General features: G+C 72.1%; 55 protein-coding genes and 1 tRNA gene (1 of these 56 cut by a window edge). 29 read left to right on the plus strand and 27 right to left on the minus strand.

The window, feature by feature from the left end; all coding sequences use genetic code 11:
* Positions 1-201: 201 nt before the first annotated feature.
* Complete coding sequence (locus tag NOD94_RS14070) at positions 202-726, minus strand: PaaI family thioesterase (RefSeq protein WP_281206236.1); 525 nt, start codon at positions 724-726, stop codon at positions 202-204.
* Between the two features lie 111 nt (positions 727-837).
* Here NOD94_RS14070 and NOD94_RS14075 point away from each other — a divergent pair, with 111 nt between their 5' ends.
* Positions 838-1,776, plus strand: coding sequence for a helix-turn-helix domain-containing protein (locus NOD94_RS14075; RefSeq protein ID WP_281206237.1), 939 nt, complete (start codon positions 838-840; stop codon positions 1,774-1,776).
* A 136-nt stretch (positions 1,777-1,912) separates the two neighbouring features.
* The gene (locus tag NOD94_RS14080) at positions 1,913-2,365 is read left to right on the plus strand and encodes a hypothetical protein (protein ID WP_281206238.1); all 453 of its coding nucleotides are present in this window, start codon (positions 1,913-1,915) and stop codon (positions 2,363-2,365) included.
* 121 nt (positions 2,366-2,486) lie between these two features.
* Here the strand turns inward: NOD94_RS14080 and NOD94_RS14085 are convergent, their stop codons facing one another.
* Positions 2,487-4,445, minus strand: a complete 1,959-nt coding sequence (locus NOD94_RS14085; protein ID WP_281206296.1) for a bifunctional glycosyltransferase 87/phosphatase PAP2 family protein — start codon at positions 4,443-4,445, stop codon at positions 2,487-2,489.
* Between the two features lie 167 nt (positions 4,446-4,612).
* On the opposite strand from NOD94_RS14085, the gene NOD94_RS14090 reads away from it, so the two are divergent.
* Positions 4,613-4,945, plus strand: a complete 333-nt coding sequence (locus NOD94_RS14090) for an antibiotic biosynthesis monooxygenase (protein WP_281206239.1) — start codon at positions 4,613-4,615, stop codon at positions 4,943-4,945.
* Between the two features lie 602 nt (positions 4,946-5,547).
* On the opposite strand, the gene NOD94_RS14095 is transcribed toward NOD94_RS14090, so the two are convergent.
* Positions 5,548-5,943 (minus strand): nuclear transport factor 2 family protein, encoded by a 396-nt coding sequence (locus NOD94_RS14095; RefSeq protein WP_281206240.1) that lies wholly within the window; start codon positions 5,941-5,943, stop codon positions 5,548-5,550.
* 105 nt (positions 5,944-6,048) lie between these two features.
* Here NOD94_RS14095 and NOD94_RS14100 point away from each other — a divergent pair, with 105 nt between their 5' ends.
* Positions 6,049-6,579, plus strand: coding sequence for a GNAT family N-acetyltransferase (locus tag NOD94_RS14100; RefSeq protein WP_281206241.1), 531 nt, complete (start codon positions 6,049-6,051; stop codon positions 6,577-6,579).
* Between the two features lie 151 nt (positions 6,580-6,730).
* On the opposite strand, the gene NOD94_RS14105 is transcribed toward NOD94_RS14100, so the two are convergent.
* Complete coding sequence (locus tag NOD94_RS14105; RefSeq protein ID WP_281206242.1) at positions 6,731-8,779, minus strand: MFS transporter; 2,049 nt, start codon at positions 8,777-8,779, stop codon at positions 6,731-6,733.
* A gap of 654 nt (positions 8,780-9,433) precedes the next feature.
* Positions 9,434-9,829 (minus strand): hypothetical protein, encoded by a 396-nt coding sequence (locus NOD94_RS14110; protein WP_281206243.1) that lies wholly within the window; start codon positions 9,827-9,829, stop codon positions 9,434-9,436.
* A 103-nt stretch (positions 9,830-9,932) separates the two neighbouring features.
* Here NOD94_RS14110 and NOD94_RS14115 point away from each other — a divergent pair, with 103 nt between their 5' ends.
* Together NOD94_RS14115 and NOD94_RS14120 are read left to right on the plus strand one after the other, a co-directional pair.
* On the plus strand, positions 9,933-10,106 hold the full coding sequence (locus tag NOD94_RS14115; protein ID WP_281206244.1) for a peptidoglycan-binding domain-containing protein: 174 nt from the start codon (positions 9,933-9,935) through the stop codon (positions 10,104-10,106).
* Positions 10,107-10,239: 133 nt separating this feature from the next.
* On the plus strand, positions 10,240-10,926 hold the full coding sequence (locus NOD94_RS14120) for an HAD-IA family hydrolase (protein ID WP_281206245.1): 687 nt from the start codon (positions 10,240-10,242) through the stop codon (positions 10,924-10,926).
* Positions 10,927-11,128: 202 nt separating this feature from the next.
* Here NOD94_RS14120 and NOD94_RS14125 read toward each other — a convergent pair whose 3' ends face one another.
* Positions 11,129-11,650, minus strand: a complete 522-nt coding sequence (locus tag NOD94_RS14125) for a DinB family protein (protein WP_281206297.1) — start codon at positions 11,648-11,650, stop codon at positions 11,129-11,131.
* Between the two features lie 561 nt (positions 11,651-12,211).
* Here NOD94_RS14125 and NOD94_RS14130 point away from each other — a divergent pair.
* From NOD94_RS14130 to NOD94_RS14145, 4 genes are all read left to right on the plus strand, one after another.
* On the plus strand, positions 12,212-12,865 hold the full coding sequence (locus NOD94_RS14130) for an HNH endonuclease family protein (RefSeq protein WP_281206298.1): 654 nt from the start codon (positions 12,212-12,214) through the stop codon (positions 12,863-12,865).
* Between the two features lie 101 nt (positions 12,866-12,966).
* Positions 12,967-14,628 (plus strand): alkaline phosphatase D family protein, encoded by a 1,662-nt coding sequence (locus NOD94_RS14135; RefSeq protein ID WP_281206246.1) that lies wholly within the window; start codon positions 12,967-12,969, stop codon positions 14,626-14,628.
* Between the two features lie 194 nt (positions 14,629-14,822).
* Positions 14,823-15,434, plus strand: a complete 612-nt coding sequence (locus tag NOD94_RS14140) for a VTT domain-containing protein (RefSeq protein WP_281206247.1) — start codon at positions 14,823-14,825, stop codon at positions 15,432-15,434.
* A 399-nt stretch (positions 15,435-15,833) separates the two neighbouring features.
* Positions 15,834-16,328: a hypothetical protein gene (locus tag NOD94_RS14145; RefSeq protein WP_281206248.1), complete on the plus strand. Its 495-nt coding sequence runs from the start codon at positions 15,834-15,836 to the stop codon at positions 16,326-16,328.
* A gap of 185 nt (positions 16,329-16,513) precedes the next feature.
* On the opposite strand, the gene NOD94_RS14150 is transcribed toward NOD94_RS14145, so the two are convergent.
* A complete protein-coding gene (locus NOD94_RS14150; RefSeq protein WP_281206249.1) occupies positions 16,514-16,753 on the minus strand; it encodes a DUF2277 domain-containing protein in 240 nt (79 codons plus the stop codon).
* Between the two features lie 15 nt (positions 16,754-16,768).
* Complete coding sequence (locus NOD94_RS14155; RefSeq protein ID WP_281206250.1) at positions 16,769-17,425, minus strand: hypothetical protein; 657 nt, start codon at positions 17,423-17,425, stop codon at positions 16,769-16,771.
* 395 nt (positions 17,426-17,820) lie between these two features.
* Here NOD94_RS14155 and NOD94_RS14160 point away from each other — a divergent pair, with 395 nt between their 5' ends.
* Positions 17,821-18,159, plus strand: coding sequence for a hypothetical protein (locus NOD94_RS14160; RefSeq protein ID WP_281206251.1), 339 nt, complete (start codon positions 17,821-17,823; stop codon positions 18,157-18,159).
* A 210-nt stretch (positions 18,160-18,369) separates the two neighbouring features.
* On the opposite strand, the gene NOD94_RS14165 is transcribed toward NOD94_RS14160, so the two are convergent.
* Together NOD94_RS14165 and NOD94_RS14170 are read right to left on the minus strand one after the other, a co-directional pair.
* Positions 18,370-18,696: a GYD domain-containing protein gene (locus tag NOD94_RS14165; protein WP_319194371.1), complete on the minus strand. Its 327-nt coding sequence runs from the start codon at positions 18,694-18,696 to the stop codon at positions 18,370-18,372.
* Between the two features lie 239 nt (positions 18,697-18,935).
* A tRNA-Val gene (locus NOD94_RS14170) sits at positions 18,936-19,010 on the minus strand.
* Between the two features lie 105 nt (positions 19,011-19,115).
* Between NOD94_RS14170 and NOD94_RS14175 the strand changes: the two genes are divergently transcribed.
* From NOD94_RS14175 to NOD94_RS14185, 3 genes are all read left to right on the plus strand, one after another.
* Complete coding sequence (locus NOD94_RS14175; protein ID WP_281206253.1) at positions 19,116-20,360, plus strand: hypothetical protein; 1,245 nt, start codon at positions 19,116-19,118, stop codon at positions 20,358-20,360.
* Positions 20,361-20,659: 299 nt separating this feature from the next.
* A complete protein-coding gene (locus NOD94_RS14180) occupies positions 20,660-21,211 on the plus strand; it encodes a DUF4383 domain-containing protein (RefSeq protein WP_281206254.1) in 552 nt (183 codons plus the stop codon).
* An 86-nt stretch (positions 21,212-21,297) separates the two neighbouring features.
* Positions 21,298-21,522 carry a zinc ribbon domain-containing protein gene (locus NOD94_RS14185; protein ID WP_281206255.1) on the plus strand — a complete coding sequence of 75 codons (225 nt, stop codon included), beginning with the start codon at positions 21,298-21,300 and terminating at the stop codon, positions 21,520-21,522.
* 142 nt (positions 21,523-21,664) lie between these two features.
* Here the strand turns inward: NOD94_RS14185 and NOD94_RS14190 are convergent, their stop codons facing one another.
* From NOD94_RS14190 to NOD94_RS14205, 4 genes are read right to left on the minus strand one after another with little or no spacing between them, the layout of a single operon-like run.
* Positions 21,665-22,324, minus strand: coding sequence for a class I SAM-dependent methyltransferase (locus NOD94_RS14190; RefSeq protein WP_281206256.1), 660 nt, complete (start codon positions 22,322-22,324; stop codon positions 21,665-21,667).
* Complete coding sequence (locus NOD94_RS14195) at positions 22,321-23,142, minus strand: HAD family hydrolase (protein WP_281206257.1); 822 nt, start codon at positions 23,140-23,142, stop codon at positions 22,321-22,323. Before NOD94_RS14195 ends, NOD94_RS14190 begins: the two co-directional genes overlap by 4 nt.
* Positions 23,139-25,727, minus strand: coding sequence for a phosphoribosyltransferase (locus tag NOD94_RS14200; protein WP_281206258.1), 2,589 nt, complete (start codon positions 25,725-25,727; stop codon positions 23,139-23,141). The genes NOD94_RS14195 and NOD94_RS14200 overlap by 4 nt, the downstream gene beginning before the upstream one ends.
* 8 nt (positions 25,728-25,735) lie before the next feature.
* Entirely contained in the window at positions 25,736-26,911 is a 1,176-nt protein-coding gene (locus NOD94_RS14205; protein ID WP_281206259.1) for an HpcH/HpaI aldolase/citrate lyase family protein, read from the minus strand.
* Positions 26,912-27,105: 194 nt separating this feature from the next.
* Between NOD94_RS14205 and NOD94_RS14210 the strand changes: the two genes are divergently transcribed.
* Complete coding sequence (locus tag NOD94_RS14210; RefSeq protein WP_281206260.1) at positions 27,106-27,891, plus strand: TerD family protein; 786 nt, start codon at positions 27,106-27,108, stop codon at positions 27,889-27,891.
* An 88-nt stretch (positions 27,892-27,979) separates the two neighbouring features.
* On the opposite strand, the gene NOD94_RS14215 is transcribed toward NOD94_RS14210, so the two are convergent.
* The 6 genes from NOD94_RS14215 to NOD94_RS14240 form a co-directional block, all read right to left on the minus strand.
* Positions 27,980-28,720 (minus strand): Tellurium resistance, encoded by a 741-nt coding sequence (locus NOD94_RS14215; RefSeq protein ID WP_281206261.1) that lies wholly within the window; start codon positions 28,718-28,720, stop codon positions 27,980-27,982.
* A gap of 126 nt (positions 28,721-28,846) precedes the next feature.
* Complete coding sequence (locus NOD94_RS14220) at positions 28,847-29,965, minus strand: DUF475 domain-containing protein (RefSeq protein WP_281206262.1); 1,119 nt, start codon at positions 29,963-29,965, stop codon at positions 28,847-28,849.
* A gap of 25 nt (positions 29,966-29,990) precedes the next feature.
* A complete protein-coding gene (locus NOD94_RS14225) occupies positions 29,991-30,566 on the minus strand; it encodes a TerD family protein (RefSeq protein WP_281206263.1) in 576 nt (191 codons plus the stop codon).
* A gap of 95 nt (positions 30,567-30,661) precedes the next feature.
* On the minus strand, positions 30,662-31,237 hold the full coding sequence (locus tag NOD94_RS14230; protein ID WP_281206264.1) for a TerD family protein: 576 nt from the start codon (positions 31,235-31,237) through the stop codon (positions 30,662-30,664).
* Positions 31,238-31,363: 126 nt separating this feature from the next.
* The gene (locus NOD94_RS14235; RefSeq protein WP_281206265.1) at positions 31,364-31,822 is read right to left on the minus strand and encodes a peroxiredoxin; all 459 of its coding nucleotides are present in this window, start codon (positions 31,820-31,822) and stop codon (positions 31,364-31,366) included.
* 206 nt (positions 31,823-32,028) lie between these two features.
* The gene (locus tag NOD94_RS14240) at positions 32,029-32,454 is read right to left on the minus strand and encodes a DUF3052 domain-containing protein (protein WP_281206266.1); all 426 of its coding nucleotides are present in this window, start codon (positions 32,452-32,454) and stop codon (positions 32,029-32,031) included.
* A 426-nt stretch (positions 32,455-32,880) separates the two neighbouring features.
* On the opposite strand from NOD94_RS14240, the gene aceE reads away from it, so the two are divergent.
* Positions 32,881-35,628, plus strand: a complete 2,748-nt coding sequence (gene aceE, locus NOD94_RS14245) for a pyruvate dehydrogenase (acetyl-transferring), homodimeric type (protein WP_281206267.1) — start codon at positions 32,881-32,883, stop codon at positions 35,626-35,628.
* Between the two features lie 86 nt (positions 35,629-35,714).
* On the plus strand, positions 35,715-36,551 hold the full coding sequence (locus NOD94_RS14250; protein WP_281206268.1) for a potassium channel family protein: 837 nt from the start codon (positions 35,715-35,717) through the stop codon (positions 36,549-36,551).
* Here NOD94_RS14250 and NOD94_RS14255 read toward each other — a convergent pair.
* Positions 36,532-36,924, minus strand: a complete 393-nt coding sequence (locus tag NOD94_RS14255; RefSeq protein WP_281206269.1) for a peptidase inhibitor family I36 protein — start codon at positions 36,922-36,924, stop codon at positions 36,532-36,534. The genes NOD94_RS14250 and NOD94_RS14255 overlap by 20 nt on opposite strands.
* Positions 36,925-37,124: 200 nt before the next feature.
* Positions 37,125-38,732, minus strand: a complete 1,608-nt coding sequence (locus NOD94_RS14260) for an MFS transporter (protein ID WP_281206270.1) — start codon at positions 38,730-38,732, stop codon at positions 37,125-37,127.
* A gap of 117 nt (positions 38,733-38,849) precedes the next feature.
* Here NOD94_RS14260 and NOD94_RS14265 point away from each other — a divergent pair, with 117 nt between their 5' ends.
* The 3 genes from NOD94_RS14265 (at position 38,850) to NOD94_RS14275 (ending at position 41,912) form a co-directional block, all read left to right on the plus strand.
* Positions 38,850-39,524 carry a TetR family transcriptional regulator gene (locus tag NOD94_RS14265; protein ID WP_281206271.1) on the plus strand — a complete coding sequence of 225 codons (675 nt, stop codon included), beginning with the start codon at positions 38,850-38,852 and terminating at the stop codon, positions 39,522-39,524.
* A 304-nt stretch (positions 39,525-39,828) separates the two neighbouring features.
* Complete coding sequence (locus NOD94_RS14270; protein WP_348652329.1) at positions 39,829-40,968, plus strand: alpha/beta hydrolase; 1,140 nt, start codon at positions 39,829-39,831, stop codon at positions 40,966-40,968.
* Positions 40,969-41,066: 98 nt separating this feature from the next.
* Entirely contained in the window at positions 41,067-41,912 is an 846-nt protein-coding gene (locus NOD94_RS14275; protein ID WP_281206272.1) for a DUF4429 domain-containing protein, read from the plus strand.
* 46 nt (positions 41,913-41,958) lie between these two features.
* Here NOD94_RS14275 and NOD94_RS14280 read toward each other — a convergent pair whose 3' ends face one another.
* Together NOD94_RS14280 and NOD94_RS14285 are read right to left on the minus strand one after the other, a co-directional pair.
* Complete coding sequence (locus NOD94_RS14280; protein WP_281206273.1) at positions 41,959-43,005, minus strand: aldo/keto reductase; 1,047 nt, start codon at positions 43,003-43,005, stop codon at positions 41,959-41,961.
* Positions 43,002-43,394, minus strand: a complete 393-nt coding sequence (locus NOD94_RS14285; RefSeq protein WP_281206274.1) for a MerR family transcriptional regulator — start codon at positions 43,392-43,394, stop codon at positions 43,002-43,004. Before NOD94_RS14285 ends, NOD94_RS14280 begins: the two co-directional genes overlap by 4 nt.
* A gap of 87 nt (positions 43,395-43,481) precedes the next feature.
* Here NOD94_RS14285 and NOD94_RS14290 point away from each other — a divergent pair, with 87 nt between their 5' ends.
* Entirely contained in the window at positions 43,482-44,297 is an 816-nt protein-coding gene (locus NOD94_RS14290) for a serine hydrolase domain-containing protein (RefSeq protein WP_281206300.1), read from the plus strand.
* Between the two features lie 31 nt (positions 44,298-44,328).
* Here the strand turns inward: NOD94_RS14290 and NOD94_RS14295 are convergent, their stop codons facing one another.
* Positions 44,329-44,988, minus strand: a complete 660-nt coding sequence (locus tag NOD94_RS14295; RefSeq protein ID WP_281206275.1) for a pirin family protein — start codon at positions 44,986-44,988, stop codon at positions 44,329-44,331.
* Positions 44,989-45,069: 81 nt separating this feature from the next.
* Here NOD94_RS14295 and NOD94_RS14300 point away from each other — a divergent pair, with 81 nt between their 5' ends.
* The 5 genes from NOD94_RS14300 to fabF all read left to right on the plus strand — a co-directional run bounded on the left by NOD94_RS14300 (position 45,070) and on the right by fabF (position 49,962).
* The gene (locus tag NOD94_RS14300; RefSeq protein WP_281206276.1) at positions 45,070-46,281 is read left to right on the plus strand and encodes a helix-turn-helix domain-containing protein; all 1,212 of its coding nucleotides are present in this window, start codon (positions 45,070-45,072) and stop codon (positions 46,279-46,281) included.
* Positions 46,282-46,370: 89 nt separating this feature from the next.
* Positions 46,371-47,288: an ACP S-malonyltransferase gene (locus NOD94_RS14305; RefSeq protein ID WP_281206277.1), complete on the plus strand. Its 918-nt coding sequence runs from the start codon at positions 46,371-46,373 to the stop codon at positions 47,286-47,288.
* A 19-nt stretch (positions 47,289-47,307) separates the two neighbouring features.
* The gene (locus NOD94_RS14310) at positions 47,308-48,312 is read left to right on the plus strand and encodes a ketoacyl-ACP synthase III (RefSeq protein WP_281206278.1); all 1,005 of its coding nucleotides are present in this window, start codon (positions 47,308-47,310) and stop codon (positions 48,310-48,312) included.
* A gap of 55 nt (positions 48,313-48,367) precedes the next feature.
* The gene (locus tag NOD94_RS14315) at positions 48,368-48,616 is read left to right on the plus strand and encodes an acyl carrier protein (RefSeq protein WP_281206279.1); all 249 of its coding nucleotides are present in this window, start codon (positions 48,368-48,370) and stop codon (positions 48,614-48,616) included.
* An 80-nt stretch (positions 48,617-48,696) separates the two neighbouring features.
* Entirely contained in the window at positions 48,697-49,962 is a 1,266-nt protein-coding gene (gene fabF / locus NOD94_RS14320; protein WP_281206280.1) for a beta-ketoacyl-ACP synthase II, read from the plus strand.
* 82 nt (positions 49,963-50,044) lie between these two features.
* Here fabF and NOD94_RS14325 read toward each other — a convergent pair whose 3' ends face one another.
* Positions 50,045-50,539 carry a DUF3145 domain-containing protein gene (locus NOD94_RS14325; RefSeq protein WP_281206281.1) on the minus strand — a complete coding sequence of 165 codons (495 nt, stop codon included), beginning with the start codon at positions 50,537-50,539 and terminating at the stop codon, positions 50,045-50,047.
* A 248-nt stretch (positions 50,540-50,787) separates the two neighbouring features.
* Between NOD94_RS14325 and NOD94_RS14330 the strand changes: the two genes are divergently transcribed.
* Entirely contained in the window at positions 50,788-51,684 is an 897-nt protein-coding gene (locus tag NOD94_RS14330) for an SGNH/GDSL hydrolase family protein (RefSeq protein WP_281206282.1), read from the plus strand.
* 210 nt (positions 51,685-51,894) lie between these two features.
* Here NOD94_RS14330 and NOD94_RS14335 read toward each other — a convergent pair whose 3' ends face one another.
* Entirely contained in the window at positions 51,895-54,333 is a 2,439-nt protein-coding gene (locus NOD94_RS14335) for a glycoside hydrolase family 3 C-terminal domain-containing protein (RefSeq protein WP_281206301.1), read from the minus strand.
* Between the two features lie 250 nt (positions 54,334-54,583).
* Between NOD94_RS14335 and NOD94_RS14340 the strand changes: the two genes are divergently transcribed.
* Complete coding sequence (locus NOD94_RS14340) at positions 54,584-55,165, plus strand: TetR/AcrR family transcriptional regulator (protein ID WP_281206283.1); 582 nt, start codon at positions 54,584-54,586, stop codon at positions 55,163-55,165.
* Between the two features lie 61 nt (positions 55,166-55,226).
* Positions 55,227-55,615: the start of an endonuclease/exonuclease/phosphatase family protein gene (locus tag NOD94_RS14345; RefSeq protein ID WP_281206284.1), read on the plus strand. It continues 547 nt past the right edge of the window; the window shows 389 of its 936 coding nt (coding positions 1-389); its start codon is at positions 55,227-55,229; the stop codon falls past the right edge of the window.

The following is a 55,615-nucleotide window of genomic DNA, read 5'->3' on the forward strand; positions in this document are numbered from 1 at the left end:
CCCCCCCCCCCCCCCCCCCCCCCCCCCCCCCCCCCCCCCCCCCCCCCCCCCCCCCCCCCCCCCCCCCCCGCCCCCCCACCCCCCCCCCCCCCCCCCCCCCCCCCGGGGGCCCGGGGCCCCCCCCCCCCCCCCCCCCCCTTCGGCCGTCACGGTCGCGGTCACGGTCCCGGTCGCGGGCACGGTCGGGAAGGGCGTCGACCGTCAGGAAGGCCGTAGGACCGCGCAGGTCGTCGTCCCGTGGGCGTACAGCTTGCCGTCGCGCGTGCCCGTGACCCGGGCCTCGGCGGTGGCGGTCGTCCGGCCGACGTGCAGAACGGTGCCCTCGCAACGCAGCGCGGGGGTGTCCGCGAACACCGGGCGGATCATGTGCACGCCCAACTGCACCGTCGTGTAGGCGGTGCCCGCCGGGAGCCGGGTCATGACGGCCGAGCCGAGCGCCGAGTCGAGCAGCGTGGCGAGGAACCCGCCGTGCACCGTCCCCATGGGGTTCAGGAGGTGGTCCCCCGGGTCCCCCTCGAAGACGGTGTACCCGTCGCCCACCTCTGTGAGCCGGAACCCCAGGGTGCTCATGATCGAGGCGGCGGGCAGGTCGCCCTTGGCGGCGGCCCGCAGGACGTCCAGTCCGCTCATGGCCAGGAGCTCCGGGGTGGGTTCGGGCCTCGGCTGCCAGGTGTGGGTGCGACTGCGGGGCGCGGTGGCCGCGCCGGTGGTCTCGTACGTGGTCATGGCACCGACCCTAGGCAGCGGCGGCCTCGTGCGCGAGTGTCGGATCCGACGACCAACGATCGGATTCCGACACGGCTCGGGCGCGCGGTCCGGGCCGTTTAGGGTGGGTGGATGAAAGTCGCCGTACTGGCCCTCGACGGGGTGTTCGACTCCGGGATCTCCGCCCTCCTGGACGTCCTGCACACCGCCAACGCCCTGCGCGACCAGCTCGACGGGGCACCGCCACCCTTCGACGTCCGTACGGTCGGGGTCCGTCGTCGCGTGCGCACCGGACTGGGACACCGCATCGACACCGAGCCCGCGACGACCGCCCACGACGCCGGGCTGTTGGTCCTGCCCGCGCTGATGGAGCGACGGCCGGCGGCTCTCGTGGAGGCCGTCGCCTCCGACGCGCACCGGCCGGTACGGCGCCTGCTGGCCGGTGCCCGCGAACGGGGCACGCCGCTCGCCTCGTCGTGCACCGGTACGTTCCTGTTGGCCGAGTCCGGGGTGCTGGACGGCCTCCGGGCGACGACCAGTTGGTGGCTCGCCCCGGTGTTCCGGGACCGCTACCGCCGGGTCACCCTGGAGGAGAGCCGGATGGTGACGACCTCGGACGGGGTCACCACGGCGGGCGCCGCCTTCAGCCACCTCGACCTCGCGCTGGCCGTCGTCGGCATGCGCAGTCCGGCCCTCGCGGACCTCGTCCGGCACTACCTCGTGGTCGATGACCGGGCCTCGCAGGCCGCGTACGTCATCCCCAGCGCCATGGCCCGCCACGATCCGCTGGTCGGCGCCTTCGAACAGTGGGTACGGGCCCGCATCCGCGAACCCCTGTCCGTCGCCGACGCGGCCCGCGACCTCGGCGTCAGCGAGCGGACCCTCCAGCGCACCACGGCCCGAACCCTCGGCTGCACGCCCGTCCGCCTGGTCCAGGACCTGCGACTGGAGCAGGCCGAACACCTGATGCGCACCACCGGCCTGCCGCTCGCGGCCGTCGCCCGCCGCGTGGGGTACGAGGGCCCCGGCCCACTGCGCGCCCTGCTGCGCCGCCGCCGGGGGACGGGCTAGCCAGTTGCATCCGCCACCCCCACGGGCAGGGCGCGGGTGGTTAAGGTGTGTGCATGTCAGAAGAGCGAGGGGCGGGGCCGAGGGGCTTCAGGTAGCCCGCCAGGAAACGCCTGGCGGTTGCGACCGACGGAGTCCCATGTCACGCACCGCTCATCACATCCCCCCGTCACACGGCGAGGAGACCCCGCCCGGGCGCCCGGCGGGCAGCCCTTGGCATTCCGTGGTCCTCCACGACCTCCGCTTCAGCGCCCGCTGTTTCGCGGACGCGGCGCGGGAGTCCAGCAGGCCGCGCCCTGTCAGGATCCGGCGCCGGGTGGAGTTCCACTCCTTCCCCCGGCACAACCGCGACGCCTCCGTCGCCTGGGCCTCCGCCGTCGAGGAACGCCGGGCACGGCAGCTCCTGCGAGCCCGGGTCGGGACGCTCCTCGCGCTGCTGCACCCCGCCGGCGCAGGACCCGTACGCGCCGCGAGCGACGTGGATGCCGCAGCCGGCGCGGATCCCGGAGTCGGCGCTGCCGCCGCGGCCGACGCCGCGGACGTGGACGTGCCACCGGCGCGCCACCGGCGCGGCTCCCTCTGGCTGGCGTAGCGAAGGGCCTCCGCCCGTGCTCCGGCCCGCCCGTGCTCCGGCCCGCGCGGGCGGGGCCGGAGTGCGGCCGGGGCCGCGTACGGCAGGGGCCGGAGTACGGCAGGGGCAACGTGGGCAGGGCCTACGTACGGGCCGGGCTGCGGGTCCCCTCCGCGGCGGACGTGCGCTGCGCGGGCAGGCTCACCTGCACGCCCCGCGGGCCGGACAGGACGTGGACGAGGCCGAACCCAGCGGCGACCACGACCGCCCCGCCCAGCGCGTCCAGCACCCAGTGGTTCGCGGTGGCGACGATCGCGCACACCGTGATCAGCGGGTGCAGCACGCCCAGCAGCTTCTGCCGGCCCTTCGGGGCGAGGACCACGATGACGATCCCGCACCACAGGGACCAGCCGAAGTGCAGCGAGGGCATCGCCGCGTACTGGTTGGAGATCGCGGTCATCGCCCCGTACGAGGGGTTCGCCAGGTCCTGCACCCCGTGCACGGTGTCGACGAAGCCGAGGCCCGGCATCAGGCGCGGCGGCGCGAGCGGGTAGAGCCAGAAGCCGAGGAGGGCGAGGACGGTGGCCAGGCCCAGCGAGGCGCGGGCCCAGCGGTAGTCGCCGGGGCGGCGCCAGTACAGGACGCCGAGGATGCCCAGCGGGACCACGAAGTGGAAGGACGTGTAGTAGAAGTTGAAGAACGCCTCCAGCCAAGGCCTGTTCACCACGGCGTGGTTCACGGCGTGCTCGATGTCGATGCCGAGGACCTGCTCGATCCCGTGGATCCGGCGGGCGTTGCCCTCGGCGAGCGGGCGGCTGGTGGGGGCGGCGGCGCGGATGTGCGAGTAGAGCGAATAGCCGACCCGTATCAGCAGCAGTTCCAGCAGCAGGTTGGGGCGGGACATCACCCGCCGCCAGAACGGCAGCAACGGCACCCGGGACCAGCGGGCCTCGGCGGGCCGCCCGTGGACGGTGGGCACGGGCTCGCGCCAGTACGGCGAGGACCGCGGCAGGAACGGCACGGCGCAGGCCGCCGCGAGGGCCGCGAGGAGCGGCAGGTTGTCCCGTACGGGAGCCAGCGCGGCCATGTTCGGCAGCAGCACGGAGCTCGGCAGGGTCATGGCGAGGACGACGGCGACGGGCCACACCCGCCGGTCGGCGGCCCGCTTGCCCACCTTGCCGGCCACCGCGAGGAGCACCCACAGCAGTTGGTGGCGCCAGCCGGCCGGGGACACGGTGACGGCCACGCAGCCGGTGACGGCGACGGCGAGGAGCAGCTGCCCGTCGCGGGCGTAGCGGGCCGCGCGGCGCAGGCCGAACCAGGTGACGGCCGCGGCGAGGACGAGGGCCAGGGCGATCTCGGCGGGGCCGCCGAGGCCGAGGCGCAGGAGGGCGCCGTGGAGGGACTGGTTGGCGAGGCTGCCGGGGGTTCCGCCGAGGCCGGTGCCGACGACGTGCTCGACCCAGTACGTCCAGGAGTCGCGCGGCAGGGCGGCCCAGGACAGGGCGGTCGCCCCGGCGAAGGTCAGGGCGGCGGCCTGCGCGGCGGGCCGGCGGCCGGTGAACCACAGCAACGCGGCGAAGATCAACAGGGGTGGCTGGAGGGCGGCGGCCAGCCCCAGGAGGAAACCGGCGGGACGGTCCCCGGGCACCCGGAACACGGCGAGCAGCACCAGCAGCACGGGCAGGACGGCGGTCTGACCGGGGGACGCGGCCTCGCGGACGGGCAGCGAGACCATCATCACGGTGACCAGCACGGGCGCGGCCAGCAGCGCGGTGCGCCGGGGTACGGGGTCGGGCAGGCCGCGCGCGGCGACCAGCCCGATCGCGGCGACGAACAGCAGGGTCACGCACGTCCAGGCCACCTCCAAGGAGGGGGCGGTCACTCCGGTCAGCGGCTTCAGGACCAGCCCGGCGAAGGGAGTGCCGGTGAACTGGCCCGCGTCGTAGAGCGAACCGGGGAGGCCGGCGGGGAGGTGGAAGCCGCTGAGCCACTCGGCCGGGGGCACCCGCAGCACGGCGGCGGCCTGTCTGACGGCCAGGACGCCGGCGAGGGCCCACAGGAGCAGGCGTACCGCCCCCAGCCTGCCGCTACCGCCTATGACCCCGGCATGTCCGTCCGCACCACCGCGCTCCGCCGCGTCAGCCACGCCTCGTAGTCCTCCCACCCTGTCTCCCGCAACCCCGACTTCGCCCGGCTGCCGCGTCTCGTACCTCGTTTCACTACCGGGACGACGATATCCCCCGCGCGATCCCTAGGATGGCGCCCATGAGCATCGTGAAGATCAACGCCCTGACCGTGCCCGTCGAGCAGCGAGAGGTCCTGGAGAAGCGCTTCGCCTCCCGGGCGGGCACCGTGGAGAACTCGGACGGGTTCGAGTGGTTCGAGCTGCTGCGGCCCGTCGAGGGCACCGACCAGTACCTCGTGTACACGCGGTGGCGTTCGGAGGAGGACTTCCAGGCGTGGATGGAGGGCCCCATGAAGGCGGCCCACCAGGGCGGCGGCGACTCCTCCGGCGGCGACCGCCCGAAGCCGGCGGCCTCGGGCTCGTCGGTCTGGTCCTTCGAGGTGGTCCAGCAGGCAGCCCCGAAGCAGGCCTGACCGGGGCGGGCGGGCACGGCGGGCGGGCAGCGGGGGCGCGGCGGGCGGGCAGGCAGCGGGGCGCGGCAGGCGGGCCGAGTCGTGCCGGGCCCTCACCGACCACTGACGACCGGGGCGGGGGCTTGCCGACTGCCCCTTCCGGCCCGCCTGACGGCGGCCACCGCCAGGAGGCGCCGGGGCGGGGTCGGCCCCCTGCCATCGGAAGGGTGGATCCGGTCTCCGGACGGCCGGCACACAGCCCCGGTCGGACAGCGGCACAAGGGGTACCGCCGGAGGGAAGCACCCGGAGCCAGGACCCCTGCCACCACCGACGGTCGCCCCGCTGAGTCCCGGGGCTCAGCGCGGGCGCCGACGAGCCGGCCGCCCGACGCACCGACCGAACCGCCCCACCGAGGGCCGCCCTGCGTTGCGGTCATGCACCCCGCCCGGGCCACCCGACCCGCTGCACGGGCAGCCGGACCGCACCCCTCCCGGCACGCGAGCACACGCGGCGCGGCACAGGCGGCACGGCACACGCGGCACGACGCAGGCGGCACAGGCGGCACCGCACCGCACAGGCGGCCCGCCGAGCCCACCCCCACCACCGCGCGGCCGGCGCATCGTCACGCCCAGAACGCGTCCGATTCGTCGAGGTCCTCGACGCACTCGTCAATGTCGGTGATCTTCCCGCCGACGATGGTGAAGAAGAGGCCTTCGTGGATCTCGATGCCCCGGTCGCCCCGGTCGGCCCGCATGAGGTGGAACGACATCACGTGCCCCCGGCCGTCCGCCAGGACCCGGTCCAGGTCGACCCGAAGGGTGCCGTTGGTCTCCTCGCCGAGCCGACGGTAGAGGTCGAGGACCGCCTCCCGTCCCTTGTGGTGCCCGGAGAGCGGGCTGCTGCCGGGCACGTGGTGGATGACGTCCGCCGTCATCAGCGAGCCCATCGTCTCCATGTCGCCCTTGCCGAAGGCCTCGTAGCCACGGCGCACCAGGGCACAGTTCGGATGCTCCGACATGAACCTCACACCCTCCATTTGCCGTATTTTCACCTTTCCTCATCATCGGCCCGTGCGTGTGGATATTCCACGCGGGCGAGGCGAAGGGCGCCCCACAATGGCGCCATGGACACCAACGCGATCATCACGAGCCCCTCCACCACGACCCCCACGCCCGGAACCTGGCACGTCGTCCAGGAACCCTGCACCACCCCGGACGCCACCAACCTGCGCCGCGCGTACTACGCCGAAGTCGCCGGCCGGTATTGGGAACGGGCCGTCACCGAAGCCGAGATCGACCAGGGCATGCTGGACTTCCCGGCGGACGACCTCGCCCCACCTGCGGGCCGCTTCCTGGTCGGAAGGCTGGACGGGGTGCCGCTCTCCTGCGGTGGCCTGCGTCTGATCGACCCGGTCACCGCCGAACTCACCAGGGTGTACGTCGCCCCCCGCGCCCGCGGTACCGGCGGCGGGGCGGCCCTGCTCGCCGCCCTGGAGGACGCGGGCAGGTCACTGGGCGCCGAGCGGGTCCGCCTGGACACCCGCTCGGACCTCGTCGAGGCCCGCGCCCTCTACGCGCGGCACGGGTACCGGGAAATACCGGCGTACAACTCCGAACCGTATGCCGAGCACTGGTTCGAAAAGTCCCTCACCTGACCGGCCGACCGTCCGACGGCCCACCAACCGTCCGGCCGGACGGCAGACGCACCCACCGGCGGCCCGCAACCGGCCCACCCCGCCGACCTGCCGGTCGACCACCGGGCCGATCCGCCTGCCCGCCCAGACCGCCACCGACCGCCCCGACCGCTCAGTGCGCGGAGTGGTCCCGACGCGGCAGCGTGTCGTAGGGCTCCTCGGCGTCGGACCCGCACAACTCCCGGTTGATCTCCTCGACGAGCTTCACCAGGTCGGTCGGGCGGTCCGGCCCCCACCAGTCACCGAGCAGTTCGGCCAGGGACTCCTGCCGGGCGTCGGACAACCGGCGGGCGGCCACCCGCCCCCGGTCCGTGAGGATCAGCGCGAGTCCGTCCCGGGAGGCGAGCCCGCGTTCCTCGACCTGCCGGGCCGCTTCCGTGATGGCCCGAAGCGGGACGATGGTGCGTTCCGCGAGCACCGCCGGTTCGGCGGAGCCGTACTTGTTGATCCGCAGCAGCAGCCAGCTGGCGGCGGGGAGCAGGTCGTAGCCGGCCTTCGCGGTGATCTTCTCGTAGACGTGCCGTCGTCCTTCGCGGGTACCCAGCACGAACAGCGCGCGGGCCACCTCCTCGTGCGAGGAACGGTGGACGGGGTTGGAGGCGAGCGTCTCCGTCACGTCGGGTGCGGTGACGGAGCCACGGAGCTTGTCCTCCTTGAGGAACCAGGCGATCACGAAGGCGACGAGCACCACCGGCACGGCATAGAGGAACACGTCGGTGATGGAGTCGGAGTAGGCGTCCAGCACGCGGGGCCGCAGCTCGACGGGCAGCGTTCCGATCGCCCGCGGATCCGCCTCCAGCCCCGCCGTGCTCACGCCCGGTGGCAACGGAACTCCGGCCAGGGAGGCGGTGAGCTGGTCGCCGAGCCGGTTGGTGAAGACCGTGCCGAAGATGGCGACGCCGAAGGAGGCGCCGATGGAACGGAAGAAGGTGGCGCCGGAGGTGGCGACGCCGAGGTCGGCGTAGCTGACCGAGTTCTGCACGACGAGGACGAGTACCTGCATGACGAGACCGAGTCCCACGCCGAAGACGAAGAAGTAGACGCCCATCACCAGGTCGGAGCTGTCGCGGTGCAGCTGGTGCAGGAGCAGGAGTCCGACGGCGGTGACGCCGGTGCCCAGGATGGGGAAGACCTTCCACCGCCCGGTGCGGCTGACGATCTGCCCGGAGGCGGTGGAGGCGATCAGCAGGCCGATCACCATCGGCAGCATGTGGACACCGGACATGGTCGGTGAGACGCCCCGGACCACCTGTAGGAAGGTCGGCAGGTAGACCATCGCGCCGAACATCGCGAACCCGATGATGAAGCTGATCACCGAGCAGAGGGTGAAGGTGCGGATGCGGAACAGACCGAGCGGCAGCACCGGTTCGGCGGCCCGGCGCTCCACGATCACGAAGAACACCAGGAGCACGGCGCCGAGGACGGCGAGCCCGATGATCCGCGCCGATCCCCAGCCCCAGGTGCCTCCGAGGGAGGCGACGAGGACGAGGCAGGTGGCGACGCACGCGATGAGGAAGGTGCCGAGGTAGTCGATGGTGTGACGGGAGGAGCGGGCCGGGATGCGCAGGGCCGCTGCGATGACGACGAGCGCGACCAGACCGATCGGGAGGTTGATGTAGAAGACCCAGCGCCAGGAGAGGTGGTCCACGAACAGACCGCCCAGCAGCGGTCCGAGGACGCTCGTCGCGCCGAACACCGCGCCGAACAAACCTTGGTACTTGCCGCGCTCGCGCGGCGGGACGATGTCGCCGACGATCGCCATGGACAGGACGATCAGTCCGCCACCGCCCAGACCCTGGAGGGCGCGGAACCCGATGAGCTGCGGCATGTCCTGGGCGAGACCGCAGAGCGCCGATCCGATCAGGAAGATCACGATGGCGTACTGGAAGAGCTTCTTGCGCCCGTACTGGTCGCCGAGCTTGCCCCAGAGCGGAGTGGCCGCCGTGGCCGCCAGCATGTAGGCGGTGACCACCCACGACAGGTGATCCATGCCGCCGAGTTCGCTGACGATCGTGGGGAGCGCCGTGGAGACGATGGTCTGGTCGAGAGCGGAGATCAGCAGGCCCAGTAGCAGGGCTCCGATCGAGACGAGCACCTCTCGGGAGGCGTGCTCGGCGCCGGGACCGGGGTCCACGGCGGGCGTGGTGACATGCTGAGCCATCGGCTCCTCCTCGGGCCGGATCAACATCTCCATCCTGAGCGGTGTGTCCGGTTATGGCCTGTCGGACGGGTTGGGTGGGGCCTGAGGGGTCTGCATAATCGCAGGCATTGGCCAGGGAGGGGTACCAGTGAGCGCTGAGCGCTGTCCAGAATGCGGCGCCGTGGGCGTCGAATGCCGGTGCACGCCGGGGGTGGGGTTCAACCCGTTGCGCATTCGCCCGTACGTGGCGCTGCCGGACCAGGGTCGGGCAGGGCAGGATCCGTCGTCCCCGCAGCCCGTCCTGGGCGCGGTCGCCCAGCCCTCCGACGCCCCTGACCGGCCGCCGTTCCCCTCGGACCAGCCGTCGCCCGACGGCCCGGCAGGGCAGGTCGGGGTCGGGGTCGGGCCTGCCCCGGTACCGGGCGCGGCGCCGCCCGCGCGGCCCGGACCGCTTCCGACCCACCCGACCGAACGCCCCGGCCCGCCGCCGCCACCGTCCCCGCACCTGGACGCGCCGCCGAGCCCCGCCCCGGCGTCGCCCCCGATGTCGCCTCCGGCTCCGGCGGCCGAGGGCTCCGAGGGCGCCGCCACGACGCTGCTTCCGGCAGTGCCGCCGGCCGCTCCGGCGGAGCCCCACACCCCCGCGTATGGAATACCCGTACTGGCCTGGCCGGATCAGACGGTCCAGCTGCGGGCCGTTCCCGCACACGCCGGGCATGCCGCCCAGCACGCGCAGGTCGTGGGCGGCGCCGACCGGGAGACCGGCAGGCGGTCCCGGCGGCTGCTGCCCCTGCTGGCCGGCGCCGGCGCACTGGTCGTGGCCGGTGCGGTGGCCGTGGCCCTGGGGTTCACCGGCTCCGGGGCGGAGGACAGGGCACTGACGGACCAGAAGCCGTCGGCCCCCGCGGCCAGCGTGGTTCCGGTCGACCCGACCGGGCCTTCGCAGGAGGCGTCGAGCCCGACGCCGAGCCCGTCCGCGTCCGCTTCGCGGTCCGCGTCGCCCAGCGCGTCGCGCTCCGCGTCGCCGTCCGCCTCGCCCAGCACGTCCCGTTCGTCGTCTCCGCCCAGCACGACCCCGTCGGCCTCCGCGAGCCGCTCCGCCGGCCCGTCGTCACCCGCTCCGTCGCCGCCGGCTCAGGCGCCGACGCTGAGGTACGGGGACTCCGGCGCCGAGGTGGAGAAGCTGCAGCGGCTCCTCGCGGAGCAGGGCCTGTACGGCGGCAGGCTCGACGGCAGGTTCGGCCGCTCCGTCCGTAACGCCGTGGAGGACCTCCAGATGGAGTTCGGCATCCAGGACGACCCCTGGGGCGTATACGGGCCGGCGACCCGGCGGGCTTTGGAGGGATAGGTCACGTCCCTCGTGGTGGCGCGGACCCTCCAGAGTTTTGTATCTTGTAGGAACAAAGTGGTTCCGTCCTCAATCCCTGACCGGTGGACGGAACCACTTGTTCTCTTTTCCCGCCCCGTCTGGAGCCCCTCCCATGCCGGCCAGCACCACCACCGCCCCCGTCGTCCTGACCGCCAAGGCCCTGCTGCTGGACATGGACGGCACCATCGTCAACTCCGACGCCGTGGTCGAACGCTGCTGGCGCGAGTGGGCGGTGTCGCACGGGCTGGACCCGCACGAGGCGCTGAAGGTGGTCCACGGCCGCCAGGGCTACGCCACGATGGCCATCCTGCTTCCCGAGCGGCCGATGGAGCTCAACTACGCCGAGAACACGGTGATGCTCGCCCGCGAGACCGCCGACACCGACGGCGTGGTCCCCGTCGGCGGCGCCGCCGAGTTCATGGCGGCCATCGACTCCCTGCCGCACGCCCTGGTCACTTCCGCCGACGCCGCACTGGCAGCGGCCCGGATGACGGCCGCCGCACTGCCGATGCCGCGGATACAGGTGACCGCCGAATCCGTCTCGGCCAGCAAGCCCGACCCCGAGGGCTTCCTCAAGGGCGCCGCCGAACTGGGGGTGGACCCGGCCGACTGCGTCGTCTTCGAGGACTCCGGCGCGGGAATCGCCGCGGGCCTCGCCGCCGGCATGCGCGTGATCGGCATCGGCCCCCGCGCGGCCGCGCACGGCCCGACGGCCCACGTAGCCGACCTGACCTCGGTCCACGTCGACACCACCCCGGACGGCGCCATCCACCTCACCCTCACCCCGCCCACCGCCTGAACCCTCCACAAAACAGCCCGCCCGCCCCACCCGCCCCGACGGACCGCGGCACGGCCCGGCCCGACGCGGCGGGACCAGTCGGCTCCGCGCACCGCGCGACCCACCACGGCACCGCCACACCCGCACCGCGCACACCCCCACGGCTCCGGAGTCACGCGCGGCAGCCCCTCCGCCACGGCGCCCACCGCGGTTACCGCCACCGCTACTGCCCCACGCGCCCGTCGACGCACTCCCGCAGCAGATCCGCATGGCCGTTGTGGCGCGCGTACTCCTCGACCATGTGCACGAGGACCTCGCGCAGTTGCATCGGCTCCTCGCCACCGCCGCCGGTGACGTCGAGGTCAGGGGCCGCTGCCACCAGCCGCTCGGCGAAGGCGACCTCCTGCCGCCAGGTCGCCCACGCGTCCGCGACGACCTCCGGGTCGCCGAGCGCACCGGTGAACTCCCCGTCGCGGTCGTCCGCCGAGCGGTAGTGACGGCGTATCCGCTCCCCCGCCATGACCTGCCGGAACCAGTACTGTTCGACGCCCGCGAGGTGCCGCACCAGCCCCAGGAGCGACAGGTTCGACGGCGCCACCGACCGGCGGGCCATCCCCTCGGCGTCGAGGCCGGCGCACTTCATCTCCAAGGTGAGCCGCTGGTCGCGCAAATAGCCGACGAGGACGTCCCGTTCCCCCTGGAAGCCACCGTCCGAGCGGGCGTCGTCATCGGGGTGGACGAACATGTTGGACCAGCCGAAACGGCTGTCGGGCACAGGTGTGATCACGCCGCCGAGCGTGACCTCGACGCCCCGTCGACCACAAGGGATTTTCCCGGCGGGCCGCCGCCATGTCCCCATCCGCCCGGACCCGGTTGCCCGTAGTCACCCGGCACGGGGAGAACGGACAACACCCCGGAACCGCGCCCTCTCGCCCGCCCCACCGCGATTCCGCCCATCGCTCGCGAGGCCGGCCCGGCCCAGGAAGACGACGGCCGAAAATCCCACCGCCGACCACTCACGCGGCCACCCCGGGGCGCCCCGGGCACCCCGGGCACCCCGGGCACCCCGGGCACCCCGAATGCGAGTTTGGCCCCGCCTTGCCCCCACCACTGTGCGCGGAATCGCAACTTCCCCTTGAGTGAAGGGGCTTGAACGGCTTGATGTGACGTGCGCATGTCGGCACCCTGTCACCTGGCGCCCACCCTGACGACACCTCACGGCGCCAACATGGCCGCGTCCCGCCGGGGCAGCACGGCCACCACCCCCCGCACCCACGGAGCCCTCATGGCCCTCGCTTCCTTCCGCATGCCCTCCCTCTACGCGCGTCGCATCGGCCGCGCGGGAGTCCTCGCGTCGGCGGTCGCCCTCGCCTCGCTCACCTCGCTCGTCAACGCCCCCGGAGCCCTGGCGGCTCCCCCCGCCCCCATCAGCGCCTCGGCCGCCCGCGCCTACCTGGCCACGGTCACGCCCGCGGCCGAAGGCTCCACCAGCGGTTACAGCCGCGACCTGTTCCCCCACTGGAGCACGGTCTCCGGCGCCTGCAACACCCGCGAGACCGTCCTCAAGCGGGACGGCGTGAACGTCGTCCAGGATTCGTCCTGCGCCGCCGTCAGCGGAAGTTGGTACTCCGAGTACGACGGCGCCACCTGGACGGCCGCGTCCGACATCGACATCGACCACATGGTCCCGCTCGCCGAGGCCTGGCGATCGGGCGCCAACTCCTGGACCACCACCAAGCGCCAGCAATTCGCCAACGACCTCACCCGCCCGCAACTCATAGCGGTCACGGACAACGTCAACCAGGCCAAGGGCGACCTCGACCCCGGCAAGTGGCTGCCCTCGCGAACCGCCTACCGCTGTACCTACGCCCGCATGTGGGTCCAGGTGAAGCAGTACTGGGGCCTGCGCATGGACGCCACCGAGAAGACCGCCCTGACGAACGTCCTGAACGGCTGCTGACCCCTCACCCGAACCGGCCGTTTCTCCCCCGCCAGGGGGAGGCCACGCCCGCCCTCCACCCCGTACCGTGATCACAGGGGATGCCGACAAGGGGGATGGGGATGGCAGGACTGCGTCTGGGGCCGCTGCTGCGATACGTGGACTGGGACACGGGGGGCTCCGCCACCATATGGGTGGAGGCGGACCGCCCGTGTACCGCCGAGGTGCGCTGTGCCGACGGGGCCGGCGGCAGCACCCGCACGTTCCAGGTGTCGGGACACCACTACGCGCTCGTGCCCGTGACCGGCCTGACGCCGGGTACCACCACGACCTACGAGGTCCTGCTCGACGGGGTCCTCGTCTGGCCCGTGGCCGACAGCGGCTTCCCTCCGAGCACCGTCAGCACGCCGGCAGTGGGCGGCGGCTCCGGCCGACCCGCGCCGGGGCTGCGGGTCACCTTCGGCTCCTGCCGACAGGCCGCACCGCCCGCCGACCAACGCGGACCGCACGGCGCCGACGCCCTCGACACGCTCGCGGCCCAACTGGCGGCGGATCCGGAAGCCATCCGGCCGGATGTACTGCTGCTGCTCGGCGACCAGGTCTACGCCGACCAACTGTCCCGGGACACCCGGCGGTGGCTCGCGGCCCGCCGCGACCTGCGCGAGGCACCGGGTGCGCAGGTCGCGGACTACGAGGAGTACACCCGGCTCTATTACGAGTCCTGGCTGGACCCCGAGATCCGCTGGCTGCTGTCGACCGTTCCCAGCCTGCACATATTCGACGACCACGACGTGATCGACGACTGGAACACCAGCGCGGCATGGCTCGCGGAGATGCGCGCGACGCCCTGGTGGCCGGAGCGGGTGCTCAGCGGGCTGATGTCGTACTGGGTGCACCAGCACCTCGGGAACCTCTCCCCCGCCGAACTCGCCGCCGACCCGCTGTACGCGGCGGTACGGGACACCCCGGACGGCACTGATGTGCTGCGCACCTTCGCCGCGCGAGCGGACGCCGACCCGGCCTCGGTGCGCTGGAGCTACCGGCGGGACTTCGGCCGGACCCGGCTGCTGATGGTCGACACCCGGGCGGCCCGGGTACTGGCCGAGGACGGCCGGGCCATGCTCGACCCGGCGGAGCAGAGCTGGCTCCGGGAGAACGCCCTCTCCGGCCACGGCGGGTACGACCACCTGCTGATCGGGTCCTCGCTCCCCTGGCTGATGCCGCCGCTCATCCACGACGCGGAGGTGTGGAACGCCGCGCTGTGCCGGGGCGAGCGGGGTCCCCGGTGGGCGCGCATAGGTGAGGACCTGAGGCGGCGCAGCGATCTGGAGCACTGGGCCGCGTTCCCCAGCTCGTTCGAGGCGCTGAGCGATCTCATCGAGGAGGTCGGGACGGGCCCGCGCGCCCCTGCGACGGTGTGCGTGCTCTCGGGGGACGTCCACCACGCGTACGTGGCCGAGCCCCGAATACCCAGCACCTCGCGGGTGTTCCAGCTGACCTGTTCGCCGGTCCACAACTCCATCCACACGGCGGTGAAGCTTGGCTTCCGGCTGGGCTGGTCGCGGGTGGGTCGGTGGCTGGGGCGGGGCTTCTCCCGCCACGGCCGGACGGGGCGGCCGCCGCTGAGCTGGCGACGTACGGGCGGCCCGTGGTTCGGCAATCAGCTGATGACGCTGGCACTGGTGGGCCGGGACGCCCGGCTACGGCTGGACCAGACCCGCAAGGGTCGGTCGGGGGCTCGCCTGGTGACCGTGCTGGACCGTGAACTCACCGATGCGGAGTAACACCGGCCACCTCCCGTACGACGGGCACGGACTGCGGCGCCCCGGCCCAGCCCGGGTCGGGGCGGCCCTGAGCCCCGGTATCGCGGCGGCCCCGCGGCTCCGCGAATCGGGCTCCGGGCGTACGCTGTATGGCTGTCAAGCCGCCCCTGCCGCTCCCCGCGACGACGCGGCGCTTCGGACTGGGGAGTTCCGCTTTGCTTGAGACGCTGGGGTCGCTGACCGCGAGCCCATGGATCTACGTCGTGGTGGCGGTGTCGGTCGTGCTCGACGTGTTCCTCCCGGTGCTGCCGAGCGGCATGCTGGTGATCATGGCCGCGGCGGCCGCGGCGGCCGCGGGCGCTCCCGCCGAGGTACCGGACATCCTGGCGCTGCTGGTGATCGCCACGACCGCCTCCGTACTGGGCGACATGGCCGCGTACCGGCTGGCGAGGCGCGGCGGGGCCCGACTGGACCGGGCCATCGCCCGCTCGCGCCGCCTGACCCGGGCCCACGAACGCCTCGGCTCGGCGCTGGCCAGGGGCGGCGGCGCCCTGGTGGTGATCGCCCGATTCGCTCCGGCGGGCCGCTCGGTGGTGTCCCTGGGCGCCGGCAAGACCCAGCGCAAGGTGATGGAATTCCTGCCCTGGTCGGTACTGGCGGGCATGAGCTGGGCCGGCTACAGCGTGGCTCTGGGCTACTACGGCACACAGTGGCTGGGCACCACCTGGCTCGGCGGCGCGGTTTCCCTGATCGCCCTGTTCGCAGCGGGCTCCCTCGCGGCCTACCTCATCCGCCGCCCCCCGGAGTCCCCCGCCCCGGCAACGTAGAGCGCCCCCACTCCACCCGAACCACGGGCCGGCCACCTCCCCCGCGCCGACCCGAACGCGGCACCGGCGTGAGCGCCCCGCCATCCTCCGGACAACCGCCACCCGGACACGGACACACCCACCGACCGGTCCGCCCACCCCCCGACGCCCAAAGCCCGCACCCCATCGAGCGGCGCGGCCGGGCAGCGCGGGCAGCGCGGCCAGGCAGCCGGGGGCCGGGCCGGCACGACCAGGCCGGCACCGGAGTAGCCCGAGTGGGGCACTCGGTCACCCGTTCACCCGGCAGGGATCGCCGCGTCCCGGCAGGGCTTCTAGCGTCCAGAGCACGGCGCGCAACCGAATCCGCGTCACATCCGTGCCCTGGCCGCGCCGTTTCGAGGAGCCCGAGGAGTTCTCTCCATGACCCGCACCCGCAACCGGCACCGCCTGGCAGGGGTCGCCGCCGCGGCACTCGCCGTCGCGGCCGTCGCCCCGGCCACACTCGCCTCCGCCGCCCCCTTCGCCACCGTCTCCCCCGGGACCGTCGCCCCCGGCGCCCGCGTCAGCCTCAACATCGAGGGCTGCGGCACCAAGACCGGCCGGGCGACCTCCCGGGCCTTCGGCGACGTGTCACTGACCCCGGGCAACCTGGAGGCGACCAACCTCTTCGGCGCTGCCACCGTCTACCGCGACGCGGTCGCCGGCTCGCACCCCGTCACCTTCGAATGCGGCGGCGCGGGCGGCCAGCGCGTCACCGTCGCCCTCCAGGTCGCCTCCGGCGCCGCCCGCGGCGGCCTGGGCGGCAGCGTCGGATCGATCAGCAGCGCGCAGATCGCCATCGGCGGGGCGCTCGCCGCGGGCGCCCTCGGCGCCGGCGTCTGGGTCCTGCGCCGCCGCTCGGCGTCCATCGGCTGACCCGGCGGGGAACGGCCCGGCGACCCCGAGCCACCCCACCGGGCCACCATCCATCCGCAGGACCGACACCGGCCCCGCCCCGCCCATCGTCACCCGACGCGGCCCGCCCCGGCCGGAACGTCCCGGCCGGAGGCACCCCGCCCGGGGCTACGACGGGCCGCCCGGCGAGGGCCGGGCGGTGGCGGTCAGGCGTCGGCCGTGGCCTCGGCGGTGGCCCGGCCCCGTACGTGCACCCCGTCGAGCAGCAGTCTCGTCGCCTCCGCCACGGCGTCCACGGCGTCGTCGAAAACCTCCCGGTTGTGCGCGGCGGGCGCACGGAACCCGGACACCTTCCGTACGTACTGGAGCGCGGCCGCGCGGATCTCCTCCTCGGTGGCCTTCTCGGGGATGGCGGGCGGGCGCAAGGTCTTAATGGAACGGCACATACCTCCACTATGGCGCTACCGCGGCAGCTCGGCCCCGGACAATTTCATGATCAACCCAGCCTGGAGCCGGGCCCTCAGCTCCGGATCGGCGACCTCCTCCAGCAATCCGATGGCCTGCTGCGTGCTCTCGGCGGCCCGCCGGTCCTCCCGGAGGGAGGCGGTCTGCGCGGCCATGTGCCGCAGGGCGATGTCCGCCCGCCGGTGGAACAGCTGCCCGACCAGGGTGACGACCAGCCCGACCGAGCTCGTCACCACCCCGATGTACGCGTCCCCCGTGCCCTCCGCCTTCCAGACCGCCAGCCCGACCCCGAAGAGCAGGACGGCCGCACCGACCGCGGCGAACAATTGACTGGTCGCGAAGCTGCTGCGGGCCTGGGTCAGCCCGTAGGCGTAGTACTCGACGAGGATCGGCGTGAAGTCGTCCCGCCGGTCGCCCAGTTCGGCAGGCCCCGACCGGTTCGCACCGGCGTCCACGAAGCGCGGGTCCCGCGCGCTCGGCCGCTCCCCACTCTCGGGCTCCGCGGCCAGCGAGGCCAGCAGCCGCGCCCGCTCCCTGTCCCGTCTCCTCTCGAACCGGTCGGCGTCCAGTCGCCCGAACACCACCAGCGCGACGGCCGACAGCACCCCCGCCCCGATCACCCAGAGCCACTCCCCCACCCCGGTCACGTCCACCACCCCCACCCCGGGGATCCCCTCGCTCCGACGCGGGAAACCCACACGCCCCTGATGCGGGCCGTCGCACCCCGACCTAGACTGACGAACGCCCGAATTGTCCGTGATGAGGGAGACGCTCCATGGCCAAGCGAGGAAACAAGCGCCGCGCCCGCAAGAAGAAGAAGGCCAACCACGGCAAGCGCCCCAACGCCTGACCCCAAGCCCCCCGCCGTAACCGACGGGGGGCCTTCTCGTCCCCCTCCGCGTCATCCACACACCCCCGCACCGTGGGGAGGAGGCGGCTCGGCGTTCTGAACAACGCGGGGGAAGGCGCCGCACGCCGGCTTCGATGTCACTCCGGGCCGGCCGACCGAGACGGTCCCGGCCGGCCCACGAACCAGGTCGGCACGCCCATGCGGGAGACGTACGGTCACGGACTCCACGCGGCGCGGTACGAGACCCCCGCCGCCGGCCCGGCACCCATCGACGGGGCGGTTCCCCTACGCCCGCAAGGCCGCACCCTGATCGCCGCCGACGGCAACGCCGTCCTGCCCATCCGCCGCGCCAAGAGGGACCTCCCGGCCACCGCAGGCCGACTCCCCAAGGCATACGACCTCCGGACCGACCTGATCCGCCGCCACGGCCCGAAGCCGACCCGGCCGCCGCTCGACCTCGGCACCGAAGGGCCCGACGAGGAGCACGTGCACCCGGACGCGGCCTCCTCCCACCAAGACCGCTCCTCACCGCGATGAGGGTCGGCTGGGGCTCCGCCGACCCGCTCCACGGGAACCGACCGCCACCTCGTCCGACACCCGCGCGCTTGCCCGGCAACCCGAGGCCACCCAACGGCGCCCGCCCATCACCGACCCGAACGAGCCCGGAACCAAGACCCCGGCCCGCCAGGGCCCGTCGTCGAACTCCCGTCTGCCTCACGGGCGACGACGGGAGTTCGACGGCAGCCCCTAGGCGCCAGGAGCCCGGTACCGGATCCCTTCGGCCGTGCGCAGCGCATCCAACGTCTCATCGACGGTCAGCAGGACCGTCGTCTCGAACGAGCTGAGCGCGCCGCCCCCGCTGATCGCCAGGGCGACCGCGGCCATGGACACGTTGTCCGGCGCCTCCCAAAGGTTGTATCCGTCGTGAGTTCCGAAGGCGTACCAAAATCCGTGGAGCTTCCCGCCGACGGACTCGATGTACGACCGAGCGGCCTCCGAGCGGTCCTCGGGGTGACCGGTCAACCTCGCCCACGTCTCCGGCGTGTAGCTGAACCTCGATAGATAGAGCGGCACGACGTCTCCCTTCCGTTCCATCAAGGAATGCCCCGACGGACCGAACACCCCCCGGCGGAGCCCTCATGTCCCCCGAACGGCCGGGCCCCCGAACCGAACCCCGCCACGGCCACCCCCGCACCCACCTCGACGGAACACCGGAGTTCGTGGATGCTTCGACGATGCATCCCGAAGGGACAACCACCGTCAAGAGGTAACGAAAAAGACCCCCCGCCATGATCGGCGGGGGGCCTTTTTGCTGGTGGGCGCGGACGGTTTCGAACCGCCGACATCTGCTTTGTAAGAGCAGCGCTCTACCCCTGAGCTACGCACCCGTGGATGAGTGGACAGCCTACATGGAGGGCGCACCCCCCACGCAAACCCGTTCCCGTGGGGGAGAATGGACCGGGGCATGGCGGACGGGGCACGGGAGAGGGATTGTGACGACGGCATCCCGGCGGTGGTTCGGCGGGCGGGACGAGAGTCGACGGGCGGACGCGCAGGCGGCGAAGGATGCCGCGGCGGCCGCGTTCTACGAGCTGGACACTGCGCAGCGGGATCTGCGGATCTCGATCGAGACCATCGCCGCGGCGGACGGGTCGCCGGCGGCGCGGCAGGCCACCGAGGGGTTCGCCGCGCTGGGGGTGCGCATCGACCAGGTGAGTCAGGTGTACATCGAGGCGGTGGACGCGCACGACCTGGACCGGGTCGATCTGGAGGGGTCCGTCGCCGCGCAGGCACGGGAGCAGCTGACGCGGGCGCGGGACGAGCTGGTGCGGGCCCAGGGGGAACTGGAGCGGTTCGCGCAGGGGCTGCAGCCCCTGCTGGACAAGGCGGAGACACAGTTGGCCCGGGTGGCGCCGGCCCGGGAGCGGGCCAGGGCGGCGTTGCTCGCGGCGAGTGACGCGCTGGACTCGGTCCGCGCCAAGGGCATGCGGGCCGATGACCTGGCGGCGCGGCTCGCGGCGCTGGGCCCCGAGCTGACGAAGCTGAACCAGGGGGCGGCGCAGCACGGGGTGCAGGAGACCGTGCAGCGGGCCGACCGGATCCTGCGTGACGCGGAGGGCGTACGGGCCGAGGCGGAGCGGCTCCCGGAGCGCGCGGCGGAGATCGACCGGCGGCTGGTCAGCCTGCGGACCCGGGCCCAGGCATTGCGCAACCGGGCGGACCGGGTGGATCCGGTGCTCAGCGAGCTGAGGCGGCGGTTCAGCGCCGCGTGCTGGCAGGACCTCCAGCAGGTCCCTGACGAGGCGGTACGGGACGTCGCGCGGGCCGAGGACCGGCTGGCGGAGGCCGCCCGGGCGCGGGACGAGCAGCGGTGGGCGGACGTGGGGGCGGCCATCGAGGCGGTACGGGGTTCCCTGGACGCCACGGACGAAGCGGTGTCGGCGGCGCAGGACCGCCTGGACCGGCTGGAGGCGGTGGCGCGGGACCCACGGGCGGAGGTGCAGCGGACGCGGTTCGCGATCCGGGACGCGCAGCGCCTGGCGATGGCGGGCCGCAGCGTGCCCGATCCCCGGCACGCACGGCCGCTGGACGAGTCGGTGGCTCGGGTCGAGCGGGCCCTCGCCGGTCTGGAGGGGCGACACCCGGATTACTGGGCGTTCCTCCAGGAGATGGAGGACGTACGGACTGCGGTGAACCGGGTCGTGAACGACATCCGGGCGGAACGCGGCCACGCCTGACCCGGCCGCGCGCGGCGATGCCCGGCCGCCGACCGCGACGTGCCACGCCCGAAGCGGACCCGGAACGTCCGAGCCCGACAGCCCCGCGCCGGGCAGGCCCGCCCCCGACAAGCCCACGCCGGGCACGACCGAGCGCGGCATGATCGAGCACGGCACGACCGAGCGCGGCACGACCGAGCACGGCAGCCCCCGCCCCCGACGCACCCCGGCCCACCCCCGCCCCTCCCCCTCCCGGTTGTCCCCCACCCCCGGTCGGCGGATGCTGGAGGGACGTACGGCCCGAGGCAGAGGAGGCCGTGATGGTTTCGCACGCGGCGCCGCGCATCCCCCGGCCGGTGGGGGCCCGGCTGAACGAGCACCTCCCCGTCGACCACAAGCTGAGCAAGGTGTACCGGGTGGGGGCGGGGCTGACCGGTCTGCTCCTGGTGGTGTTCGGGGTCCTGGGGCTGATCGACCGGGTCGGGTTCTTCGACACCGGCGGGGACACGGTCGCGGGCCTCAATACGAACGGCGCGCTCAGCGTGCTGTCGATCCTGGTCGGTCTGCTGCTGTTCGCCGGGATGGTGGTGGGCGGGAACTTCGCGTCGACCCTGAACATCGTGCTGGGCCTGCTGTTCATCGCGAGCGGGTTCGTGAACCTCGCGTTGCTGGACACCGGGCTGAACTTCCTGGCCTTCAAGATCCAGAACGTGCTGTTCAGTTTCGTTGTCGGCGTGATGCTGATGTGGTTCGGGATGTACGGGCGGGTGGGCAGCGCCCTGCCGCACGACAATCCGTACTGGCGCGCCCGCCACCCCGAACAGGCGGCGCGGGAGGCGCGGGCGGCGGGCCGGGGGAATCCGGGCCGGTAGCCCCGGCGGCCTGCCCGGCGCCGCCGACGGTGTGTCCAGGGGCTCGGGGATACCGGGATGCCGTCCGGCCGCATAGCCTGGTCCGCATGCCCCGTTACGAGTACCGCTGCCGGACCTGCGACGACACCTTCGAGGTCAGCCGTCCCATGGCCGAGTCCTCCGCTCCCGCCGACTGCCCCGCCGGTCACGCCGACACCGTCAAGCTGCTCTCCGCCGTCGCAGTCGGCGGGAGCAGCGGCGGCTCCGCCGCTCCCGCGCCCGCGATGGGCGGCGGCGGGGGCGGCTGCTGCGGCGGCGGCGCCTGCGGCTGATCCCACCCCGGCTGCCTGCCCTGGCCGCCGACCCCTGCCCGGATCCGGTCGGACCCGGGCAGGCCAGGGGAGGCCAGGGGAGGCCAGGGGAGGCCAGGGGAGGCCAGGCCAGGCCAGGGCAGGAGCACGGCTAGGGCTACGGCTACCGCTTGCGCGACAGCGTGAGCCCGTCCGAGATCGCCAGCAGGACGGATTCCATCCTGGTGTCGGCCGCGACGTGCTCGTTGAAGGCGTGCACGCTCGCGCCCCGGCTCCCGGGGGACTCGTCGAGGACGGTCCCGTGGAAGAGGGTGTTGTCCGTGACGATCAGGCCGCCCGGGCGGAGCCGCGGTACGAGTTCCTCCCAGTAGAGGATCTGGCTCTGCTTGTCCGCGTCCACGTACGCCAGGTCGATGTGCTCGTGCTCCGGCATCGCGCGGAGCGTGTCGAGCGCGGGGGCGATGCGCAGGTCGATGCGGTCGGCGACGCCCGCCGCCTCCCAGGCCTCCCGGCCGTACGCCGTCCATTCCTCCGACACGTCGCAGGCGATGAGGCGGCCGTCGGCCGGGAGCGCCTGGGCCATGGACAGGGCGGAGAAGCCGGTGAAGGTGCCCACCTCCACGACGTGCCGGGCGCCCGTCAGCCGGACGAGGAAGGCCAGCAGCGGCCCCTGTTCCTCCGCGGACTGCATGCCCGCCGACTGCGGGAACTTCTCGTAGGTCGTGGCGACCAGCCCCCGCTGGACGGCGTCCAGCGGGGGGTTGTGCGCCAGGACGTACTGGTAGAGCTCGTCAGTGATCTTGGTGCTGTTGCCCTTGGTCATGCGGTCAGTGTCGCAACCGTCCCGCCGAACGCGCGGATGATTTCCTCACCCGCCAGCACACCGGCCGTCGTCAGCGCGGTCACCGACGGCGCCGTCCACCCCGCGTCGGCCAGCTCACCGTGTCCCGGCCGCCAGCCGCGGTCCGCCGCGAGCAGCAGGTCGGCGTCCAGGAGGGAATCGCCCGCGGCGAGGGTCGTGGTCGCCCCCGTGCGGCGGGCGACCTCGGCCATCGCCGCGCTCTTGGTGAGGGGACGCGGGACGGCGTAGATCTTGCGGCCCTGGAGGGAGACCCCCCAGCCGCGCGCCTCGGCCCACTCGGCGAGGGACTTCAGCCATTCCTCGGGGACCAGGGCCCGCTCGACGACCAGGTAGGCGAACAGGTCCTCGGCGATCCGCGCCTTGCGCAGCCACGCCGGGTCCGACACCGCGAGGAGGTGCTGGTGGACCTCCTCCAGCGGGGCGCACTCCTGCGCGAGGCGTCCGGCCACGGCCCGCCGCCAGTCCCGGTCGGGGACGCCGTCCACGAGCAGCTGGCCGCCGTTGGCGCAGATCGCGTACGGGGCCGGGCGGCCGGGGAAACGGATGCGCTGGTACTGCTTGCGGGTCCGGGTCGTCGTGGGGACGAAGACCGCCGCGGGGTTCTCGGTCAGCTCCGCCAGCAGGGCGGCCGCCGTTTCCGTCATGAACGACAGCGGCTTGCTCTCGTGCACCTCGACGCACAGCAGCCGCGGGGCCACCGGGTCGGGCATGGTCAGGCCGAGGGCGGCCGACGAGTAGATGAGCGTACGGTCGAGGTCACTGGCTACGAGGACAGTCACTTGGCGGACACGGCCTTTCCGTCGGCGCCCGTGGCGCCGCGCGTGAATCGGGGGTGGATGAGTCCTACGCACGTGTAGGGCAGTCCGTCGACCTCCTCGACCGGAACCCCGCGCTGCTCGGCGAGCAGACGTACGTGGTCCAGGTCGGCGCCGGCTCCGCGCTGGGCGAGGATCTTCCACGGGACGCGGCGCAGCAGCACCCGCGTGGTCTCGCCGACGCCGGGCTTGACCAGGTTCACGTCGTGGATGCCGTACTCCTCGCTGATCCGCTCGACTGCCGCCCAGCCCACCCAGGTGGGGGTGCGGTCGGCCGCGAGCAGTTCCTTGACCTCGTCGTCGACGGCGTCGGCGACGGCGTCGAAGCGGGCCGCGACGGCGTCGACGAAGCCGACGGAGACATCGGCTCCGGCGAGTTCGCGGTAGAACTTCGCGCCGTGGAAGTCGGCGGGTCCGACCAGGTCGGACCTCAGCACCGTACGCGAGACCAGTCCGGAGACGGTGGAGTTCAGGCAGGCCGAGGGGATCAGGAAGTCCTCGCGGGTGCCGTACGTGCGCACGCAGGAGCCGGGGTCCGCGAGGACGACGATCTCCGGGTCGAAGCCCGGGAACGCGGCGAGGGCGTCCTTCAGTTCCCGGGTGATGGCGCCCTTGCCGGTCCAGCCGTCCACGAAGACGACGTCGGCGGGGTCGTGGTGCGCTGCCAGCCAGCGCAGGGCGTTGGTGTCGATGCCGCGGCCGCGCACGATGGAGACGGCGTAGTGCGGCAGGTCCAGGCCGTGCCGGACCTGGGCCCAGCGGCGCATCAGCACGCCGACGGGGGTGCCGGCGCGGGCCAGGGAGACCAGCACCGGGGAGGGCGAGCGTTCGGCGAGCACGGTCTCGGTGACGGTCCCGACCGCTCGGGCTATCCGGGTCGCGGAGGCGGCCAGGGCGCTGCGGTAGAGCTCCTGGTAGCCCTCGGAGGGCTGGTACTCGACCGGCAGGGACTCGGCGTAGTGCGCGCCGCCCGCCTGGATGGCCTCCTCGCGCTCCTCGGTGGGGGCCTCCAGCTCCACCCCCGAGAGGTCCTGCAGCAGCCAGCCGACGTCCTGCGCCGCGTACGAGGAGAAGGCCGGGCCGCGCAGCGGCTCGGGGAGGATCGGCTCGGACATGGTCGGCTCCCGCCGGTCGGATGCGTGGGACGACGGTGCGTGGGACGACTGTGCAGGGGACGACGGCGCGTGGGACGGCACCGCGCGGGTCGGCGGTACGTACGACGGTACGACGGCCAGCAGGACCCGGCCCGTGTGCGGGGCGAGGGCGGCGAGCAGGCCGGTGCGCAGCTCGGGGGTGTCACCGGCCGAGTCGACGACGGCGACGACGGTGTCGAAGCCGGTCCCGTCCGTGCGGGCGACGTTGTAGGCGTACCGGTCGCCGGGACCGTCCGCCGGGGCGTCGTGGGCGGGGAAGACGAGCCGGGTGCGGATGGCGTAGCCGGGGTCGTCGACGGCCAGCACGGGCGAGCGGGTCGTGGTGGAGAACCGCACCTCGGCCGCCGCGCCGGACTGCTCCAGGGCCAGCGCGAGCCGCAGCGGCGCGTACATCAGCTCCTCGTTGCCGAGTACGAGGACCCGCCCGGGCTCCGCGCCCAGCGCGTCGGCGAGCCGGCGGGCGACCCCGGGCAGGGCCGCCTCCAGGGCGGCGCGGTGCGCGGGGGTGAAGCCGTGCCGCCCGCCGTCGGGGACGCCGTCGGGCCAGTCGAGCGCGACCCGCCCGACGGGAGCGGCGGCGGGAACGGGACCACCCGAAGCACCGGCACCACCGGCACCACCCGAGGCGGCCTCCCCGGCGCTCTCGTACCGCTCGACCAGGGCCTGCCCCTTGGCCAGGACCCCCTCGGGGAGGGAGACCGTCCCGGCCGCCAGGGAGATCAGGTCGACGCGGGCGCCGAGCTCTGCGGCGAAATCGGTCAGCCGGTCGCGGTCCGCGGCCGAGCGCATGTCCACGAGGGCCACGACCACGTAGTGCCGGCGGGGGTGGCGGGCGTGCAGGTCCCGGATGGTGTTCAGGACCGTGTTGCCGGTGGAGAACTCGTCGTCGACGAGGACGAGGGGCCCGCTGCCGGCGAGCAGTCGCGGGTCCTCGGGGAGGAGCAGGTGCGAGGTGGCGTGCGAGTGCGCCTCCTCGAAGCCGCCGGCGGGCGCGACGCCCGGTACGGGGCGTCGGGTGGAGTGCAGGTAGGGGGCGGTGCCCAGGCCGTCGGCGACGCAGTGCCCGAGGCCGGTCGCGGTCTCGGCGTAACCGAGGACCACCGCGGAGGCGGCCGCTTCGGCGCCGAGCAGCTCCCGTACCCGCTCGCCGAGGCCGTACCCGGCGGCGTGGACGACCGACGGGGACTGCGGGACGTGCTTGCCGAGCACCTGCGACACCAGCAGGTGGGCGCGCTTGGGGTTGCGTCGCAGGGCGAGCCCGAGCAGTTCGTCCAGCGGTGGCTGCGCCGGGTCGCCGCCCGCTTCCAGGGCTACGCCCAGCCGGTCCGCGACCCAGGTTCCCGACCACACCTCGTCGATCGTCTTGCCCTTCTCCGTAGGAAACTCCGTCGTCACCGGCCGGCTCACACCTGGAGCCCGGCCGCGAGGAGGTCGACGAAGCCGACCTCCTCCCTCGCCACACCGAAGGCCTCGGCGCGCTGCATGGTGCGCTCGGCCCAGGCCCGGTGGGGCTTCACTTCGTTCATTTTGTTCGTATAAGCCGATCGCAGCACCCCGCCGCCTCCGCGTTCGGGGCGCAGGATGTCCTGGGCGTCGCTGAACTCCTCGTGCGAGACCACCGACAGCGCGTGCACGGGGGTGACGTGCGCGGGGTGGATGCAGGTCTTGCCGGTCAGCCCGTTGGCCCGATCGAGTTCGATCTCGCGCAGGAGTCCGTCCAGGTCGTGCTCTATCAGCGTGGTGCGCAGTTCCTCCACGCCCTCCTCCAGGAAGGGGCTGCGGCGCAGCTGCGGCTTGAAGAGGCGCTGCTGGCTGCGGAAGTACTCCCAAACGGGGCCGGTGACGGTGAAGCCGGTCCCGTCGGCGCGGCTGAGGACGTTGACCACGTCGGCGATCACGCCGGCCACGATCTGGACGTCGTACGCGGTCATGTCCGGGGTGCGGCGCAGGCCGTACGCGGAGCAGAAGTCGGTCACGCCGAGGCGCAGGGCCAGGACGTGTTCGCGGTAGCGGTTGACGGTGCGCGAGATGCCCGCGAGGGCCTCGACCCGGGTTTCCAGGTGGAGGAGCTCCGGGGATTCCAGCACCGGCATGGCATACAGGTGGGGCAGCCCGGCCACGGCCTGGGCCTCGATGACGGCATCGAGGAAGGCGGTGCCACGGCTCTCCGTGAACTTGGGAAGCACGAATCCGGCCAGGTTTCGTACCGAGCCGCCCAGGCGGCGTACGAGGTCGGAGATCTGCTCGGGCGTGCGGATGCGGATGAACAGCAGCGGTAGTTCCGCCGCGTCCGGGCCCTCGGCGTCGAGCGCCGCGAACTGCCGTACGAGGTTCTCCTCGCCGTCGACTACATCCGCGTCACTGATGGAATCCTCCAGGCAGAGGACCATCGAGACGACTCCGAGGCCGGCCTGCTTGCGGATGTCGGCGGCCAGGTTCGGCCGGGTGGCGGGGCTGTAGAGGGTGGCCCCGAGCGCGGCGGCCAGCGTGCGGGCGGGGGACGCCAGGGTGAATTCCGCGGGCTCCTGGTGGAAGAGCTCCTTCCGGACGCTGGGCGAAATGTGCCCGAAGTGACGCATGTGCTTCCCCCGTACTGCCTCGGCGGCCCAACTGGCGTGGCCGGTAATAGTACGTACGAATATGAGTCAAGAGTTCCTCAAGCACATGAAGTTCAGGTAACCCTCTTGCACCATGCCCAGCTCGCACGTTCGGTACAAGGCCCTACGGGGGGCCGCATTGTCCCGGTCGGGCCCGGGAGGGCAGGATGACGGGCATGACGCACGCGATGCAGAAGGGCTCGAACATCCCGGTGGCCGCCGTGGCGGTCCGGGCGGTGCTGCGCTGGTCCACGGGGCCCGAGGTGCCGGACGTGGACGCCTCGGCGCTGCTCGTGGGCGCGGACGGGCGTGTGCGCTCGGACGAGGACTTCGTGTTCTACAACCAGCCCCGGCACCCCTCGGGGGCCGTGTGGCGGCTGGGGAAGAAGCAGCTCGGCGACGGGTTCACCGACGCCGTCCAGGTGGACCTGCGCGCCGTCACCCCCGCGGTGGACCGGATCCTGGTGGTCGCCTCGGCCGAGGACGTCCCCTTCGAGAAGGTCCACGACCTGCGGATCCTGCTCTACGACGCGACGACCGGCGCCCGCCCCGAACCGCTGGCCCACTTCGACGTGCGGCCGGAGACGGGCGCCGAGACCGCGCTGATCTGCGGCGAGCTGTACCGCAGGGGCGACGGCTGGAAGTTCCGCGCGCTCGGCGAGGGCTACTCCGACGGGCTGGTGGGGCTGGCGACCGACCACGGGATCTCCGTCGACGAGAACGCCGCCGAGGGGGGCTCCGAGGAGTCCGCGGCGGCCTCCGGAGCCTCCGCGGCGGGCCACGGGCCCACCGCGGAGCAGACGGCCGCCATGCGCCCGCCGGTCCCCGCACCGCCCACGCAGGCCCCGCCCGCGGTCCAGCCCGCGTACGGGTACCCGCAGCCGGTGTCCCCGGTGCCGACGCCGGGCGGCGACCCGTCGTTCCGGCTGCCGGTGCAGGGCCCCCAGTTCATCCGCCGCTGACGCGCACGGCGCCCCCGGCCGCGCCCCACCGATCCCGCCCGCGGGGTCGGGGGGCTCGGCCGGTGCGGCGAGCGGCCCGGTCGGCCCGTCAGCTCTTGGTGCTCTTGTAGCCCCGCCCCCACTGGAGCCCCCAGCCGTAGAGGCGGTCCAGCTCCGCCTGGAACCCGTAGACGAACTTCACCTCACGGCGGACGATCAGCTCGCCCTTGACGTTCTCCAGGGACAGGACGGCGCAGGATCGGGCCTGCGGATGCCGTTCCTCCAGCGGGATCTCGATCCTCGGCCCGGTGACCGGGTACAGGGTGACCAGGGCGTGCGTCCGGTCGAAGGCCGGGGTCTGGTCGTAGATGTAGACGAAGACCAGCAGCCGCTTGATGTCCTCGGCGTGGTCGAGGTTGATGTAGAGCGTCTCCCCCGAGGCCGAGCCGAACCGGTCGTCGCCGCTGAGCTTCACGTACGGCGGGTCGTTGAGGTCGCCGAGGAGGTTCCCCAGCGGCTGCACGGCGCCGCGGGTGCCGTCGGTCAGCTCGTACAGGCAGCCCATGTCGAGGTCGACGTTGACCATGCCCTGGGTGTGGGCCTGCACCATGTCGGGCTTGAACAACTTGAACGGGTGCCGCAGCAGTTGCCCGCCCTGTCCGGAGCGCCCACCGAAGTCGGAGGTCCGCATCCGCCAGGAGAGGTTGACGCGCAGGTTGCCGTGGACGGCCTGCTGCTTGGTGAGCGACACCGTCGGATGTCGTTTCGTCAGTTCGATGGCGTTCGACGAGGCGTGCCCCGAATCGAACCCCATGGCACGCGCGCCCCTGATCCCGTCGAAGAACCCCATGGTTCCCTGCCCCCCTGCTTCATCACGAGTACGAACCCCTCACACGTACGGAAGCGGGGCGGCCCGCCGGGTCCGTGGACCCGACCGGCCGCCCCGCAACTGGAGCGTTCCGCATTGTCACCGGGGTCATGCCTCGGCTGCGGCACCCTCCTCCAGTTCCAGGCGCTTGTTGCGGCGCACGGAGGACCAGAACGACCAACCGATGAGCACCACGCCGACGAGGCCGGTGATGAACTCGTTGATCTCGTACTGGATGGTGATGAGCAGGATCACGGCCAGCGCGCCGATGGCGTAGTGGGCGCCGTGCTCCAGGTAGACGTAGTCGTCGAGGGTGCCCTGGCGGACCAGGTAGACCGTCAGCGAACGTACGTACATTGCACCGACACCGAGGCCGAGGGCCATCAGCACGATGTCGTTGGTGATGGCGAAGGCGCCGATGACCCCGTCGAAGGAGAAGGAGGCGTCGAGGACTTCGAGGTAGAGGAACATGAAGAAGGCGGCCTTGCCGGCCATGGCCACGGCCGAGACGGGCTTGCCGGCCTTCTTGGCCTCTTCCTCCGCATCGTGCTCGGCCTCCTCCTCTTCCTCCAGCTTGTTCTCGAAGTAGCCGGAGAGGCCGCCGACCACCATGTAGGTGATCAGGCCGAGGATGCCGGAAATGAGGACGGTCTGCGCCTTGTCCACGTGCGTGCCACCGTGCTGGTGGGCGTTGGCGCCGAAGGTCATCGCGGTCACGGCCAGGACGATCAGGGCGATGCACGCCGAGAGCATGTCGACCTTGCCGAGCTTGGCGAGCGGACGCTCCAGCCATGCGAGCCACTTGATGTCACGGTCCTCGAAGATGAAGTCGAGGAAGATCATCAGGAGGAACATGCCGCCGAAGGCGGCGATGGACGGGTGCGCGTCGGTGACGAGCTGTTGGTACATGTCCTTGTCGTTCATGGCCAGATCGACGGCCTCGATGGGCCCGATCTTGGCGCTGATCGCAACGATCACCACGGGGAAGACCAACCGCATGCCGAACACGGCGATGAGGATGCCGATGGTGAGGAAGATCTTCTGCCAGAAGGCATTCATCTTCTTCAGGATCCCGGCGTTGACCACCGCGTTGTCGAAAGACAGCGAGATCTCGAGGATGCAGAGGATCGCGACGATCCCGAAAGCCTCCCACCCCCCGTAGAGAACCGCTGCGACCAGACCGAGCGCAGTGATTGCGAACGACCAGCCGAAGGTTTTGAGAACCACTGGCACCCCATCGTCTTGTACGGCTTTACGAAACGTTGACCCCGAAGTCTAGAGCGATGCCCCGCAGGCCCGACGCGTACCCCTGCCCTACGGCCCTGAACTTCCATTCGCCGCCGTACCGGTAGACCTCGCCGAAGATCATCGCGGTCTCGGAGGAGGCGTCCTCGGTCAGGTCGTAGCGGGCCAACTCCTGGTCGTCCGCCATGTTGACCACGCGGATGAAGGCGTTGCTGACCTGGCCGAAGCTCTGCCGGCGGGCGTCCGCGTCGTGGATGGACACCGGGAAGACGATCTTGTCCACGTTCGCCGGGACCTTGGTGAGGTCGATGATGATCGACTCGTCGTCACCGTCGCCCTCGCCCGTGAGGTTGTCACCGGTGTGTTCGACGGAGCCCTCGGGGCTCTTGAGGTTGTTGTAGAAGACGAAGTACGCGTCCCCGAGCACCCGGCCGCTGTTGCACAGCAGCGCGCTGGCATCGAGGTCGAAGTCGGCCCCCGTGGTCGAGCGCGCGTCCCATCCCAGTCCCACCAGAACCCGGGTCAGGTTCGGTGCGGCCTTGGACAGGGATACGTTGCCCCCCTTGGCGAGTGTGACGCCCATGATGTGGTCCTCCCCGGACGACGTGATGTGGTGGCAAAGCCGGTCCGGCGCCGTACACACAGTGCACGGCGCCGGACTGACTGACTGCTGTTGGCTCAGACGTTGACGCCGAAGTCCTGCGCGATGCCGCGCAGGCCCGAGGCGTAACCCTGGCCGATGGCACGGAACTTCCACTCCGCGCCGTTGCGGTAGAGCTCACCGAAGACCATGGCGGTCTCGGTCGAGGCGTCCTCGGAGAGGTCGTAGCGGGCGAGCTCGGTGTTGTCGGCCTGGTTCACGACGCGGATGTACGCGTTGCGGACCTGCCCGAAGCTCTGCTGCCGGCCCTCGGCCTCGTAGATCGAGACGGGGAAGACGATCTTGGCGACATCGGCGGGTACGCCGGCGAGGTTGACCTTGATGGCCTCGTCGTCGCCCTCGCCCTCACCGGTGGTGTTGTCACCGGTGTGCTCGACCGAGCCGTCCGGGCTCTTCAGGTTGTTGAAGAACACGAAGTTCGAGTCGCTGGCGACCTTGCCCTGGTCGTTGGTCAGGATCGCGCTGGCGTCGAGGTCGAAGTCGACACCGGTGGTGGTGCGAGCATCCCAGCCCAGACCGACGATGACCGCCGTCAGGTTAGGCGCGGCCTTGGTCAGCGAGACGTTGCCGCCCTTGCTGAGGCTGACTCCCACGGGTCCTCCATTGGGTATGTGTCTGGGGCGGGGCCCCGTCGTGCGGTTGCTACCGGATCAACGTTCTGATCCTAGTGACGGGTTCCCGTTCGTACACGGTTTTGGTGCGGAATCTGCCCGAGGGCATCAGAGGCTGTCGAGGGCCTCGATGTACTCGTTCAGGTCACGGGCGTCGGGCAGTCCGTTGACGACGGTCCACCGCACGACGCCGTCCTTGTCGATGATGAAGGTGCCGCGGACCGCACAGCCCTTGTCCTCGTCGAAGACCCCGTAGGCGCGGGAGGTCTCCCCGTGCGGCCAGAAGTCGGACAGCAGGGGGTAGTCGAGGTTCTCCTGCTCGCCGAAGACCCTCAGGGTCGGCACGGAGTCGTTCGAGACGGCGAGGAGCTGGACCTCGTCGTTCTGGAAGCGGGGCAGCCGGTCGCGCAGCTCGCACAGTTCGCCGGTGCAGACGCCCGTGAAGGCGAACGGGTAGAAGAGCAGCACGACCGCCTTCTCGCCCCGGAAGTCGGAGAGCCGCACGGTGGCGCCGTGGTTGTCCTTGAGCTCGAAGTCCGGAGCCTTGTCGCCGACCTCGATGGCCATCTCTCGTATCCCTTCGTTTCTGCATTCCTGCATTCCCGCACGTGTGCTTTGGACCGTTCGGGTGAGCCCGCCGGTCCCGGGGGTCAGCCTATGGGGTGAGCGGCCCGTGCGGACGGGCGCGTACGCCCCCGAAAACGACCGCGCCCCGCCGACCTCGGGGTGATCCGGGTCGGCGGGGCGGGTCCGCTCGTCTGCGGGGGTTCGGCTCAGCGCTTCTTGGCGGCGGCCTTCGGGGTCGTCAGCTTGACGGCGGTCCAGTCGTCGCCCACCTTGACGGGCTTCGCCTGGGACAGGCCGGCGGTCTCGACGGCCTCGCTGATGTCGCTGGCCTGCACGAAGCCGTCACGGCCCGTCTTGGGGGTCAGCAGCAGGACGACGGAGTTCTCATCGACCAGTTCGATGGCATCGACCAGCGCATCCGTCAGGTCACCGTCCTCTTCCCGGAACCAGAGGATCACGGCGTCGACCTCGTCGTCGTAATCCTCATCGACGAGTTCACTGACGTGCTTCTCAACGGCGTCACGGAAATCCTGATCGACGTCGTCGTCGTAGCCGATCTCCTGGACCACCTGTTCGGACTGGAAGCCAAGTCGAGTGACCGGGCTCTCCGCGTGGTCCGCGGTCGCGCTCACGGTGTGCCTCCTGCTCATGTTCGGTGAATGTCTTTCGGCGGCGCGCGTACGCGCAGCATTGGGCGTAGTCCACACGGGCGCGGCGGATCGCGCAAGTACCCGGCCGCCGAGACCGTCGAAACGGTGACGATTGCGGCCGTCTCGCCGCAACTTTCAGGCTTCCCTCATACGCCCCTGGTGATTCATCCCACACCATTCCAGCTCATTCGGCATCGCAGGAGGACTTTCCTACCTGTTTGAGGGACGAACGACCTTACGAACCCGATGATCGACCTGGGCGTAAGGTTGCGAGGTGGACCTGCCCGCTTGTCCGCTCCTTCGCCGCTCCAGGTGTTACCCAGTGGTAGAGGTGAAGATTTCGGTCGAGCGTAAGACCATGGGAGGCGGCGACCCAAGGCACGACTCCCCCGACAGCGAAGGAACAGCGTGGCTTCCGCATCCGATCGCAATCCGATCATCATTGGCGGCCTGCCGAGTCAGGTCCCGGACTTCGATCCGGAGGAGACGCAGGAGTGGCTCGACTCCCTGGACGCCGCAGTCGACGAGCGGGGCCGTGAGCGTGCCCGTTACCTGATGCTGCGGCTGATCGAGCGGGCCCGCGAGAAGCGCGTGGCCGTGCCGGAGATGCGCAGCTCGGACTACGTCAACACGATCGCCACCAAGGACGAGCCGTTCTTCCCCGGCAACGAGGAGATCGAGCGCAAGGTCCTCAACGCCACCCGGTGGAACGCGGCCGTCATGGTCTCCCGCGCCCAGCGTCCCGGGATCGGCGTCGGCGGGCACATCGCCACCTTCGCCTCCTCCGCCTCCCTCTACGACGTGGGCTTCAACCACTTCTTCCGGGGCAAGGACGAGGGCGACGGCGGCGACCAGATCTTCTTCCAGGGCCACGCCTCCCCGGGCATCTACGCGCGCGCCTACCTCCTGGACCGGCTCTCCGAGCAGCAGCTCGACGCGTTCCGGCAGGAGAAGTCGAAGGCCCCGTACGGTCTGTCCAGCTACCCGCACCCGCGGCTGATGCCGGACTTCTGGGAGTTCCCGACCGTCTCGATGGGCCTCGGTCCGCTCGGTGCGATCTACCAGGCGCGGATGAACCGGTACATGCAGGCGCGCGGGATCGCGGACACCTCCAAGTCCCACGTGTGGGCGTACCTGGGCGACGGCGAGATGGACGAGCCGGAGTCGCTCGGCCAGCTGTCCATCGCCGCCCGCGAGGGCCTGGACAACCTGACCTTCGTCGTCAACTGCAACCTCCAGCGCCTCGACGGTCCGGTGCGCGGCAACGGGAAGATCATCCAGGAGCTGGAGTCGATCTTCCGGGGTGCCGGCTGGAACGTCATCAAGCTGATCTGGGACCGCTCCTGGGACCCGCTGCTGGCCCAGGACCGTGACGGCATCCTGGTCAACAAGATGAACTCGACGCCGGACGGTCAGTTCCAGACGTACGCGACGGAGTCGGGCGCGTACATCCGCGAGCACTTCTTCGGCGGCGACCAGCGGCTGCGCGCGATGGTCGAGAACATGAGCGACCAGCAGATCCAGCACCTGGGTCGTGGCGGTCACGACCACAAGAAGGTCTACGCGGCCTACGCGGCGGCCAAGGCCCACAAGGGCCAGCCGACGGTGATCCTGGCCCAGACGGTCAAGGGCTGGACGCTCGGCCCGAACTTCGAGGGCCGCAACGCCACCCACCAGATGAAGAAGCTGACGGTCGACGACCTCAAGCGCTTCCGCGACCGGCTGCACATCCCGGTCACCGACAAGCAGCTGGAGGGCGGCGCACCGCCGTACTACCACCCGGGCCGCAACTCCCCGGAGATCCAGTACATGCACGACCAGCGCAGCGCGCACGGCGGCTACGTGCCGACCCGCGTGGTGCGCGCGAAGCCGCTCCAGTTGCCGGACGAGAAGACCTACGCGACCGCCAAGAAGGGCTCCGGGCAGCAGTCGATCGCCACGACGATGGCCTTCGTCCGCATCCTGAAGGACCTGATGCGGGACAAGGAGATCGGCAAGCGGTTCGTGCTGATCGCGCCCGACGAGTACCGCACCTTCGGCATGGACGCGTTCTTCCCGAGCGCCAAGATCTACAACCCGCTGGGGCAGCAGTACGAGGCGGTCGACCGCGAGCTGCTGCTGGCGTACAAGGAGTCCCCGACCGGCCAGATGCTGCACGACGGCATCTCGGAGGCCGGCTGCACGGCGTCGCTGATCGCCGCGGGTTCCGCGTACGCGACGCACGGCGAGCCGCTGATCCCGGTCTACGTCTTCTACTCGATGTTCGGTTTCCAGCGCACCGGTGACCAGTTCTGGCAGATGGCGGACCAGCTGGCGCGCGGTTTCGTACTCGGCGCGACCGCCGGCCGGACCACCCTCACGGGTGAGGGCCTCCAGCACGCCGACGGTCACTCCCAGCTGCTGGCGTCGACGAACCCGGGCTGCGTGGCGTACGACCCGGCGTACGGCTACGAGATCGCGCACATCGTCAAGGACGGTCTGCGGCGCATGTACGGGCCGACGGAGACGAACGAGCCCGGCGAGGACGTCTTCTACTACCTGACGGTCTACAACGAGCCGATCCAGCACCCGGCGGAGCCGGCGGACGTGGACGTCGACGGGATCCTCAAGGGCATCCACCGGGTGTCGCGGGGCTCCTCCGGGACGATCGGGGCGCAGATCATGGCCTCGGGCGTGGCCGTGCCGTGGGCCCTGGAGGCGCAGCGGATCCTGGGTGCGGACTGGGGCGTGAAGGCGGACGTCTGGTCGGCGACCTCCTGGAACGAGCTGCGCCGCGAGGCCGTCGCGGTGGAGGAGCACAACCTGCTCCACCCGGAGGAGGAGCAGCGCGTCCCGTACGTGACGCGGAAGCTGTCGGGTGCCGAGGGGCCGTTCGTGGCGGTCTCGGACTGGATGCGCGCGGTGCCGGACCAGATCTCGCGGTGGGTGCCGGGTCCCTACACCTCGCTGGGCGCGGACGGCTTCGGCTTCGCGGACACCCGTGGCGCGGCGCGGCGGTTCTTCCACATCGACGCGCAGTCGGTGGTCCTCTCGGTGCTGACCGAGCTGGCCAAGGAGAACAAGATCGACCGGTCGGTGCTGAAGCAGGCGATCGACCGCTACCAGCTCCTGGACGTGGCGGCCGCCGACCCGGGCGCAGCGGGCGGCGACGCCTGACGGCCGGTCGGTGAGATGAGGGCGGCGGCCCCCGGGGACTCCCCCGGGGGCCGCCGTCGTCGTGCCCGGTCCCTACGATGCCCGTCATGAAGGAAACCTCCCGCCTGCTGCTGTGGGAGCGGCGGAGCCAGACCCCGCTGCTCGTCCTGGCCGTGGCGTTCGCCGTCGCGTACGCCGTTCCGATCGTCGTCCCGGACGCCGAGGCCCGCGTGCAGCGGCTGTGCACGGTCACCGAGTGGGTGGTGTGGGCGGCCTTCGCCCTCGACTACCTGGTGCGGCTCGGCCTGTCACCGGCCCGGAAGGCGTTCGTCCGGACGCACTGGCTCGACCTTGCGGCGGTGCTGCTGCCGCTGATCCAGCCGCTGCGGCTGCTGCGGCTGGTGTCGACGCTGATGTTGGTGGGCCGGCGGGCGCGGATGGCGCCGCAGGTCCAGCTGACGACGTACGTGGCGGGCGCGGTGGTGGGCCTGCTGATGTTCGGTTCGCTGGCCGTGCTGAGCGTGGAGCGGGACGCCCCCGAGGGCAACATCAAGAACCTGGGCGACGCGGTGTGGTGGTCCTTCACCACCATGACGACGGTGGGCTACGGCGACCACTCCCCCACCACCGGTCTCGGCCGGGTGCTGGCCGTGGGGCTGATGCTGTCGGGGATCGCCCTGCTCGGTGTGGTGACCGCCAACATCGCCGCCTGGTTCATCGCCCGCTTCGAGCGCGACGACCAGGTGGAGCGGCTCCAGCTGGCGGCCGTGCGCGAACTCCAGGACGAGGTACGGGCGCTGCGCGCCGAGGTCGCCAGGCTGGGCCCGTACGCGCCGGCCCCGCCGGCCGCCCCGGCCGCCCCGGCCGGCGGGGGTGACGTACCGCCGTCCCGGACGCCGGAGGGTGCCGCGGTGCCGGCCGGGCCTACCGTTCCCAGACCTTGAACGCCCGTACCTGGTAGGGCGACTGCGGCAGCAGGACGCCGTCGCCCGGGTAGGTCTGGAACTCGCCGGTCTCGGCGCACTCGGCCGACTGGTAGGTGGTCACGGGGCGGCCGGTCCGGTTGACGAGGGACTGGGCGGTGGTGCCCGCGGGCAGGGCGGTGCAGCTGTTGATGTCCATGGTGCTGAGTTCGTGGCTCTGCCGGGTTCCCTTGAAGTCCGGTTTGGCCCACAGGCACAGCTGCCCCGTGGCGCAGGCCGCGTACGGCGGCGGGCCGGCGGCGTGTGCGCGGGCGGTCGTCCCCGGGACGAAGGCGGTGGCGGCCAGGACGGTGGCGGCGAGTGCGGTGACGCGTGCGGTGCTCCACGTACGCATGACAGGTCATCTCCTTGGTGGACGCGAAGGCCCCGGACCGTTTCCGGGAGCTCCGTCGCCACCACGCTGACCTGCGGCGACGCAGGTACGGAAGGGGCTGCGGGCGGGTCCACCCGGATAGGCGACAGCCCCGCCGGAACCGTCCGGCGGGGCTGTCGTACGCGCGGGGTTGACCCGGCCGTAACGGCCGGCGGGGTCCCTCAGATGTGGGCCGCCCCCGCCCCCGCTTCGGCGTTGGCGCCGCGCTTGGTGAAGCAGGCGACGACCGCGGCGAGGACCGCGACCACGCCGGCGACGGTGAACGCCGTGCTCATGCCGGACACGAAGGTGTCGTGCGCGACCGCGCTGATGGCCCCGGCGACCTGCTCGGGAGCGCCCTCCGGGACGGGCGCGAGGCCGACCTGGACGCCCTTCTCGGCGAGTTCGAGGTCCGCGGGGGCGAGCGGCGGCAGTTGCGCCCGCTCCCACTTGTCCCCGAACGTGTCACCGACCTCGGCCGCCATGACCGCTCCGAGGACGGCGGTGCCGAGGCTGCCGCCGACCTGCATGGCGGCCTGCTGGAGCCCGCCGGCCACTCCGGAGAGTTCCAGCGGGGCGTTGCCGACGATCACCTCGGTGGCGCCGACCATCACCGGGGCGAGGCCGAGGCCGAGGAGGGCGAACCACAGGGACATCGTGAGGGTGCCCGTGTCGGGCGTGAGCCGGGCCATCCCGAAGCAGGCGGCGGCGGTGGCGACCATCCCGGCGACGAGCGGCACGCGCGGGCCGACCTTGGTGATCGCGGCGCCCGCCAGCGGCGAGCCGATGATCATCATGCCGGTCAGCGGCAGCAGGTGCAGGCCGCTGTCGACCGGGCTCATGCCGTGCACGTTCTGCAGGTAGAACGTGACGAAGAACAGGCCGCCCATGAAGGCGAAGGCCATCAGGACCATGAGGACCGTGCCGGCGGACAGCGGCAGCGAGCGGAACATGCCCAGGGGGATCAGCGGCTCGGAGACCTTCGACTCCCACACGGTGAAGAGCACGAAGCAGATCACGGACGCGGCGAGGAACAGCAGGGTCTTCGAGTCGCCCCAACCCCACTCGGCGGCCTTGATCAGAGCCCAGATCAGGGAGAACATCGCGACCGACAGCAGCACGATGCCGGGAAGGTCGAAGGAGCGCGGCGCGTTCTCGGCCCGGTGGTCGAGCAGGATGAACAGGCCGAAGACCAGCGCCACGATGCCGACGGGCACGTTGACGAAGAAGACGGACTGCCAGCTCACGTGCTCGACGAGCAGGCCGCCGACGATGGGCCCGGCGGCGGTCGAGGCGCCGATCACCATGCCCCAGATGCCGATGGCCATGTTGAGCTTCTCGGCGGGGAAGGTGGCGCGGAGCAGGCCGAGGGCCGCGGGCATCAGCAGGGCGCCGAAGAGGCCCTGCGCGACGCGGAAGCCGATGACGAGGCCGACACCGGTCGACAGGCCGATCGCCGCCGAGGAGAGCGCGAAGCCGGCGATGCCGATGAGGAAGGTCTGGCGGTGCCCGAAGCGGTCGCCGAGCTTCCCCGCGGTGATCAGGGAGACCGCGAGGGCCAGCAGGTAGCCGTTGGTTATCCACTGCACCTCGGCGAGGCTGGCGCCCAGGTCCTTCTGGATCTCTGGGTTGGCGACGGCGACGATCGTGCCGTCCAGAGTGACCATCATGACGCCGATCGCCACGGCGAACAGAGTGAGCCACGGATGGCCGCGAAGCCCGGACCGGTCCTGCGCCGGGCCGGGTTCCTTACCCGGCACCTGGTCGTGGACGGTGATCTGACTAGTCATGCGAACAGGCTAGTGACAGCGACTGACACTTCACAAACGGCTCAACGCGGCCATCTTTGTCGCGTGGGTCACAGGTACCCTGACCGCTCACTCTGCGTCAGAAAGGACCCCACGGTGATGACCGATCTGCGGCCCGCACCGGACGCCCCGGCGGCCGGACTGCGCGAGCGCAAGAAGCGGCGCACCCGGGACGCACTGCTGCGCGCCGCGCTCCTCCTCTTCATCTCCCAGGGCTACGAACGGACCACGGTCGACGAGATCACCGCCGCCGTGGACGTCTCCCAGCGCACCTTCTTCCGCTACTTCGCGAACAAGGAGGAGGTCGCCTTCGCCGTCCAGGACCTGGTCGAATCGCACTTCGTGGCCGAACTGCGGGCCCGGCCCGCCGCCGAGGGGCCCCTCACGGCGATGCGCCGCGCGGTCCTCGCCGCCTGGGACACCGTCGAGGAGGCCATCTCCGAGGTGGTTCCCGTGGACCTGTACATGCGGGGCTACCAGCTGATCGAGTCCACGCCCGCGCTGCTCGCCGTCCACCTGCGACGTTCCACCGAGCTGGAGGAGGAGATCGCCCGACTGATCGCCACCCGCGAGGGCCTGGACGTGGACGCGGACCCCCGGCCCCGGGTGGCCGTCGCCGCCTTCTGCGGCGTGATGCGCGTCACCGGGCGGCTCTGGGGGCAGGGCGAGGACGCCAGTGTCGACGCCATCCGGCGGATGACCGAGGCCTACCTCGACCAGATCGGTCCGGCCCTCGCCTCGGACTGGCGCCGCACCCCCGCCGACCTCGACTGAGGGGGCCGACGGCCTTCCGTCACCGCTTCCGGGGACCGCGTCCGCCGGCCCCGACCGACGGGCGTCGGCCGCGCGGCGCCGGCCGACGGACCGCGACTCTCCGTCGCGGACCGCACCGCCGGATGGCGGGCCCCGTCCCACCACCGGCCGTGAGCCCCATCACCTGGCGCGCCGGGGGCTCCGGCGGTCTTTTAGTCTGACTCCAGTGAAACTGTCCGGCCCCGCCCCCTCCGCCGCCGCCGCGGTACCCGCGCGCCCCGTCGCCGCCCTGCGCACCCTGCTCGCGCTCGCGGTCGTCCTCGTCATGCTCGCCACCACCGGCTGGACCGCCGTGCACCGCCCCGAGGCGGGCACCCCGCCTCGGGCGGCCGCGCTCGCCGCGTGGGCCGTGGCCCGGATCGACGGCCGGGCCGTGCCGCCCGCGGACGCGCCCGTACGGACGGTGGCCCGCTTCTTCGCGAGCCTGGACGGGGCCCAGCGGGCGCGGCTCACCACCGGCTACCCCCTCGTCGTCGGCAACCTCGACGGGGCCCCCGCCCACCTGCGCTACGAGGCCAACCGCGTCTCCCTGGAACGGGCCGAGGGCATCGAGCAGGAGCGCGCCCGCGACATCGCCCTCACCCCGGCCGACCGGGCCACGGCCGTCCGGCGCGCGCACCGCTTCGCGTCGCTCGCCGACCCGGGCCGCCAGATCCTCACCTTCGACCCCACCGGCGGCGGCCTCGTCGCCGAGGTCTTCGGCGACCTCGACCGGGCCCGCCGGGTCTCGGTGATCGTGCCCGGCGTGGACACCGACGCCGTCACCTTCGAGCGCACCCAGCGCCGCCTCACCGCCCCCGCCGGCATGGCGCGGTCCCTGTACGAGGCCGAGCGCGCGGCCGCGCCCGACAGCGCGACCGCCGTCATCGCCTGGGCCGGCTACACCGCGCCCACCGGCGTCGGTGTCGACGCCGCCACGGGCCGGCTCGCCGTCCAGGGCGCCACCCGCCTGCGGTCCCTGGCCGCCGCCCTGCCCGGTGACGCCGATGTGGCCCTGTTCTGCCACAGCTACGGATCCGTGGTGTGCGGGGTCGCCGCCCACGGGCTGCCCCGCCGGGTGACGGACGTGGTGGTCGCCGGCAGTCCGGGCATGCGCGCCGGGAACGTCACCGAGCTGGACACGAGCGCCCGGGTGTGGGCCATGCGGGACGAGGGCGACTGGATCGAGGACGTACCGCACCTGGAGCTCGGCGGGCTGGGCCACGGGGCGGACCCGGTCTCCCCGGAGTTCGGCGCGCGGGTGCTGTCCTCGGCGGGCGCGAGGAGCCACACCGGCTATTTCGAGCCAGGTACCGCCTCGCTCGACAACTTCGCCCGGATCGGAACCGGCACGTTCGGTTCCGTCGCCTGTGTGGGCGACGGCGACGACTGCCGCCGAGGAATTTCCGGCACGGAGGGTGACTGACGGGGACTGACGAGGACCCGTCCCACCTCTCACCGGCAGAACCCCGGAAAAAGCTGGCCCCCCGGCAAGGAAGACGTGCGGGGCCGCGTCCCTTTACGATGTGCCGCATGGGTGACGTACTGGCCGGAAATCATGCCGTCTGGGAGTTCGACTCGGACTCGGTGCTCATCCGCTTCGCACGGGGGATGCGAACGCCACGGCTCTGGCACGCGCTGGGCCCGCGCAGGATCCCCCTCGAAGCGCTGTCCGGGGCGAACGTGACCGCAGGCCGAAGAGACACGGTGATCCTGCGCGCCGAACCGCGGCCCGGCGCCGATCCGCTGATGGAAGCGGCCGCCGGGCAGCTCAAGGACGCCTGCGACCCCTACCGCCTCGTCCTGCCCCGTGACCGGGCGGCCGACGCCGACGCCTTCGCGCAGGCCCTGCGCGCACGCCTCGACCCGGACGCCGACGGGCCCGCCGACCGGTTCCTCGTCGACGTCCCCGAACCGCCGCTCCAACTCAAGGCCTATGACGCCCGCGTCGGCTTCGACGGCACCACCGTGACGTTCCAGTGGTCCCGTACCGGCGCGACGAGCACCAAGTGGAAGGCCGGCGACCAGCGGTACCCGTTGACCTCCGTCACCGGCGTCGAGTGGACCTCCCCCGACCGTCCGGGCGGCGGCCACCTGCGGCTCGTCCCGCGCGACACCACGACCGACGCCCGACCCGACCACGACCTCGCGGCCGCGGTCTTCGGCGTCGGCTACGGGGCCGTCCACGAATCGCTGCCCTTCGCCGCCGCCGTCCTCGCGGCCCTGGGCGCCCGCACCCCCGTCGCCTCCGTCCCGTCGCCCGGCCCCTCCGAGGACGACCGCCTGCGCCACCTGACGGAACTCCACGGGGCGGGCCTCCTCACGGACGCCGAGTACTCGGCGCTCCGCGCGCGCTTCACGCCCTCCTGATCGGGGCTCCGCGCCGCCGGGCTCCGCGACTGCCGGCGGCTCGGGGTCAGGCCTCGCGGGCCGCCGAGGTGGAGCTCATGTCCGGGTAGCGGTCGCCCGCGACGCCCGCCGCGACCGGCTCCAACAGGGCCAGCTCCGCGGGGGTCAGGGTGATCCGGGTCGCCGCCGCGTTCTCCACGACCCGGCCCGGCCGCCGCGTGCCCGGGATGGGGACCACCGTCAGGCCGTGAACCGCCGCCCGTTGCTGCACCCACGCCAGCGCGACCTGCGCCGGCGTCACCCCGTGCGCCGCCGCGATCCGGCGGACCGGAGCCAACAGCTCCGCGTTCGCCCGGGCGTTGTCGCCGGTGAACCGGGGCTGGTACCGGCGGTAGTCCCCGGCCGACAGCTCCACCGAGGCGTCCGCGAAGGCCCCCGTCAGGAAGCCGCGCCCCAGCGGGGAGTACGGGACGAAGGCCACCCCCAGCTCCGCCGCCGCGCCCACCGCGCTGCGCTCGACGTCCCGGCTGAACAGCGACCACTCCGACTGGAGCGCCGCGATGGGATGCACCGCGTACGCCTCGCGCAGCTCGGCCCCCGTGACCTCGCTGAGCCCCAGGTGGCGCACCTTCCCCTCCCGCACCAGATCGGCCATGGCGCCCACCGACTCGACGAGCGGCACGGCCGGGTCCCGGCGGTGCATGTAGTAGAGGTCGATCACGTCCGCGCCGAGGCGCCTCAGGCTGTCCTCGACGGCCCGGCGGACGTACGCCCGGTCGTTGCGGACGCCCCGGTGGTGGGGGTCGTCCGTGCGCTCGATGCCGAATTTCGTGGCGAGGGTGATCCCGTCCCGATGGGCTGCCACGAAGGGCGCGAGGAACTCCTCGTTGGCGCCGCGCCCGTAGACGTCCGCCGTGTCGAAGAGCGTGACGCCGGCGTCCAGCGCCGCGTCGAGGGTGGCTCGGGCCGCCGCCTCGTCGGTGTCCCCGTAGAACTCGCTCATCCCCATGCAGCCGAGGCCCTGGACGCCGACGACCGGGCCGCCCCTGCCCAGTTCGGTCCGCTCGATGGTGACGTGCTGCCGCTGCTCGTGCTCGTGCTGGTTGTCCGTCATGACCCCGCCTTCCCCGCGACCGTTCTCATCTCGTACATCCCGATCTTGAAATCCAATACGGCGAGGGCGTCCGTCAGCTCCGTGATCCGCGACCGCACCTCGGTACGGGTGCGTTCCAGCAGCTCACGGCGCTGCTCGACGGTGTGCTCGCCCTCGCGGACCAGTTCGGCGTACCGGACCATGTCCGCCACCGACATGCCGGTGGCCCGCAGCTTGCCCACGAAGGACAGCCAGTCCAGGTCCCGCTCGCTGAACCGACGCTGCCCCGAGTGGGAGCGGTCCACGTGCGGCATCAGGCCGATCCGCTCGTACCAGCGCAGCGTGTGCTGGGTCAGACCCGTCCGGGCCTCGACCTCGCTGATCGTGTACCGCGTCTGCGTCAGGCTCATGGCCCCACGCTAAAACCTTGGAGTGCACTCCAAGCAAGTAGGCTCGGCCGCATGGACAGCGCGGAGAGCACGGGGACCGGTAACGGCATGGACAGCCTGCGGATCATCGACACCTGGCCGGTACCGACCGCGGCGGCCGCCGTCGTGCGCGCCGACGGCAGCCTCGCCGGCTCGCACGGGCCCCTCGACCGGCGCTTCCCGCTGGCCTCGGTCACCAAGCCGCTCACCGCGTACGCCGCGCTCGTCGCGTACGAGGAGGGTGCGATCGAGCTGGACGAGCCGGCCGGCCCCGAAGGGTCGACGGTCCGTCACCTGCTCGCGCACACCAGCGGACTGGCCTTCGACGAGCACCGTGTCATGGCTCCGCCCGGACAGCGCCGGCTGTACTCCAACGCCGGTTTCGAGGTGCTCGGCGACCACATCGCGAAGGCGACCGGGATCCCCTTCGCCGAGTACCTGCACAAGGCCGTGTTCGAGCCGCTGGGCATGACCTCCTCCGCCCTGGAGGGCTCGCCCGCGAAGGACGGCGTCTCCACCGTCTCCGATCTGGTGCGCTTCGCCGCCGAGCTCCAGGCACCGCGCCTGCTGGACGTGCGCACGGTCGCCGGGGCGACCTCGGTGGTCCACCCGGGCCTCAAGGGCGTCCTGCCCGGCTACGGACACCAGTCGCCCAACGACTGGGGCCTCGGCCTGGAGATCCGCGACGGCAAGTCCCCGCACTGGACCGGCCTGACCTCCTCGCCGCGCGCCTTCGGACACTTCGGCCAGTCCGGCACCTTCCTGTGGGTGGACCCGGACGCCCGCGCCGCGTGCGTCGCGCTGACGGACCGCGCCTTCGGCCCCTGGGCGGCGGAGGCCTGGACCCCGTTCACCGACGCGGTCCTCGCCGAACTGCGCGGCTAGGGCGTCCCTTCCGCAGGGACGGCTCGGGCCGTCACAGCGGCAGCTCCCAGATCAGCAGCTCCCCCGGCGAACCGGCGGTGACCTCCAGGCCCTTCTCGGCGGTGATCCGCGCCGAGTCCCCGGGACCCAGCTCCTCCCCGTCGAGCCGCAGGTCCCCCCGGACGACGTGCAGGTAGACCCGCTCCGCGTCCGGTACGGGGACCCGCTGGCCCGCCGCCGGCCGCCGGACGTGCAGCACCGCTCCGGCCGCCGGTACCTCGTACGGGGTGCCGTCCGCCAGACCGTGGACCAGCTCGTACGTGGGCTCCCCGCCGGCGGCGAGCGGCGCCAGCCACGTCTGCACGAACCTCAGCGGCACGGCCCCGTCGTTGCGCTCCACGTGCCGGGCCCCGGAAGCGGCGCCGAGCCGCTGCACGTCACCGGGTCGCACCAGGCCCGTGCCGCCGGTGACGCCGTCCCGGTGCGTGAGCTCGCCCTCGACCACCCAGGTGATGATCTCGGTGTTGCTGTGGGGGTGCTCGTCGAAGCCCGCGCCGGGCGCGAGGCGCTCCTCGTTGCAGGCGAGCACCGGGCCGAAGCGGATGTTGTCCGGGTCGTAGAAGGACCCGAAGGAGAAGGCGTGCCCGGTGGTGATCCCGGCGCCCGGATCCCCTCCCGCGTACCGGTCGGCGGCTCGGCGTACATCAATCATGGGGGCCACCGTAGCCCGAGGGGTGGGACGGGGCGCGGGACCGGAGTCCGCGCCGGGGCGCTGATAAGGCAGTCTTGTCCCGTGCCCCAACCCGAACGTGAGCAGTCACCCGACACCCGTCCCGCGCATCCGGCCCACCCGCACGCCGCGACGCTGCGCCGGCTGGAGAAGTCGTCCGGCCGACTCGCCGCCAACGCCATCGCGCGGATGGACGAGACCCTTCCGTGGTACCGGGCGATGCCGCCGGAGAACCGCTCGTGGATCGGTCTGGTCGCCCAGGCCGGCATCGCCGCGTTCACGGAGTGGTTCCGGCACCCCGAGACGCCCCAGGCGATCTCCACCGATGTGTTCGGGACGGCTCCTCGGGAGCTGACCCGGGCGATCACCCTGCGTCAGACCGTCGAGATGGTGCGGACGACGATCGAGGTCATGGAGACCGCGATCGACGAGGTCGCGGCCCCCGGCGACGAGTCGATCCTGCGCGAGGCGCTGCTGGTGTACGCCCGGGAGATCGCCTTCGCGACCGCCCAGGTGTACGCGCAGGCCGCCGAGGCGCGCGGGGCGTGGGACGCCCGCCTGGAGTCCCTCGTCGTGAACGCGGTGCTGTCGGGCGAGGCGGACGAGGGCGCCCTGTCGCGGGCCGCCGCGCTCGGCTGGAACTCGCCGGAGCACGTGTGCGTGGTGCTGGGCACGGCGCCGGACGGGGACAGCGAGCTGACGGTCGAGGCGATCCGGCGTGCGGCCCGCCACCACAAGCTCCAGGTGCTCACCGGGGTGCTAGGCGACCGCCTCGTGGTGATCGCGGGTGGCAGTGACAACCCGATGCAGGTGGCGAAGTCGCTGATCGGGCCGTTCGCGGCGGGTGCGGTGGTGGCGGGGCCGGTGGTCCCGGACCTGTTGAACGCGACGAAGTCCGCCCAGGCGGCGGCGGCCGGCCTGAAGGCCTGCACGGCCTGGCAGGACGCTCCCCGACCGGTCCTGGCGGACGATCTCCTGCCGGAACGCGCGATCGCGTCGGATCCCTCGGCCAGGGAGCAGCTGGTGGAGGAGATCTACAGACCGCTGGAGGAGGCGGGCTCCGCGCTCCTGGAGACGCTGAGCGTCTATCTGGAGCAGGCGAGCAGCCTGGAGGGGGCCGCGCGGATGCTGTTCGTGCACCCCAACACGGTGCGCTACCGGCTCCGACGTGTGACCGACGTCACCGGGTGGTCACCGTCCGATGTTCGTTCGGCGTTCACGCTGCGAATCGCCCTGATCCTGGGGCGTCTGGCCGACGGGGATCCGCAGTCCTAGACTTTTGTCGGACATCAACAATTACCCCGACGGTTCTTCGTCCCTGTCCCCACGGGCGGCGGGGACCATCCACAAGAGAGAGTGTGAGGGTGCTCGTACTCGTCGCTCCAGGCCAAGGCGCTCAGACGCCCGGCTTCCTGACTCCCTGGCTCGAACTCCCCGGTGCCGCTGACCGCGTCGCCGGTTGGTCGGACGCCATCGGGCTCGACCTTGCCCACTACGGCACGAAGGCCGACGCGGACGAGATCCGCGACACGGCCGTGGCACAGCCGCTGCTCGTCGCAGCGGGTCTCCTGTCCGCTTCCGCGCTCGGCTCGTCCTCGGCCTTCGGTGCCGTGGCGGGCCACAGCGTCGGCGAGATCACCGCGGCCGCGGTCGCGGGCGTCCTGTCCGACGCGGACGCGCTGTCGTTCGTCCGGACCCGCGGTCTGGGCATGGCCGACGCGGCCGCCGTCACCGAGACCGGCATGGCCGCCGTCCTCGGCGGCGACCAGGACGTGGTGGTCGCACATCTGGAGAAGCTGGGGCTCACCCCGGCCAACATCAACGGAGCGGGCCAGATCGTGGCCGCCGGTACCGTCGAGCAGATCGCCGCCCTGGTGGACGAGAAGCCCGAAGGCTCCATGAAGGTCGTCGCCCTCAAGGTCGCGGGCGCTTTCCACACGCACCACATGGCCCCCGCGGTCGCCGAGCTGGAGAAGGCCGCCCAGGCCCTCGCGCCGGCCGACCCGGTCCTGAAGTACGTGTCGAACAGGGACGGCCTCGTCATCGATTCGGGCGCCGACGTCGTCGCCCGCCTGGTCGGCCAGGTCGCGAACCCGGTCCGCTGGGACCTGTGCATGGAGACGTTCGCTTCGCTGGGCGTTTCCGGGATCGTCGAACTGTGCCCCGGTGGCACGCTGACGGGTCTGGCCAAGCGCGCCCTCAAGGGTGTGCCGAGCGTGGCCCTGAAGACGCCGGACGATCTCGAAAAGGCCGCGGCGCTCCTCGCCGAGCACGCGGCCTGAGAGAAGGAGCCCACACAGCATGTCCAAGATCAAGCCGGCCAAGGGCTCCCCGTACGCCCGCATCCTGGGTGTCGGCGGCTACCGTCCGACCCGTGTGGTGCCCAACGAGGTCATCCTGGAGACGATCGACTCGTCCGACGAGTGGATCCGGTCCCGGTCCGGCATCGCCACGCGGCACTGGGCCGGCCCGCACGAGACGGTCGCCCAGATGTCGGTGGAGGCGTCCGGGAAGGCGCTGGCCGATGCCGGGATCTCCCCGGAGCAGATCGGCGCCGTGATCGTCTCGACGGTCTCGCACTTCAAGCAGACGCCGGCCGTGGCGACGGAGATCGCGCACCGCGTGGGCGCGGTGAAGCCCGCCGCGTTCGACATCTCCGCGGGCTGTGCCGGTTTCGGCTACGGCCTGACCCTCGCCAAGGGCTTGGTGGTCGAGGGTTCGGCGCAGTACGTCCTCGTCATCGGCGTCGAGCGGCTCTCGGACCTGACCGACCTGGAGGACCGCGCGACGGCCTTCCTGTTCGGTGACGGTGCGGGCGCCGTGGTCGTGGGTCCGTCGGACGAGCCGGCCATCGGCCCCACGGTGTGGGGTTCGGAGGGCGACAAGTCCGAGACCATCAAGCAGACCGTGCCGTGGGACGAGTACCTCGGCAAGGACAGCGGGGAGAAGTTCCCGGCCATCACGCAGGAGGGTCAGGCGGTCTTCCGCTGGGCCGTCTTCGAGATGGCCAAGGTGGCCCAGCAGGCGCTCGACGCCGCCGGGATCACCGCGGAAGACCTGGACGTCTTCATTCCGCACCAGGCGAACATGCGGATCATCGACTCGATGGTGAAGACTCTGAAGCTGCCGGAACACGTCACGGTCGCCCGTGACGTCGAAACCACCGGCAACACGTCGGCCGCCTCGATCCCGCTCGCTATGGAGCGGCTCCTGGCGACCGGAGCGGCGAAGAGCGGCGACACCGCGCTCGTCATCGGCTTCGGGGCGGGACTCGTCTACGCCGCGACGGTCGTTACCCTCCCCTAGGGTCGGAATCCGTTCCGCCCCTGATCAACCCATTCAGCTATAGAAGGAGCGCCACATGGCCGCCACCCAGGAAGAGATCGTCGAAGGCCTCGCCGAGATCGTCAACGAGATCGCCGGCATCCCGCAGGAGGACGTCCAGCTCGACAAGTCCTTCACCGACGACCTGGACGTCGACTCCCTGTCCATGGTCGAGGTCGTCGTCGCCGCCGAAGAGCGCTTCGACGTCAAGATCCCGGACGAGGACGTCAAGAACCTCAAGACGGTCGGCGACGCCGCGGACTACATCCTGAAGAACCAGGCCTAAAGCCTGCCGAGCGTTTGTCGCCACCTGGCGGTGGCGCCGTGACAATTCAGCACCCCCTGAGACGTGGAGAAAGAATTCCTGTGAGCCCGACCAATCGCACCGTGGTCGTCACCGGTATCGGCGCAACCACTCCGCTGGGTGGCGACAGCGCTTCGACCTGGGAAGGCCTGCTCGCCGGCCGGTCCGGTGTCACGCCCCTGGAGGGCGAGCGGTTCGCCGAACTCCCGGTCCGCATCGCCGCGCAGGCTGCCGTGGATCCGAGCGAGGTACTGCCCCGCCCCCTGGCCCGCAAGCTCGACCGTTCGGCGCAGTTCGCCGTCATCGCCGCCCGTGAGGCCTGGGCCGACGCCGGCTACACCGCTCCGGCGGGCGAGGACGAATCGATCGTTCCCGAGCGCCTGGGCACCGTGATCGCCTCCGGTATCGGCGGCGTCACCACCCTGCTCGACCAGTACGACGTCCTGAAGGAAAAGGGTGTGCGCCGGGTCTCCCCGCACACCGTCCCCATGCTCATGCCGAACGGCCCGTCGGCCAACGTCGGCCTCGAGGTCAACGCCCGCGCCGGTGTGCACACCCCGGTCAGCGCGTGCGCGTCGGGCGCCGAGGCCATCGGCTACGCCGTCGAGATGATCCGTACGGGCCGTGCCGACGTGGTCGTCGCGGGCGGTACGGAGGCGGCGATCCACCCGCTGCCCATCGCCGCGTTCGCCAACATGATGGCGATGTCGAAGAACAACGAGGACCCGACCGGCGCGTCCCGTCCGTACGACAAGGGCCGTGACGGCTTCGTCCTCGGTGAGGGCGCGGGCGTCGTGGTGCTGGAGTCCGCCGAGCACGCCGCGAAGCGGGGCGCCCGCGTCTACTGCGAGGTGCTGGGCCAGGGCCTGTCCGCGGACAGCCACCACATCGCGCAGCCGGAGCCGACGGGCCGCGGTGTCGCGGCCGCGGTGCAGAACCTGCTCGACAACACCAACCTGGACCCGTCCGAGCTGGTGCACCTGAACGCGCACGCCACGTCGACCCCGCAGGGCGACACGGCCGAGCTGAAGGCCCTGCGCAAGGTCCTGGGCGACGACCTCGACCACATCGCGATCTCCGCGACCAAGTCGATGACCGGTCACCTGCTGGGTGGCGCGGGCGGCATCGAGACGGTCGCGACCGTCCTGGCGCTGTACCACCGGATCGCCCCGCCGACGATCAACGTCACCGAGCTGGACGACGACATCGACGCGGACATCGTGCGCGGCGAGCCGCGCAAGCTGCCCGTCGACGGCCCGATCTCGGCGATCAACAACTCCTTCGGCTTCGGCGGCCACAACGTGACGCTCGCGTTCCGTTCCGTCTGACCGGAGTCCCGTACGACGTGAAGGGCCCCGTCCGGCTTCTGCCGGGCGGGGCCCTTCACGTACCTGCCTGTCGGCAGGGGGGTCAGACGACCTGGTGGAGCCAGCGGACGGGGGCGCCCTCACCGGCGTACCGGAAGGGTTCCAGTTCGTCGTCCCAGGGCTTCCCCAGGAGTTTGGCGATCTCGGCTTCCAGGTTGGTCTCGCCGCGCACGGACCGGGCGAGGGCGGCGCGCAGCCGGTCCTCGGGGATCAGGATGTCGCCGTGCATGCCGGTGACGGCGTGGAAGATGCCGAGTTCCGGCGTGGAGCTGTAGCGCTCGCCCTCGGCGGTCGGGCAGGGTTCGGCGGTCACTTCGAAGCGGAGCAGGTGCCAGCCGCGCAGTGCGGAGGCGAGTTTCGAGGCGGTGCCCGCCTCGGCCTGCCAGGAGAACTCGGCTCTCCAGGTGCCGGGGGAGGCGGGCTGACGGATCCAGTCGAGGTTCACCCGCACCCCGAGCACGCCCGCTACAGCCCATTCCACATGCGGGCAGAGCGCGCGCGGTGCGGAATGCACGTACAGAACTCCACGTGTCGTCACCGGGACCTCCAGTGTGGGACGAGGTCGGGAATAAACTCCAGAAAACGGACAGTATGTGACGTGATGTAATGTAACGGAAATTATTTGACATTGCGCATCGGCAGTGGCGGCCGAAACGCCACGGGAAAAAGCTACCGTGCGCCAGGGGTCATGGTGTGACGTACGGTCGCTCCGAGGCCGGTAAACACAGAGCATTCACTCAGCAGGACGCCCCTGAAGGACAAGGGGCGACGAGGGAGGACCACCCCATGCGCACCACCGCTCCGCGCCGCCGCGCGCGCCGCGCCCTCGCGGGCGCGGGCGTGGCGGTGGCCGTCCTGGCCGCCTGCGTCACGGGCTGCGACGAGAGCGGTCCGACGGACGCGGGTGAGCGGGGGGCGCAGGCCGCGCCGCGCTGGAACACCGCTCCCACGTCGATCGCCGCCGTCGGCGATTCCATCACCCGCGGGTTCGACGCCTGTTCGGTGCTGGCGGACTGCCCGGAGGCGTCCTGGGCGACCGGGAACGACCCGCTGGTCCGCTCCCTCGCCGCCCGGCTGCTCGGTGAGGCGCAGGCGCCCGCGCGCAGCTGGAACTACGCGGTGACCGGCTCCCGGATGGCGGACCTGCCGGTGCAGCTGACCGCGGCGGCCGCGCACAAGCCCGACCTGGTCACGGTGATGGTGGGCTCGAACGACGCCTGCCGGCCGACGGCTTCGTCGATGACTCCGGTGGCGGAGTTCCGCGACGGGTTCGACAAGGCCCTCAAGGAGCTGCGGGCGGCGTCCCCCGCCTCCCAGGTGTACGTGTCCTCCGTGCCCGACCTCCAGCGGCTGTGGGAGCAGGGCAAGGACAGCCCGATGGTCCGGCAGATCTGGAAGCTGGGGATCTGTCAGTCCATGCTGGCCGAACCGCTGTCGGCGACGGCGGGGGCCACGGCCCGCCGGGAGCAGGTGCGGGCGCGCGTGGTCGAGTACAACGAGGTGCTGCGCGAGGTGTGCGGGAAGGACGCGCTGTGCCGCTACGACGGCGGCGCCGTGTTCCAGTACCCGTTCGCGGCGGATCAGTTGAGCCACTGGGACTGGTTCCACCCGGGCAAGGACGGGCAGGCGCGACTGGCCGAACTGGCGCACCGGCAGGTGACGGCGGCCGAGCCGCCGCGTTGACGCGGAGGACCGGAGGCGGGTGTCAGGGCCCGCCTCCGGTCCGTTCCGGGGCCGCGCGAGGGTCGACTTCAGGCCATTGGGCCTTCCGGCGTGTCGCGCGGCGGATCACGCGGTGTTCCGCGTCGGGTCATCGGATCATGTGACGGCACATCATGTGATGTCACATCACGCGAGGCCCGGTCAGGTGTCGGCGGAGCACGCGCCGGCGGCTCACGTCAGGTCGAGCGTGGCCGTCAGCCGGATGTCGGTGTGCGAGTGGCTCGCGCGGACCTCGTAGCCGCCGCCGATCCGACGCCAGCCGCGGGCCTCCTCGTCCCAGATCTCGAAGGCGCGGGCCGGCAGGGCGATCTCCACCTCGACGCTCTCCCCGGGGCCGGCCTCAACGCCCGCGAAGCCGGCCAGCCAGCTGGCGGGACGCTCCACACTGTCGGCGACGGGCGCCAGGTAGACCTGCACGACCTCGCGGCCCGGCCGGGTGCCGGTGTTGGTGAGCCGGACCCGGACGCCCTCGGGGGTGGCGTGCAGGGACTCGTACGCCCAGTCCGTGTAGCCGAGCCCGTGTCCGAAGGGGTAGGCGGGGACGACGGAGCCCGCCTCGTAGGCCCGGTAGCCGATGAGGAGCCCCTCCGCGTACTCCAGGGTCCCCCCGTCGGGAATCACCTCGGTGACGGGCGCGTCGACGAAGGCGGCGGGCCAGGTGGTGGGCAGGCGTCCGCCGGGCTCGGCGTCCCCGAGGAGCACGTCGGCCAGCGCGGCCCCGCCCTCCTGCCCGGGGAACCAGGTCAGCAGGACGGCCGCGACCTCCTCCCGCCAGGGCAGCTCCACCGGAGAGCCCGCGTTGACCACGACCACGGTGTTCGGGTTCACGGCGGCGACGGCGCGCACGAGGTCGTCCTGACGGCCCGGCAGGGTGAGGTCCTCGCGGTCGAAGCCCTCGGACTCGACCCGCTCGGTGGTGGCGACGACCACGACGGCGGTGTCGGCGCTCCGGGCGGCTTCCACGGCCTCGGCGATCAGCTCGTCGGCGTCCCGGCGCGGCCCGGTGTGCAGCAGCGAGAACATGATCGCCTTGAGCGACACCGCCCCCATGTCGGGGACCCGGTAGGTCAGCGCCACCTCCACGGGCCGGCCCTCCGTGAGGTGGATCCGTCCGCGCTCGCTGGGCGCGCCGAAGAAGGCCTCGAAGGGGTCGGCCTCGTTGCCGAGTTCCTGGACGCCCTCCCACAGGACCGTTCCGTCGACGGTGAGGGCGAAGGCGCCGAGGCCCCGGGTGCCGAAGGCGTGGTCGCCGCTCTCGCGCGGCACGAAGGTGCCGGTGACCTCGATGCTCGCCATGGTCGCGTACGAGACGCCCGCGGGCAGGTCGTCGCCGATCCACTGGACCTGGCCGCTCGGCAGGCTGCCCTCGCCGATGACGGCGCCGGAGGCGTCGCGGCACACGGCCCGCAGGGCGAAGCCCTTGTCGGCGGGGACGAGTTCCTCGCTGGGGTCGGCGCCGACCGCGAAGGTCAGGGCGCCCTGCGGGAGGGCCGCGGTGAGCCCGTCGAGCGGCGGGATCAGCCGCTCGGGGAACACGGTGGCGCTGCCGCCGCCGAGGATGCGCGCGTCGCGGGCGGCGGCGCCGAGCAGGGCGACCGTGCGGCCCTCGCCCGCGGCGAGCGGCAGCACGCCGCCCTCGTTGCGCACGAGGACGAAGCCGCGGGCCGCGATCTCCCGGGCCAGGGCCTGCCCGTCCACGGGATCCGGCAGCTCGGTGACCGCGGGCGGGGCGCCTTCCAGGGCGCCGACGCGGGCGGCGAGCCGCAGCACGTTGCGGACGGCGGCGTCCACGGCGGACTCGGGGACCTCGCCGGCCCGGACGGCCCCGGCGAGGGCGGGCCCGTAGACGGTGTCGGGGCCGGGCATGGCGACGTCGAGGCCGCCGAGGATGTCACCGGTGGTGGAGCGGGCGGCCATCCAATCGGACACGTTGTACCCGTCGAAGCCCCACTCGCCGCGCAGGACCTCGTTCACCAGGTACTGGTTCTCGGTCATCGAGGTGCCGTTGACGCGGTTGTAGGAGGTCATGATCCCCCACGGGTGGGCGTTGGCCACGATGGCCTCGAAGGGCGCCAGGTACACCTCGCGCAGCGGGCGCGGGGCGATGGCGCAGTCGACGGTGAAGCGTTCGGTCTCCGCGTCGTTGCCGACGAAGTGCTTGACGGTGGTGCCGACCCCGCCGTCCTGGACGCCGTTGACGTAACCGCTGCCGATCTCGCCGGTCAGGTACGGGTCCTCGGAGTAGCACTCGAAGTGGCGGCCGCCGAGCGGCGAGCGGTGCAGGTTGACGGTGGGCGCCAGCAGGACGTGGACGCCCTTGCGGCGGGCCTCCTGGGCGAGGAGCCTGCCCGCCCGTCGGGCGAGGGCGGGGTCCCAGGACGCGGCCAGGGCCGTCGGCGAGGGCAGGGCGATCGACGGGTCGTCGGCGGTCCAGCGCACGCCCCGGACGCCGATGGGGCCGTCCGACATGATCAGGGAGCTCAGGCCGATCTCGGGGAGGGCGGGCAGCGACCACATGTCCTGACCGGCCAGCAGACGGGTCTTGGTGTCGAGGTCCAGCTTGCCGAGCGCCGCCTCCACGGCCTCCTCGCGGATCCGGTCACCGGTCACGTCACGGCTCGGGTCACGGCTCGGGTCGCGGGTCTCGTCTCGGCTGAGGTCTCGGATCCCGTCCTGGGTCCGGTCGCCGTTCTGGGCAGCATCGGTCACGGCCGTGCCTCCTCGTTGAGTGCGGTGCGGTGGGGTGCGGTGGCCCCATCGTGGACCCGTTCCCTGGTGAACGGTAGGGTTCGTGATGGCTTCGTGACGTTCGAATGCCGTACGGTCCTGCTGGCGGGCGAGAACGGAAGGGGTGCCGGCGATGGCCAGGGCGAGGAGCGAGGAGCGGCGCGGCGAGATCGTCCGCGCGGCGGTCGAGGTGATCGCGGAGCGGGGGTACCGGGGCGCCGCCCTGGGTGCGGTCGCCGAGCGCGTGGGCCTGACCCAGCAGGGGCTGCTGCACTACTTCCCGACCAAGGAGTCCCTGCTCGTGGCGGTGCTGGAGGAACGCGACCGCTGGGACACCGGGGGCGGGTCGCGGGTCGCGGGCGGCGCGTGGCGACTGGACCTGCTGGACTCCCTCGTCGAGTACAACGCCATGCGGCCGGGCATCGTGCAGACCTTCTCCGCCCTGCTCGGTGAGAGCGTGACCGACGGCCACCCGGCCCGGGAGTTCTTCACCGAGCGCTACGCCCAGGTGCGCGGCGAGATGGCGGCGGTGCTGCGCACCGAGTTCGGGGAACGGCTGCCCTCGGGCCTGACCCCGGAGGAGGCCGCCCCGCTACTGACGGCGGTCATGGACGGCCTCCAGTACCAGTGGCTGCTCGCCCCCGAATCGGTGGACATGCCCGCCGCGTTCCGCTCCTTCCTCACCCTGCTCCGGGGACCCGGACCCGCCAACTGACCTGGCCGGACGGGCGGATACCTTGATCGGCGACGAAGTCGTCCGAGAACGGGGAGTTTTCATGAGCACGTCCGGAACACTGAGGAGGGGCGCGGGGGTACTGACCACCCTGCTGCTCGCCACCGGCCTGGGGGCGCCGTCGGCCACGGCCGCGACGACCCCGTTCCAGGTCATGTCCTGGAACATGTGCGGCTCGCAGCGCGCCACGTGGCACTGCGAGGGCACCGGCACGCCGCAGCAGAAGATCGACGTGGTGAAGGGCCAGATCCGGGACCAGAACGTGCGGGCCGTGCTGCTCCAGGAGGTCTGCGAGGACGATCTCACCTCCCTGATGGCCCAGTTGGGCCCGGCCTGGACCAAGAGCTTCGCCCCGTACCAGTGGTCCCAGGGCGCCTCGGGCAAGTGGAACAGCCGCTGCGGCGAGGACAACGGGCGGGCCGACCGCATCGG

The organism is Streptomyces sp. Isolate_45, from assembly GCF_024721315.2.
Lineage (GTDB): Bacteria > Actinomycetota > Actinomycetes > Streptomycetales > Streptomycetaceae > Streptomyces.

Coding starts and splice junctions, on each gene's coding strand:
- NOD94_RS14070 (WP_281206236.1), bottom strand. CDS start 726: ATGACCACGTACGAGACCACCGGCGCGGCCACCGCGCCCCGCAGTCGC.
- NOD94_RS14075 (WP_281206237.1), top strand. CDS start 838: ATGAAAGTCGCCGTACTGGCCCTCGACGGGGTGTTCGACTCCGGGATC.
- NOD94_RS14080 (WP_281206238.1), top strand. CDS start 1,913: ATGTCACGCACCGCTCATCACATCCCCCCGTCACACGGCGAGGAGACC.
- NOD94_RS14090 (WP_281206239.1), top strand. CDS start 4,613: ATGAGCATCGTGAAGATCAACGCCCTGACCGTGCCCGTCGAGCAGCGA.
- NOD94_RS14095 (WP_281206240.1), bottom strand. CDS start 5,943: ATGTCGGAGCATCCGAACTGTGCCCTGGTGCGCCGTGGCTACGAGGCC.
- NOD94_RS14100 (WP_281206241.1), top strand. CDS start 6,049: ATGGACACCAACGCGATCATCACGAGCCCCTCCACCACGACCCCCACG.
- NOD94_RS14105 (WP_281206242.1), bottom strand. CDS start 8,779: ATGGCTCAGCATGTCACCACGCCCGCCGTGGACCCCGGTCCCGGCGCC.
- NOD94_RS14120 (WP_281206245.1), top strand. CDS start 10,240: ATGCCGGCCAGCACCACCACCGCCCCCGTCGTCCTGACCGCCAAGGCC.
- NOD94_RS14125 (WP_281206297.1), bottom strand. CDS start 11,650: ATGTTCGTCCACCCCGATGACGACGCCCGCTCGGACGGTGGCTTCCAG.
- NOD94_RS14130 (WP_281206298.1), top strand. CDS start 12,212: ATGCCCTCCCTCTACGCGCGTCGCATCGGCCGCGCGGGAGTCCTCGCG.
- NOD94_RS14135 (WP_281206246.1), top strand. CDS start 12,967: ATGGCAGGACTGCGTCTGGGGCCGCTGCTGCGATACGTGGACTGGGAC.
- NOD94_RS14145 (WP_281206248.1), top strand. CDS start 15,834: ATGACCCGCACCCGCAACCGGCACCGCCTGGCAGGGGTCGCCGCCGCG.
- NOD94_RS14150 (WP_281206249.1), bottom strand. CDS start 16,753: ATGTGCCGTTCCATTAAGACCTTGCGCCCGCCCGCCATCCCCGAGAAG.
- NOD94_RS14160 (WP_281206251.1), top strand. CDS start 17,821: ATGCGGGAGACGTACGGTCACGGACTCCACGCGGCGCGGTACGAGACC.
- NOD94_RS14180 (WP_281206254.1), top strand. CDS start 20,660: ATGGTTTCGCACGCGGCGCCGCGCATCCCCCGGCCGGTGGGGGCCCGG.
- NOD94_RS14185 (WP_281206255.1), top strand. CDS start 21,298: ATGCCCCGTTACGAGTACCGCTGCCGGACCTGCGACGACACCTTCGAG.
- NOD94_RS14190 (WP_281206256.1), bottom strand. CDS start 22,324: ATGACCAAGGGCAACAGCACCAAGATCACTGACGAGCTCTACCAGTAC.
- NOD94_RS14205 (WP_281206259.1), bottom strand. CDS start 26,911: ATGCGTCACTTCGGGCACATTTCGCCCAGCGTCCGGAAGGAGCTCTTC.
- NOD94_RS14210 (WP_281206260.1), top strand. CDS start 27,106: ATGACGCACGCGATGCAGAAGGGCTCGAACATCCCGGTGGCCGCCGTG.
- NOD94_RS14215 (WP_281206261.1), bottom strand. CDS start 28,720: ATGGGGTTCTTCGACGGGATCAGGGGCGCGCGTGCCATGGGGTTCGAT.
- NOD94_RS14225 (WP_281206263.1), bottom strand. CDS start 30,566: ATGGGCGTCACACTCGCCAAGGGGGGCAACGTATCCCTGTCCAAGGCC.
- NOD94_RS14235 (WP_281206265.1), bottom strand. CDS start 31,822: ATGGCCATCGAGGTCGGCGACAAGGCTCCGGACTTCGAGCTCAAGGAC.
- NOD94_RS14250 (WP_281206268.1), top strand. CDS start 35,715: ATGAAGGAAACCTCCCGCCTGCTGCTGTGGGAGCGGCGGAGCCAGACC.
- NOD94_RS14255 (WP_281206269.1), bottom strand. CDS start 36,924: ATGCGTACGTGGAGCACCGCACGCGTCACCGCACTCGCCGCCACCGTC.
- NOD94_RS14260 (WP_281206270.1), bottom strand. CDS start 38,732: ATGACTAGTCAGATCACCGTCCACGACCAGGTGCCGGGTAAGGAACCC.
- NOD94_RS14265 (WP_281206271.1), top strand. CDS start 38,850: ATGACCGATCTGCGGCCCGCACCGGACGCCCCGGCGGCCGGACTGCGC.
- NOD94_RS14270 (WP_348652329.1), top strand. CDS start 39,829: ATGCTCGCCACCACCGGCTGGACCGCCGTGCACCGCCCCGAGGCGGGC.
- NOD94_RS14275 (WP_281206272.1), top strand. CDS start 41,067: ATGTGCCGCATGGGTGACGTACTGGCCGGAAATCATGCCGTCTGGGAG.
- NOD94_RS14280 (WP_281206273.1), bottom strand. CDS start 43,005: ATGACGGACAACCAGCACGAGCACGAGCAGCGGCAGCACGTCACCATC.
- NOD94_RS14285 (WP_281206274.1), bottom strand. CDS start 43,394: ATGAGCCTGACGCAGACGCGGTACACGATCAGCGAGGTCGAGGCCCGG.
- NOD94_RS14290 (WP_281206300.1), top strand. CDS start 43,482: ATGGACAGCCTGCGGATCATCGACACCTGGCCGGTACCGACCGCGGCG.
- NOD94_RS14295 (WP_281206275.1), bottom strand. CDS start 44,988: ATGATTGATGTACGCCGAGCCGCCGACCGGTACGCGGGAGGGGATCCG.
- NOD94_RS14310 (WP_281206278.1), top strand. CDS start 47,308: ATGTCCAAGATCAAGCCGGCCAAGGGCTCCCCGTACGCCCGCATCCTG.
- NOD94_RS14315 (WP_281206279.1), top strand. CDS start 48,368: ATGGCCGCCACCCAGGAAGAGATCGTCGAAGGCCTCGCCGAGATCGTC.
- NOD94_RS14330 (WP_281206282.1), top strand. CDS start 50,788: ATGCGCACCACCGCTCCGCGCCGCCGCGCGCGCCGCGCCCTCGCGGGC.
- NOD94_RS14340 (WP_281206283.1), top strand. CDS start 54,584: ATGGCCAGGGCGAGGAGCGAGGAGCGGCGCGGCGAGATCGTCCGCGCG.